General features: G+C 69.5%; 15 protein-coding genes (2 of these 15 running past the window's edge). 4 read left to right on the forward strand and 11 right to left on the reverse strand.

The features are described from left to right. The 3 genes from LK540_RS04745 to mqo all read left to right on the forward strand — a co-directional run. On the forward strand, positions 1–100 hold the end of the coding sequence (locus tag LK540_RS04745; protein ID WP_229435875.1) for a DUF4148 domain-containing protein. The gene continues 164 nt to the left of window position 1, outside the view; only the last 100 of its 264 coding nucleotides appear in the window; its start codon lies off the left edge, out of view; the stop codon is at positions 98–100. A gap of 96 nt (positions 101–196) precedes the next feature. After that, positions 197–643, forward strand: coding sequence for a MarR family winged helix-turn-helix transcriptional regulator (locus tag LK540_RS04750; RefSeq protein ID WP_229435876.1), 447 nt, complete (start codon positions 197–199; stop codon positions 641–643). Positions 644–730: 87 nt separating this feature from the next. Then, positions 731–2,359 (forward strand): malate dehydrogenase (quinone), encoded by a 1,629-nt coding sequence (gene mqo / locus LK540_RS04755; RefSeq protein WP_229435877.1) that lies wholly within the window; start codon positions 731–733, stop codon positions 2,357–2,359. 233 nt (positions 2,360–2,592) lie between these two features. Here mqo and LK540_RS04760 read toward each other — a convergent pair whose 3' ends face one another. From LK540_RS04760 to LK540_RS04800, 9 genes are all read right to left on the reverse strand, one after another. Next, the gene (locus tag LK540_RS04760; protein ID WP_229435878.1) at positions 2,593–3,042 is read right to left on the reverse strand and encodes a hypothetical protein; all 450 of its coding nucleotides are present in this window, start codon (positions 3,040–3,042) and stop codon (positions 2,593–2,595) included. A 15-nt stretch (positions 3,043–3,057) separates the two neighbouring features. Continuing rightward, complete coding sequence (locus LK540_RS04765; protein WP_229435879.1) at positions 3,058–4,902, reverse strand: hypothetical protein; 1,845 nt, start codon at positions 4,900–4,902, stop codon at positions 3,058–3,060. Continuing rightward, a complete protein-coding gene (locus LK540_RS04770; RefSeq protein ID WP_229435880.1) occupies positions 4,892–7,060 on the reverse strand; it encodes an HlyD family efflux transporter periplasmic adaptor subunit in 2,169 nt (722 codons plus the stop codon). Before LK540_RS04770 ends, LK540_RS04765 begins: the two co-directional genes overlap by 11 nt. Before the next feature lie 13 nt (positions 7,061–7,073). After that, on the reverse strand, positions 7,074–9,029 hold the full coding sequence (locus tag LK540_RS04775) for an efflux RND transporter periplasmic adaptor subunit (RefSeq protein WP_229435881.1): 1,956 nt from the start codon (positions 9,027–9,029) through the stop codon (positions 7,074–7,076). 16 nt (positions 9,030–9,045) lie between these two features. Continuing rightward, positions 9,046–9,891 (reverse strand): efflux RND transporter periplasmic adaptor subunit, encoded by an 846-nt coding sequence (locus LK540_RS04780; RefSeq protein WP_229435882.1) that lies wholly within the window; start codon positions 9,889–9,891, stop codon positions 9,046–9,048. A 1-nt stretch (position 9,892) separates the two neighbouring features. After that, complete coding sequence (locus LK540_RS04785; RefSeq protein WP_229435883.1) at positions 9,893–11,518, reverse strand: TolC family protein; 1,626 nt, start codon at positions 11,516–11,518, stop codon at positions 9,893–9,895. A 106-nt stretch (positions 11,519–11,624) separates the two neighbouring features. Next, positions 11,625–12,344, reverse strand: coding sequence for a SapC family protein (locus LK540_RS04790; protein WP_229435884.1), 720 nt, complete (start codon positions 12,342–12,344; stop codon positions 11,625–11,627). Between the two features lie 109 nt (positions 12,345–12,453). Continuing rightward, entirely contained in the window at positions 12,454–12,987 is a 534-nt protein-coding gene (locus tag LK540_RS04795; protein WP_229435885.1) for a DUF1566 domain-containing protein, read from the reverse strand. Between the two features lie 43 nt (positions 12,988–13,030). After that, a complete protein-coding gene (locus LK540_RS04800; protein WP_229435886.1) occupies positions 13,031–14,170 on the reverse strand; it encodes a DUF1566 domain-containing protein in 1,140 nt (379 codons plus the stop codon). Positions 14,171–14,428: 258 nt separating this feature from the next. On the opposite strand from LK540_RS04800, the gene LK540_RS04805 reads away from it, so the two are divergent. Further along, positions 14,429–15,403 (forward strand): IS1595 family transposase, encoded by a 975-nt coding sequence (locus LK540_RS04805; protein WP_229435887.1) that lies wholly within the window; start codon positions 14,429–14,431, stop codon positions 15,401–15,403. A 68-nt stretch (positions 15,404–15,471) separates the two neighbouring features. Here the strand turns inward: LK540_RS04805 and LK540_RS04810 are convergent, their stop codons facing one another. Both LK540_RS04810 and LK540_RS04815 read right to left on the reverse strand, forming a co-directional pair. Continuing rightward, a complete protein-coding gene (locus LK540_RS04810) occupies positions 15,472–49,956 on the reverse strand; it encodes an LEPR-XLL domain-containing protein (protein WP_229435888.1) in 34,485 nt (11,494 codons plus the stop codon). Positions 49,957–50,294: 338 nt separating this feature from the next. Continuing rightward, on the reverse strand, positions 50,295–57,671 hold the 3' portion of the coding sequence (locus tag LK540_RS04815; protein ID WP_229435889.1) for an LEPR-XLL domain-containing protein. Its footprint extends 1,317 nt past the window's final position; 7,377 of the gene's 8,694 nt are visible here — the last part of the coding sequence; its start codon lies beyond the right edge, outside the window — the gene reads right to left on this strand; its stop codon occupies positions 50,295–50,297.

Consider the following 57,671-nt stretch of genomic DNA (forward strand, 5'->3'; position numbering starts at 1 on the left):
CAACCTGCCGCTGCCTCAAGAAAAGCATCGCCGCCAGGTGGCCCAGCAGAACGCGGCCGCTGCCGCAGGCGCAGCCACCGACGCAACGGCGGCCCCCTGATACCGGCGGGTACAATCTGCGCTTTCTTCTCTGCAGGGGATTTCGATGAGCGACTTTGGCCCGACCGACCAGCGACTGCGACGCGTAAAGGCGCGTATGCCTGACTTTGCCGTAGATGCCATGCGCCTGGTGCGCATGACGAATCACCTGCAGAAGACCTTCCGCGATCGGACCAACGGCCTGCTCAAGAAGTTCGACCTTGCCGACCCCAGCTACACGGTGCTCGCCATCCTGTATGGCAGCGTCGACGAGTCGGCCAGTGCCTCCGAACTGAGCGAAACCTGCCACGAAAAGCCGGCGAACCTCACCCGCGTCTGCGACGAACTGGTCGCGCGTGGCCTGATCGAACGCCGGCCGAAGCCGGGCGATCGCCGCTCGGTGATGATCTCGCTGAGCGACGCCGGCCGCGCCCTGATCGAACAGGCCATACCGGAAGTCTCGAACATGGTCGGCGAGGCAACCGCCGGCTTCACCGCGGAAGAACTGCGCCAGCTCTCCAGCCTGTATGCACGGCTGCTGGCGAGCCTGAATGGGCGCGCCTGACGACGCTCGCCGTCGGCCCGCGCCCTGTTTTACCCGGCCTCTCGCGGCAGGGTTCATTGTTGTACCGAGCTTTGGATTTAACAAAAAATGCGTAAATTACTTGCAGTTCCTTTGACCGTCGCTGTTTCTGGCGCCCTCCTCGCTTCCTGTGGAAAGGCCCCTGCACCGTCGAAAGACAAACCAGTCGACGTGGTCCTGATCGGCGCCGGCGTCATGAGCGCCACCCTCGGCACCATGCTGACCGAACTGCAGCCCGACCTGAAGGTCGAAATGTTCGAGCGCCTCGACAAGGTTGCCGCCGAAAGCTCGGATGCGATGAACAATGCCGGCACCGGCCACTCGGCCTTCATGGAGCTGAACTACACGCCCGAAGCGAAGGACGGCACGATCGAGACCAAGAAAGCGGTCGACATCAACGAGCAGTTCGAAGTGTCGAAGCAGTTCTGGGCCTTCCAGGTCAAGCACGGCTACCTGCCCGATCCGCGCGCCTTTATCAACAACGTGCCGCACATGGCCTTTGTCTGGGGCGACGACAACGTCAACTACCTGCGCAAGCGCTACGCCGCCCTGCAGAAGGAAAACCTGTTCAAGGGCATGCTGTACAGCGAAGACCGCGCGCAGATCCGCGAATGGGCCCCGCTGACGATGGACGGCCGCGACCCGAACCAGAAGGTCGCCGCGACCCGCATGGACATCGGCACCGACGTCAACTACGGCACCCTGACCCGCACCATGGTCAAGAACCTGACCGAGAAAAAGGGCATGGACCTGCACCTGCGCACGCAGGTCGAGGACATCAAGCGTGGCGCCGACGGCATCTGGAACGTCACGGTCAAGGACCTGGCCACCGACAAGCTGCAGACCGTGCGCGCCAAGTTCGTCTTCATCGGCGCCGGCGGCGGCGCCCTGCCGCTGCTGGAAAAGACCGGCATCCCTGAAGTGAAGGGCTACGGCGGCGTGCCGGTCGGCGGCCAGTTCCTGGTCACCACCAACCCGGCGCTGGTGAACACCCACCTGGCCAAGGTCTACGGCAAGGCCTCGGTCGGCTCGCCGCCGATGTCGGTGCCGCACCTGGACACCCGCATCATCGACGGCAAGAAGACCCTGCTGTTCGGACCGTTCGCGACCTTCTCGACCAAGTACCTGAAGAACGGTTCCTGGATCGACATGCCGGCCGCGATCACGACGAATAACGTGCGTCCGATGCTGCAGGCCGGTATCGACAACATCCCGCTCACCAAGTACCTGATCGAGCAGGTGATGCTGTCGCCGGAAGACCGCCTGGCCACCCTGCGCGATTACCTGCCGAACGCGAAGATGGAAGACTGGACCCTGGCCACGGCCGGCCAGCGCGTGCAGATCGTGAAGGACAGCAAGGATGGCGGCATCCTGCAGTTCGGTACCGAAGTCGTGGGTTCGGCCGACGGCAGCGTGGTGGCCCTGCTCGGCGCTTCGCCGGGCGCCTCGACCGCCGCACCGATCATGCTGAAGGTGCTGAAGCAGTCGGCCTTCAAGAATGCGCTGGAAACCCCGGCCTGGAAGGCGAAGATGCTGGAAATGGTGCCGTCCTACGGCCAGAAGCTGAACGACGATCCGGCCCTGGCGAATCGCATCCGCCACTACAGCAGCGACGTGCTGGGCCTGAAGGCGTTCACGCTGGACGAGCCGGCCGTGGCAAGCGCAGCGGCGGCCGGTCCGGTCGTCGCCAAGCAGTAAGCTGGAGCGTTTGCTACAAACCCGAGGCGCCGCAATTGCGGCGCCTTTTTTGTAGGGTGGACGGCTGCGCCGTCAGCGCGTCCAGGCGGAGGCAGTGCCGAGGAAGTGCAGAATTGCGGGCGGCGGAGACCGCAAGGCGGTTTCTTGTGGGGGCGCATCGGCGCAGACGTGGTTGAACGCGTGGGCGGCGCAAGGGCCGCGTCTGCGCACAGGGTTGGGTAGAGCCGACCACCCTACGGCTTGCACACGGCTGCGGTTCCATTGGACAGGTAGGCAGCGCGCAGCGCGGTTGCTTGCGCATCCTCTTCCAGCGACAGGGTCCGGTACAGCCGGCCATAGTCCCAGCCATAGCCCCAGCGGAAAGGCGACGGCAGCCAGGGCACGCCGCCGGCGCGCACCGCGCCATACATGGTGCCGGCCAGCGCCGGGCTGCGGCTGGCCGCGCGCACACATTGCCTGAAGACGCGGTCGGATTCCAGGCGCTCGGCCGCGCTGCCGCCGCGCCAGTAGGCCAGGTCGTGCGCGACGCAGCAGCCGCACCAGTCGGCCTGGCCGGCCGGGGCGCGGTCCGGGAACAGGCTGCAGCCGTCGGTCGTGAACGGCGCGGGCACCGGGGCGGACGCGCACCCGGACAGCACCAGGGAGGCGCCCACGATGGCGCCGGCAGCGACCCGTCTCAGCATCGACCTGGCACCGCCTCAGCCCATGCCCGCAAAGGCCAGCTGTTCGTCCATCTGGCGCTCGCGCAGGGCCAGCGAGGCGCGGTAGCGCGAGGCCTGGCGCGCCGCATTGCGCTGCGCCAGCCGGAACAGGGCAGCGGCCGTCCACGGTGCACGCGCCAGCCCGGCCACGGGCAGCGGCAGCCACTCGGGCAGCGCGCGCGCCAGCAGCTCGTCGCTGGCGGCGCCGAACACCTCGCCGCTGGCGCACCAGGCGAAGAAGGCGGCGTCGGTACGCGCGCTGTCCCAGTGCTCGAACAGCATGCCGTGCACCTGCGCTCCCGCGCCCGTATCCGCATCCCGCTCCGGCCCCCGCTCCGGCTCCGACTCCGGCTCTACCTGCACGCCGTTGCGCAGGGCGGCCGCGATCACCAGCGTCACCCGGCCCGGCTCGGCGGCCGCCGCCAGGGTCGCGGCGTCGGCCTCGGGTTCGCGCCCGTCGGCCAGCGCAAAGCCGATCTGACGCGCGGCCAGCAGGCGCCCGACCGCCGCCAGGTCGGCCGTACGCGGCGCCCCGACCAGCAGCGCCTCGCCGCGCGCCTGGCGCGCGCCCACCGCATCGGCAAAGGCGTCCAGCTTGGCGGCCGCGTCGCGGTAACCGTAGCGGCGCTGCGGACGCAGTTCCGCATGTGCCGACAAGGCCACCGTCTCCAGGCCGTAGCAGTCGCGCAGTTCGGCACGCATGCCGCGCAGCGAGGCGCCGATGCCGGTCAGGCGCCGGTAGCGCGGCAGGAAGCTCTGCACGGCGGTGCGCGCCACGGTGCGCGGCGGCGCCGACAGCGGCAAGCCCTCGCGCGCCTCGACCGCCTGCAGCATGCCGAACTGCCAGACGCGCCCGGCCAGGCGGCGCAGCACGCCGTCGTCGGCGATCAGCACGCGGCCTTCCTGCACCAGGTAGTGACGCTCGCGCCCCAGTTCGTCGCGCGCCAGCAGCGCGCACGAAACGATGTCGTCGCGCCGCTGCGGATGGCGCCAGTACACCGGCAGGCGCAGGGCCAGCAGTTCCAGGCGCGCCTGGCCGGCGGCGCTGAAGCGCACCTGCCAGCCCGGCTCGCGTTCGATGTGGTAATCGCGTCCGGCCTCGAGTTCCTCGACCAGGGCGCAGGCGGCCAGGGTCGCCGCATCCAGCACGCCGGCGCTGCCGGCGGCACTGATCACCACCGGGCTGGCGGCTTCCTCGGCCAGCACGGCGTCGAGGTCGTCGACCAGGGCCACCTCGGCCGCCGGGCGGCAGGCCGCGGCGGCCATGCCGTCGGCCGCCAGGCGCGCGCGCAGCAGGTCCGACAGCAGCTGGCGCCCGGTGGCGTAGACCAGGTCGGCCTCGTAGCGGCGCGCCAGTTCGGTTTCGCCAAGGTCGGCCTCAAGCGCCGCCGCGCTCACGCCGCACAGCGCGAACAGCGGCGCGAAGCGGGCCTGATCGCGCCCGGCCAGGTAGTCCGAGGCGCGCACCAGGTGGCAGCGCCGCCCGCTCCACACGTGCAGCAGCGCGGCCAGGGCCACGGCCAGCGGCGCGCCGCCGGCCTCGCGCATGGCGCCCGATTCGACGGCGCGGCCGGCATGCATCAGGAGCGCCGCTGCCAGCTGGCGCACCGAAGGCGTTCCCAGGCCGGCGGCGCGGCAGGCGGCGGCCAGCGCCGCCAGGGCGTCGGTCGCGGCGCTGCCGTCGGCATCCTGGCCCAGCGCCACGGCGCGGCGCAGGCGCGTGCGCGCGGCGGTCAGCAGTGCAGGATCGGCCTGGAATGCCCCGGCCGCGCATGCTGCCAAAGCGGCCTGGCGGCCAACGCGGCGGCGCAGCTCGGCAGGCGCGCGCGGGTCAAAGTCCATAGCGCTTCTGGAACAGCTGCGCCAGCGCCTTTTTCGCCTGGGCGTACAGCGGCTTGCCCGGCAAATCGACGCGCACCATGCCCGACAAACCGGGCAGCGGCGCCAGGCCGTCGGCGCGCGCCGGTGCCAGGTCGGCCGGCAGCGCCGCGCGCAGCTCGAAGAAGGGTTCGGCGCTGGTCTCGCCGCTCGGGTCGTTCGGCTTGACGGCGATCTCGCCGCCGCCGGCAAAGCCGAGCGCGCTCGAGGCCAGGCGCTCGCGTTTGTACGGGATCACGCTGACCGCGCCCAGCGCCAGCGTCACATCGGACTGGCCGTTCAGACGCAGGTCGGCATGGGCGCCGCCGTGGCCGAACAGTTCGTCGGCCTGCTCCTGCGGCACCACGGCCACGAAGCGCAGGCGCGCGTCGGCCACCACTTCGCCCAGCGGCTGGCCGCGCGAGAGCCAGTTGCCGACCCGCTCGTGCAGCGACGGCGCCTCGACCCAGCGCCCGGCGCGCGGCGCGCGCACCATCAGCAAACTGCGCTGGCGTTCGAGTTCCGCCATCTGGCTGCCCAGGGCCGCCAGGCGTTCGGCCAGCGGCGCGCTGTCGGCGCGGTTGCGCAGCAGCGACTGCCGGTACTGCACCTCGAGTTCGGCGCTTTGCTGGCGCGCCAGTTCATAGTCGGCCTCGAGTTCGGGATTGGCCAGCACGGCGATCAGCTCGCCCTGCTCCAGACGCTGGCCCGGCTGCGCCACCAGGCGCGCCAGGCGCGCTTCGCCCGGAATGTGCAGCAGCACCGAGTCGCTTGCCTGCAGCACGCCGTGCGCGCGCACCGAATACGGGAAAGGCAGCACCAGCACGAAGGCGGCCAGCGCCGCGCCCAGGCCGAGCGCGCGCAGGGTCGCGCTGCGCCGGTTGGCGGCCACCTTCGGCCCGTTCAGGTGCTGCCACAGCTTGCGCAGCGGCCAGATCAGCAGCGTCAGCGCGGTGACCACGGCCATGAACACGCCGACCAGGAACCACTGGTCCATCACCACCAGGATGATCCCGGTCGAGACCAGGATGCGGTAGAAGAAGGCGGCGATGCCATAGAAGCCAAACCACAGGCGCTCGCGCCGGTCGTGGGCCGGCGACTCGGCATTGGCGCTGCCGAGGAGGTAGCGGTCGCCCAGGTACATCCAGTACTGCTGGGCCTTCTGGTACAGGTTCGGGATGTCGACCAGGTCGGCCAGGATGTAATAGGCGTCGAAGCGCAGCAGCGGATTGCCGTTGAAGAGCAGGCTCGAGACCGAGCCGACCACCATCACGTTGTAGGCCACGCTGTTCACGATGCCGGGGCTGGTGACGCTCCAGACCATGGCCCCGAGCGCGGCCAGGAAGAGTTCGACCAGCATGCCGGCCGCACTGACCAGGGCGCGCTTGTAGCGGCTGGCGAAGCCCCAGGTCGAGGCGGTGTCGACGTAGGGCAGCGGCGTGAGGATCAGGAACATCACGCCAAAGGCATGCACCTCGCCGCCGTAGCGCTTGCAGATGAAGGCGTGGCCGATCTCGTGCAGCAGCTTCATCACGCTGAGCGTGACGAACAGCAGCGGCAGGTTCGACAACGACAGCAGGCCCTGCGAATGGTCGCTGAGCGCGCCCAGGTTGCCAAAGGCGGCCATGGCGCCCGCCGTCACCACGGCCAGCCACAGCAGCAGTGCCGGCAGGCCGGTGGTGGCGCGGATCAGTTTCGGGAAGCGGTTGAGCAGGCGGTCCGGGTCGAACAGGAACACGCGCGTGTACAGGAAGCCGAGCAGCTTGCTGTTCAGTTCACGGCGGCGCTGGACTGCGCTGCGGCGGTGGATCGCCCCGCTGTCGGGCAAATCGAGGGCGGTCAGCATGTTCGCCGTGTGCAGCTGCGCCAGCACCCGCACCACCTCTTCCTGGCCGGGCGCGTCGTCCGGGCGGCGCGCCACGAAGTCGAGCCAGTTTTCCTCGACCGTGCGTGCGGTGCTGAGCGAGGAGATGAAGGCCCAGGCCTGGGCCGTGACGCGGAAATAACGGTGCGAATAGGCGTCGCGCAGCACGTACCACGGCTCGCCGCCGAAGCGCTGGCGCTCGACCCGGGTGCTGGCGGCCAGCGCCACGCGCGCGCCGGCGATGCGGAACCAGGAATCGCTGAAGACTGCACTGCTCATGTCGGCGCCCTCCTCAGCCCAGCCACCACAGCTTCATGCGCAGCGAATCGACCAGGCGGTGGGTCCATATCCAGGCCACGTTGCGCCGTCCGCCGTCGAGCTGCACGATGCCGCTCATGCCGGGGCGCCACCAGGCTTGCGGCGCGCCGTCGAGCCGGCCCTTGACCAGGAAGTGGTTGCCCTCCTGGCCCTTGACCTGGGCCACCGGAATCACGGTGGCCAGGGTAAAGCCAATGGTTTCGTCGGGACGGCCGATCAGGCGCAGTTCGCCGTGCGCGCCCGGATGCACGAAGCGCACGTCGCGCTCGGGCACCATGATCTCGACGTACAGGCCGTCGATGCGCGAGATGCGGAACAGATTGTCGCCCTTCTTCACCGGCGCATTCAGCAGGTCCTTGCGCTCGCCGGCCACCACCACGCCGTCGAACGGGGCCACGGTCTGGGCCTGGGCCAGGTACTGCGCCACGCGCGCCAGGCGGGCGTCGGCCTGGGCCGCACGCGCCTGGGCGATGCCGAGGTCGGCCAGGTTGCCGGTGGCGCGCGCCTTGTCGGCTTCGGCGCCGAGGCGCTGGCGTTCGGCGCCGAGATCGAGCTGCTGCTGGCGCAGTTCGCGCGTGTCGAGCGCGGCCAGCGGCGCGCCGGCTTTCACCACGTCGCCGGCGGTCGCCTGCACCGCGTCGACGCGGCCGTCGAACTGGGCGCTGATCAGGCGCGTGCTGTCGGTGCTCAGCTGGGCGCTGGCCTCGATCCGGTAGTCCCAGGTGCCGAACACGGCGAACAGCAGCAGCAGCGACAGCGCCGCAACCGCGCTGCGAGTCCAGACCCGGCCCGGCCCCAGCCAGCGCGCCAGGCGCTGGGTGGTCCAGTCGCGCAGGCGCAGGCCCCACCAGCGCTCGCGCCCGCGCTGGGCTTCGAGCCAGGGCTGGAGGAAGCCCATGGTCTGCAGCAGCGCACGCGGCGCCGGCTCCGTGGCCGCGGCGCCGGCAAAGCCGAACAGCAGCACGGCGCGCGTGCCGCCGACGCCATCGGGCACCGGCAGCGCGTACATGCGCGCCAGCGTCAGCGAACGGGCGACGCGCGCCAGCACCGGCGCGCCGGCTTCGGCTTCAGGGTCGAGAGCGGCGCCGCCGATCCACACCGGACCGGGCTGGCCCAGGGCTTCGAGGAAGGCCTCGTCGAGCAGCTGCACCTGTTCGGTATTGCGTTCGAAACGGTCGACGTGGCTCAGGGCCACGGTGCGCACCGCGCCGCCGTGGCGCCAGCCGAGCGCCACCAGCGAGGCGCCGTAGTGGGCGGCCAGGCCGTTGACCAGCATCAGCGTGGCGGCGCCGAATCTCGGCTCGGCGACCACCTGGGCGGTCAGGTCGAACAGGGCGGCGGTGTCGGTGTCGGCGCCGGCAGGCGCGGCGTCCGGCTTGCCGGTAAAGGCGGCCAGCGCCGACGACGCTTGTTTATCCGCGGGCTTCTTGTCCAGCGAAGGAGCCGAGGAAGATGCGGAGGGCGCGCCGGCCCCGACGTCGGCCACAAGCATCGCCCGCATCAGCAGTTCGTTCAGCTGCGCGCGTTCGCTCTCGGGAATGTCGATCACCAGCAGCGCATCGGGCAGGCCGCTTACCTGCACCAGGGCCAGCATGCGCAGGCGCCCTGCCTCGTCCTGCAGCGGCGCCACCGCGAAGCCCTTGTCGAGGGGCTGGCCGGCGCGGCCGGCAACCACGGCCGGCCAGTGGCGCAGCGCCCAGTCGTCGCCGGCGGCGCCGCCGAGCAGGCGCCATTCACCCTCAGCGGAGCGCTGCACCAGCAGGGCCGTGCCGGCGCGGCACAGCTCGCGCAGCAGCGTGCAATAGTCGTTCCAGTACCCGAGGCGTTCGCGCGGCTGGCGGCGCAGCGCCGTCAGGTCGCGGATCACGGTGCTGGCGTCGCGCGGGGCCGGGGTGCCGGCGGGCGGCTGGAAGTCTGCTGGGCGGTTCATCGAAGCTCCGGATCGTTCAGTTGGCGCCGGCCTGGCGCAGCGGCAGGTCGATCATGCCCTTGATGCCGGGGCGGATGCGCAGGCCCGGGTTTGGCACGTCGACGCGCACCTCGACCAGGCCGCTGGCGGCGTCGGCCACGCTCGACACGTAGGTCACGCGGCCCTTGGCCGGCGCGCTGCCGGCGGCGTCCTCGAAGCGCACGCCGATCTCGCGGCCTGCCTTCAGGCCCGGCACCGCGCTCAGGGGCACGTTCGTGGTCAGGTACAGCTGCGAGGCGTCGACCAGCACCATCAGGGCCTCGCCCGGCTTGATCCATTCGCCGGCCTTTGGCTCGACGCGGGTCAGCACCCCGCCGCGCGGCGCGTTCAGGGCGCGCAGCGCGCGTTCCTGCAGGGCGCTGTCGTACTCCACCTTTTCGCGGCGCTTCTGCGCCTGCAGCTGTTCCAGGCGCGCGCGGGCGCCGGAATACTCGACCTCGAGCTTGCCCATCTCGTCGCGGCTGATCGAGCCGGTGCTGTCGAACACACGCTTGGTGCTGTCGTACATCCCCTGCAGCACGCGCACGCGGTCTCGAGCGGCATTCAGCTCGCTGTTGTCTTCATAGACCACCTGGCGCCGCGAGACTTCCAGCGCCTGCATGCGGTCGTCGAGCACCATCAGGGTCTGGCCGGCGCGCACTGCCTGGCCGGGCCGGGCGTCGAGGCGCGCCACCACGCCGGGCACGCCCATGCTCAGGGTCAGCTCGTTCTTCGGGTGGACCAGGCCGACGTATTCGGTGGCCAGGGCCGGCAGCGCGGCGAACAGGGCGCCGGCCAGCGCAGCGGAAAGGTTCAGGCGTGCACGCGGACGGAGAAGAGACATGTCAGTGTTCCAGGGTGATGGCATAGTGGTCGAGCAGGCTGCCGTCGGCGTACAGCAGGGCGTCGTTGGCCTGCCCCATGCGCGCCAGGCTGTCGACCAGGCGCTGGCGGCTTTCGGTGAGTTCGGATTCGCGCAGCAGCAACTGGGACAAGAGGCCCATGCCGGCGTCGTAGCGCACGCGCTCGATGCGCAGCATCTCGGTGCGCAGTTCGATGTCGGCGCGCATGCGCTCGACTTCATCAACGCCGGCGCGCGCCTGTTCCCAGCGTGTGCGCACGTCGTTCGCCAGCGCCGAGCGGATCGAGTCGACCTCGAGCTCGGCCTGGTGCACGCGCGCATCCTGGGCGCGCGCCTGCGAGCGTGCCTTCTGGTTGCCGCCGAGCGGCACTTCCAGGTTCACGCCGATCGACCACGAGGGATAGTGGCCTCCCTCGGTCAGTTCGCGCGCGGTGCCGTAGCTGCCCGACAAACCGGTGCGGGTATTACTGAGCACCAGGTCGAGCGCCGGCAGGCTCTGGTTGCGCGCGTAGTCGAGGCGGATGCCGGCCTGTTCGTGGCGCAGGCGCGCGATGCCCAGCGCCGGCCAGCGGCCCAGGGCATCGGCATAGCGCTGCGCCAGGCTGACCTGCTCGACGCGGCTGGCTTCGGCGGCGTTCGCCGGCACCGACAGCGTGATCTGCTCGGACAGGTTCGGCACATTCAGCAGGGTCTCCAGGCGCGACTGCACTTCGCGCACGCCCTGGGCGGCGCGGATCTGCTCGACCTCGCGCACCAGCACCGCGCTGCGCGCCTCGATCTTGTTGCTGGCGGCGAGCTTGCCGGCCTCGATGCGCGCCAGGGTGTCGGCTTCGACGCGGCGTGCGTAGTCGAGCGCCTGCTCGCGGATGCGGCTCACTTCCAGCGCGCGGTACAGCTGCCAGTACAGGGCCAGGGCGTCGTTCCCGCTTTTCAGGAGCTGCTGGCGGTACTGCAGGGACGCGATTTTTTCCTCGGCCCGCGCCACCTTCAGGTCGGTCTCGATGACGCTCTTGCCGAAGCCGCGCAGCAGCGGCTGGCGCAGTTGCAGCACCAGGGCGCCGTCGTACTGGGTGTCGGTCGGCGAGGCGCTCTTGATGATGTTGTTCCGCTGCTCGCGCGCGCGGTAGCTGAGGCTGATGTCGGCGCCGCTGGGCAGGCGCTCGCGCAGCCCGATCTCGGCCGTTTGCAGGCGCTCGTCGAGCACGTCGAGCTTGCTGGTGGCGATGCTCGAGATGCGTTCCTCGACGGTGCGCTGGCGCAGGGTATCGTCCTTGCGCAGGCTGGAAAACAGCACCATCTCGTACAGCGCCGCCTCGGCCTTGCTGAGTTCACCGGCGACCTCGATCTGGGCGCGGCTGTAGGCCACTTCGGCGCTATGGCCGGCGACCAGCTGCAGCAGCAGTTTCGGGGTCAGCACCACGTTGCCCTTCAGGGCCGCGGCCGGGGACGAGGCCGAGGCGGGGCGGGCGGCGGCCGGGTCGAACACCCCTGCCCCGGCCGGTGCGGCCGGGCCGGCGCAGGCCAGGCCGAGCGCCAGCAGCGCGCAGGCGCGGCGGGTCGCACGCAGCGGAAGACGCAGTGGAGGATGCAGCGGGTTCAACACGGTCATTGCCATAAATGCCAAAAAAACGGGGCGTAGAATCGCGTCGGGCCCGCAGCTGGTGCAGCTGCGGGCCCGACATGGTTCGGCAGGCGCTGGCCTGCCCGGCCTGGAATCAGGCGGCCGGCTTGGCCTGCTCGTCCTTCAGCATGACCAGGCGCTCGATCTGCGACAGCGAGGTCAGTTGGGCGTAGATGGCCGGCAGGTAGTGCTTGGTGCGCATTTCCAGGAACAGCTCGTCCGACAGGTTGTTCAGGCGCTCTTCGTTGATGACGTAGCAGCCCGAGATGTTCTTGATCTTGTCGTTCTGGCGCACGCGCATGTTCAGCGGCACGAACAGGTTGTTCTTGGCCAGGAACTTGCAGAACTCGGCGGTGATGGCGTCCATCTGCTGCAGTTCCGACAGGTAGCGCTTGACGTTCTCGATCACTTCGGTCGGCTCGCCCTGCTCGTTGAACAGCGGGGTGCCTTCGGTGTCGCTCAGCAGCTCGCTGCCTTCGTCGACGCAGACCAGGAAGCGGCCGTCATCGCTCGCCTGCGACAGTGCGAACGGGTAGCGGCGGATGATCGCCGGCACGTAGGAAGCCGACCACTTGCCGTTCTCGCCGACGAACAGGTTCTCGCCCGCGTCCAGGCCCAGCAGGGCGACCGGACGGAACTCGTCCTTCTCTTTGTCTTCGATGAAGACCAGCGGGTAGATCGCGGCCGAGCGCACGAACTCGTGGGTGGTCACGTAGGCGATGTGGAACTGCGAGGCGAAGCCGAAGCCTTCGACCTGCTTGATCTTCTTGCCAGCGTGGCGCTGCTGGTTGACGGGAACGACTTGCTTGAACATGTGAATCTCCAGTGTTGACTGTTGGCCGGGCCCTGTCCTCAGTGCCCGTGCATGGTGTTGTGTTGTTATGGGGTGCGGTGTATTACTGTGGGTTGCCGGGTACGGCGCGTCAGTTTCCGCCGCGGACCAGGCGGATGTTGCGGGCGCCGGTCTTTGGCGCGGCGGCGACGTCGCCGGCGTTGAAGTCCACGTACCACGCCAGGCCCGCGTTCAGGCTGTAGGGCGAAGCGGTCCAGAAGCTCTGGGCCGGGGTGCGCGGGAACACCGTGGCGTTGATGGCCGGCGCGGTGCACTTGCGCTCGACCAGCGAAGCGAGTTCGTTACGGTTCGGCAGGCGCCAGTCGCTCTGGCCCTCGCCCAGGGTCGCGCCGGCCGCGTTGACGGCGGCGACGCGCGCCAGGGCTTCGCCCCAGTTGCCGGTGACCGGCGTGCCGCTGTCGCAGGCGGCGCCGCTCAGGCCTTCCGGGCAGCGTTTCCAGACCAGGCCGGTGGCGCTGTCGGCCACGCCGCCGGCGCCGTCCTTGAAGCGCGCATCCGGGGTGTCGGCCGCGATGTCGATGCCGTTGCAGGCGGCCTGGGCGAGTGGCGCCGCGCCCAGCAGGACGGCCAGCGCCAGTGCGCAGTGACGCAGTGGGAATTTCATGTGGACTCCGTGTTCGGTTGCCGAGAGTTGGGTCGTGTGACGGTCAGTTGCCGCGCACCAGGCGCACGCGTTGCGGGCTGGTCTTGGCGACCGCGCCGACCACGCCGCTGTTGAAGTCGACCATCCAGGCGCCGGCAGCATCACCCGCCTTGGGCGATGCGCTCCAGTATGGCGCCGCGGCCTGGCCGGCGAACTGGGCGCGGATGGTCGGCGCAGCGGTGGCGCCGGCGTCGACGATGCCGGACAATTCATCGGCCGTCGGCAGGCGCCAGTCGGAGAAGCCGCACCAGCGCTCGGCGTTCACGGCGGCCACGAAACTCTCGGTGTCGCAATTGCTGCCGCTGCAGACGCCGCCGTTAGCGGTGCCGGTTGCGCCGCCATTGGCGCCGTTGCGCAGCAGCCAGGTGTAGGTGTTGTCCGGCGCATGCAGGCCGGTGCCGCTCTTGCCTTCCCAGACCAGGCCGGTAACGCTGTCCTGCACGCAGGCCGAACCCGGCAGCACGGTCATGACGAAGCCGGTCGTCTTGTAGCTGCCCTGGCCGACCACGCGCTCGTTGGCGTCGCGCCCGGTCTCGGCATCCTGGCCGGCGAAGCCGGTTTGCGGACAAGCCAGTCCGTTTGCGCCGGCGCTGGCGCAGGCCGCGATGCCGGTGTCGTTCAGGCGCTTGCTGTTCTCGATGCCGGCGCCGGCCGCAATGCTGTTGGCACGGATGGTGCCGCTGGCGGTGCCGCTGTTGGCGCCGTCGTTCCAGCGCACCGTCAGGACCTTGTCGGCGCTGGCGCTGCCTGGGCAGACCTGCAGGTTGAACTGGCGTTCGCTGCTGCCGCTGGCCAGGCTCATGCTGGTGCTGGCCGGGGTCAGGTAATCGACGCCAGCTGCGCAGCTGGCGCCGCCGGTGCCGCCTTCGACCGTGAAGCTGACCTGGGCCGGGAAGTTGGCGTCGGCGCGCAGCGCGAGGCGGAAACCGAGCAGCGCCTGGCCGTCCAGGCCCTTGGCGGCGCGCGCGTCGCCAAGGGCCAGCACGGTCGGCTTGATGGCGACCGGCGGTGGCGGCGCCGGCGCAGGGGCTGGCTTGCTGCCGCCTCCGCCGCCGCAAGCGGCCAGCAACAGGGAGACGGGAACGGCGCAGCCGAGCCAGGTGGCGGAGGTGCGGGTCCAGTGTGCGACGGCGTGGTTACTCATATGATTTGGTTGTTGCTCTTTAGCACTGCAAACAAGGCGGCCAGTGTCGATTCTTTCCATTTTGCTGTCAAGAACATTTGGCCGCCCTGCCTGAAGGGGCCTGAAGCAGGGCCGCAAGCGTCTACGGCGCGCAACAAAGCTTGTCCTGGACCGGGAAAAATCGTAAAAAAAGGCGCTGTCATCGTTAGCTATAGGTGAGTATTGAACTGCTGAGCACCCTCGCGGTCCAAGCCATATCGCCATCGATATGGGTCGACCATGAAAGCGCCTCGCTTCACCAAGTGGTTTGCAGCCTTGCCCGCACTGAACCAGCCCCAGCGGCTACGGGTGCTCGACGCGCTGCGGCCGGCGGCCGGGCTGCATCAGGTGCTCGCGCTGATCCAACAAGGCAGGTCGGCCGGGCGCCGCTGTCCGCATTGCCAGTGCGAACGCTGGCACCGGCATGGCCACGCGAACGACCTGCAACGCTACCGCTGCTTATCGTGCAGGCGCACCTTCAACGATTTGACTGGTACGCCACTGGCGCGCCTTCGGCTCAAAGAGAAATGGCTCGATTATCTCGATGCGATGCGTGCGTCGCGCCCGGTGCGCGCGGCGGCGGACAGCATCAAGGTGCACCGTAACACCGCTTTCCGCTGGCGCCATCGCTTCCTGGACCGGGTAAAGGAAGACCGGCCAGCGCGCCTGAATGGTATCGCTGAGGCCGACGAGATGTTCATCCTGGAATCACAAAAGGGGGCGCGTAAGCTCGACCGGACTGCACGCAAGCGGGGCGGCGTAGCCGGCAGGCGCGGCATCTCGCGCGAGCTCGATTGCATCCTCGTGGCGCGCGATCGCAACCGACAGACCATCGATGCCGTCACCGGCCGCGGCGCCGTCAGCAAGGCCCAGCTGGAGCTCCACCTGCTGCCCTTCCTGGACCCGGATGTCCTGCTCGTGACCGACGCGAACGCAGCCTATCGCGCATTCGCCCGTGCACACGGTATTGCGCACCAGGCCGTCAATGTCAGTGCCGGCGAGCGTTTGCGCATGGGCGCCCACGGCGCGGTCCACGTACAGAACGTGAACGCCTATCACCAGCGCTTGCGCGAGTGGCTACTGCCCTTTCATGGCGTCGCGTCGCGTTATCTGCCGAACTACCTGGACTGGCGCCGGATGCTCGATGGCGGCAAGATTACTTCTGCCGATCAATTGTTTCGCCTTGCAATCGGACCCATCCACAGCAAACGGTGACAGCGCCTAAAAAAAACCGGACTGCCCTTTCGGACAGCCCGGCTTTTGTCGAACCGCTGCGATCGCGATTACAGCGTCAGGTCTTCCAGCCAGAACTCGATCGGCAGCGCCGTGGCGTCGGCCGAATCGGCGCCGATGCCTTGCGCGTTCGCGACCAGTGCACCGCTCTTCGCCGGCGCATCGGCCTGGGCGTGTGCCGCCAGGTAGAGCGCGGTGCCGCTGACCGAGGCCGTACGCAGCGACGCGTCGAATCCGAAGCCGGCTGCCGGCGCGGGTGCCAGCGAAGGCAGCACCGGCAGGGCCGGGGTCGGGTCTTCGGTGTGACGCACCGTTTCGCCGACCGCCACCGCCGCCTCGTACATGGTGGCGCCGTCGAGCACGTAGAAGTGGGTACGGCCATCCGGGCCCGTATCCTGCACCACGATGCCGCGCGGCGCTTCCACGAACAGCGCCGGCGACTGCACCTCGACCGCGTTGCCCATGCCCAGCTGCGGACCCATGCCGTACAGGGCCACGGTGTCGGCCACGATGTTCACCGCATCGTCGCCTGCCGCATCGAGGATCACGCCGCCGCTCTTCACGACCACGTGCTTGCCCTCGACCCCGGCCAGCGCCAGGTTGCCGGCTGCCTGGGCCGTCACCGAACCGGTGCCGCTCAGGACCGTCCCGGCATCCATCTGCACGGCGCCGTTCGCGCTGTACACCAGCAGGTCGCCACGGGTGGCCGACACGCTGTCGTGCAGGACCACGCCGTCGCGGCCGTCGAGCACCAGGCCGTTGGCGGCGACCAGGCTTCCCTGCGCCGCTTCGACGGTGACCAGCGAACCGAACACCTGCAACGGTACGCTGCTCAATGCCGCGAAGTCGGTCGCCACGATGCTGACCTTGCCGGCGCCGGCTGCCGCATGGCCGTCGGCACCCTGCACGCCGATCACCAGCTGGCCCGCACCGGCCAGGTGGCCGAGCATGCTGTCGGTGACGCTGAAGGCGCCGGCCGCGCCGGTACCGCCGACCACGATGTCGCGGCCCGCATCGCCCGGACGCAGCTGGACGATGCCCGCGCCATGCACGTCGCCGGTCATGACCAGGGTATCGGCCTCGATAACGAAGTCACCCGTCACGCCGCTGAACACGATGTCGCCGATAACGACCTGGCTGGCACCACGGATGGTCAGCGAACCGCCGGCCACGTTCAGCGCGCCGTCGAAGCGCACCACGCCGGTCGCGTCGATCGACACGTCACCGCCGATGGTCACGTCCTGGGCAAAGCTGACGTCGTGCGCATCGCGCACCGCCAGGCCGGCCAGCGCGCCGTTCGCACCGACCGCGCCGTTGACGACGATGTTGTCGCCGCCGGCCGCCAGCACCAGGCTCGCACCGGTGCCGGCGCCGTCGATGCCCTGGGCGAAGACCATGTCGCCGCCGCTTGCCGCACCGTTGCCGGTCGAGATGATGACCGGGCCGGTGATGGCCAGCGCGCCGCGCACGTCGAGCGCCTCGGCCACCAGCTGGCCGGACACGGCTACCAGGCTGCCGGCGCCGGAACCGTCCAGCACCAGGCTGTCGCGGAACACGACCGGCGTGGCGCGGCCATCGATGACGATGTCCTGGCCAGGCGCCGCGGCGCCGCCGCCGATGACGACCTGGTCGAAGCCGCCGGCCAGGTTGTCCAGCGTTGCCGGCGCCAGGTACAAGCCGCCGTTGTCGCTGTTGTTGCGCGACCCACCGATCTGGATGTCCAGCGCGTTGTCGTTCGGACGGATCGCCAGCGTACCGCCCTCGCCTGCCAGCGGCTGGCCGATCGTCAGTTCGTCGCCGACCAGGTTCAGGTCCTGGCCGCTGCCGACGTTCTGCGGCTGGCCGAACACCACTTCGCCGGTTTGCGAGACGATGGTGGTGCTGCCGCCGGCCGCGGTGACGCCAACCAGCGCGGCGTCGTTCACCACGCTGACGCTGCCATCGGCACCGACGCGCTTCACGGCGACGGCGACACCGGCGGCCGGCACGTTCACGCCGTCGGCTTCCAGCAGGTCGATGCTGCCGGCGGCGCTGGACGCCGCCAGCGAAGCGACCGCGGTCTCCAGCGCATTGCCCATGCCGATGCCGCTGCCGGCCGTCATGCGCAGCGCGCCCGCTTTCACGTTCAGGCCCTGCACGTCGCCGGCGCGCTGGGCGTCGACGATCGCGCCGCCAGCCACCAGGCTGACGCTGCCAGTACCGGCGTCGAGCAGGCCGACGGCGATGTCGCCGCCTGCCGCGTAACGCAGGCTGGCGCCGCGCGCCACGCTGCCGTCCTTCATCAGGATGGCCCCAAACGCGCTGACGTCGATGCTGTCGCCCGCCGTCAGGTTGCCGTTCTGGACGACGCTTTGCGCGTTCAGGCTGATGCTGCCGCCTGCCTGCGCGCCGCCGTCCAGTACGATGTTGCCGGCGCCGGCTTGCAGCAGCAGGTTGCCGCTGTTGGCACGGACCGTGGCATTGCCGCCGACGGCAAGGTCGCCGCCGTTGGCCGCCAGGACCGCATTGCCGCCCGCGTCCACCACGCCGTCGATCGAGACCGAAGCGCTCGCGCTCAGCGCCGCATTGCCTTGCACAGCCACCTGGCCTTGCGCCGCAACCGCGATGGCGCCGCCTGCCAGCACGGCATTGCCGCCGGCACCGACCTGGCCCGCCACCGTGATGGCACCGGCTGCGCGCAGCGCGGCATTGCCGTGCGCCGCAACTTGTCCGCCCACCGAGATGGCGCCGCCCGCCAGCACGGCATTGCCCTCCAGCGCCTGCACGTTGCCGCCCACGGTGATGGCGCCGGCCGACCGCAGTTCCACGTCGCCCTTGGCGCCTGCCACCGCGCCGGCCGCCACCACCAGGTCGCTGCCGCCGTTCAGCATCAGTTTGCCGCCGTTGGCCAGCACGCTGCCAAGAACCACGTTCACACGCGCCGCGTCGAATTCGACGTTGCCGGCGGCCGTGGCCTGGCCTGCCACATCGACCGCGATGTTGCTCGCAGCCAGCGCCAGGTTGCCGGCCGCCGCGTCGACGCTGCCGCCGACCACGATGCCGCCGAGTGCCGCCGTCAGCGCCACGTTCGCGCCGCGCAGAGCCTGTCCGGCACCCACCATGATGTCGCCGGCCTGCGCCGACAGCACCACGTTGCCGGTCACGTCGACGCCGTTCAGTGCCGCCACGGCGCCCACTGCCGCCGTGCCATCGACGCCGATACGCTCGACACCCAGGCCAACCGACGCCATTGCGACGCCGCCCGCTGCCTGAACATGCAGGCCGCCGCTGCCCGCTTGCGCGGCCAGGCCGGTCACCTCGATCTCCAGCGCATTGCCCGCGCTGCCCACGGCGTTACCCGCCTGCAGGCGCAGCGCGGCGGCCGTGACGTTGACCAGGCTGTCGCCGGCCACGTCCGCGTCCAGCACGCTGGCGCTGGCCTGGAGGCCGACCGTGCCCTGGCCTGCATTGACACGGGCCACCGTGAGGTTGCCGCCCGCCGCCAGGTTGATGGCGCCGTCGAGCGTGGCGACCGACGCGCTTGCGCCCATCGCCAGGTTGCCGCTGGCGCGCAGCTCGATGCTGCGGCCCGCTTCCAGGGTGCGCACGGCGCCCGTTTGCTGCAGGTCGCGGCCGGCGTTCAGCGAGATGCTGCCGTGCTGGCTGCTGACCTGTGCCGCCAGCGACAGATCGCCGCCCGTGGCCAGCAGCAGGTTGCCGGCTGCGTCCAGGTTGCGCGTCACCGTCATCGATGCCGCACCCAGGACCAGGTTGCCGTTCGAGGCCACGCCATTGATCGCCGCATCGGCCACGGCGGCGCTGCTGCCGTCGGCCGCCACACGGTTCACCGAACCGGCGACGCTGCCCAGGTTCAGGGCGCCGCTGTTGTCCAGGTACAGTCCGCCGCTGCCGGCAGTCGCCGCCAGGGTGCCCACGTCCAGCTGCAGGTGCGCCGCGCTGCTGCCGACGTTTCCGGCCGCGATACGCAGCGCAGCCGCGCGCACGTCGATGTCGTTGCCGATGTCGACGATGGACGCCGCCACCAGGCTGACGTTGGCGCCGCTGGCGATGCTGCCCAGCTCCAGCGTATTGCCGGCTTCGACACGCACGTTGCCGCCGGTGGCGACCGTCATGGCGTTGGCCATGAAGACGTTGCGCGCCGCAGCGAGGTCGATGCTGCCGGCGGTGGCGTTCACCGCCGCGTTCTGCATCAGGTCGCGTCCGGCGGACAGGCTGATGTTGCCGCCGGCCGTGACCGGGGCCAGGTTGGTCGACAGGTCGCGGCCAGCCTGCAACAGCAGGTTGCCCGCAGCGCTGACCGTGGCGCCGCTGGCGATGTCGCCGCCAGCCTGCAGCACGAGCGCCGCGCCGCTGACCAGGCCAGCCTGCGCCGCGTCAACGCGCTGCGAACCGGCCGTGGCGCCGTTTGCCAGCACGCGGTCGACGCGGATCTCGCCGACCTCGCCGAGCACCACGTCGGATGCCTCGTTCACGAACATGCCGTTGCCGATAGCGCTCAGCAGCATGGTTTCGGTGTCGAGCGCATCGGCGCCGCTGCCGATTGCCGCGCCGGCGTTCAGGCGCAGGGCTTTCGCGTACACGTCGACGGCGTTACCCGCCTCGGCCGCGTCTGCAATCGCACCGCCGCTGACGATGCTGACCGCACCCCAGCCGGCCTGGCCGGCCAGGCTGGATGCCGCGCGGTCGGTGTTCGAACGCGCGTCCAGCAGCGCCACCGTGACGCCGGTGGCGCCCTGGTAGCGGATGTTGCCCGCGTTGGTGACGGCGCGCGCACCGTCGACCATGAGAATGGCGCCGGCGCTCGACGCAACGTCGATCGTGCCGACCGCAGTCGACAGCGTTGCCGCCGCCGACTGCGTGATGTTCCCCACGGCCAGCAGGCTGATGCTGCCATCCTGCGCGCTCAGCGCCGCGTTCACCGCCAGGGTGCCGCTCGCCTCGATGCGCAGGTTGCCGCCGGTGGCCACCAGGGCCGCGTCGATGACCAGGTTGGCGCCGCCGAGCACCAGGTTGCCGCTGCCGTTCTGGACACCGGCCAGGGCTGCGCCGCCGGCGTTTGCCACGGCAGTGCCGTCGGCGCCGACGCGGTTGACCGCCACGCCAGCCACCTGGCCGAGCGTGGTGTTGCCGCTCGCAAGAACGTAACTTCCACCCTGCGCCGCAAAGGCCAGCGTCGCCGCCTGCACTTCGAGCGTTGCGGCCTCCTGGCCGACCGTGCCGCCGGCCTGCATGCGCAGTGCGCCCGCGATCACGTTGACTGTACGGACGGCCGCCGCGTCGTCGCCCTGGGCGTCGAGGATGCTGCCGCTCGCCGCCAGCGAGACGCTGCCGGTGCCGGCATTCACCACGCCGAGCACCAGGTCGCCGCTCTCGGCCTGCACGCGCACGTTGCCGTTGCGGGTCAGGAGCTGGGCCTGGGCTTCGAGGGTGACGAAGCTTGCCGCCGCCAGGTCCAGGGTCTTGCCGGCGCCGCGGGTTTCGATGCGCGGCGCATAGCTGGCCAGGTTGTCGTCGATGACGATGGCGTCGCTCGAGACCAGGCTGATGCTGCCCGAGCCCGAGCCGATGTCGGCGCGCACCGTGATGTCGGCTGCCGTGCCCTCGCCCGCTTCCCCGCTTTGCAGCAGGATGTTGCCGGACGCGCCGGTGCTGTCGACCAGGCCGTCGACGACGATGGCGCCGTCGACGGTCACGATGGCCAGGTTGCCGGCGCTGCCGCCGAGCAGCGCGCCATTGATGCGCAGCGCCGTGGCTTCGCGCAGCAGCACGCTGCCGGCCGTGGTGTTGGCCAGGGTGACCGAGGCCAGGCGCGTCTGCAGCGCACCGCTGCTGCCGATGCCGGTCGCTGCCGACAGGGCCGCGGCGGCCGTGTCGCCGTCGAGGTTGATGCCGTCGCCCGCCAGGTTGTCGACGATGGCGCCGCCGGCCGTCAGGCCAATGGCGCCGTCGGCGATGACCTGCGAGACCAGGATCGAGCCGCCCGCGGTCATGGTGACCGCGCCGTTGCCGCCGCCCACCGAGGTGACGACGGTGCCGCTGTCCATGACGATGGCGGCGCCTGCATTCAGGCGCACCAGCCCGCCGTTCGAGACGATCGACTCCGACAGCGTGACTGCGCCCGAGGTCGAGCTCACGCTGATGCTGCCGCCGCTGCCGTTGGCGATGCCGCCGTCGCGCAGGTGGACGTTGCCGTCCGCGCCGAGTGTGACCGCGCCGCCGTTGGCAGCGATGGCGCTGTCGACCGTGATGGCCGCGCCGCTGCCGCCGGCGTTCAGGCTGACGCTGCCGCCACCGACGGTGACGATGCCGCTGCCCTGTACCAGCAGCTTGCCGGCGCCGGTGGAGATGGCGATGTTGTCGCCCTGCGCACTGGCCTGGCTGATGCCGTCCACGCGCAGGTCGCCGCCCACGCCGCTGGCCGCGTCGCGCGCCAGGTTGTTGATCACGATGTCGCCGTCGCCGGTGTTCACGGCGGTAAGGCTGTTCACCTGGGCGAACGGCAGGATGATGCCGCTGCCGGCGTGCAGGCTCAGGTTCAGCGCGCGCAGCGGTTCGCTCGACGCGCCATCGAGGTCGCCGGTCGGATTCGACTGGACGATCGCGCCGGTGGCTGCATACAGCGACATGTTGCTGTTGTGCGCCTCAACCTGGTTATGGATCGAGATGCCGTTGTACGCGTCCAGCGTCACGCTGCCGTTCACCATGAACTGGAAGGCCGGGTTCGCGAAGTCCTCGACCACGATGTTCTGGCCATACACTTCCAGCGCGCTGTGGAAGGTGTACTGCTGCGGCGCCTGGATCGCGCCCAGGCGCACCTGGCCGGACTGGTCGTCCGCGTGCGCGCCGGCCAGGTAGCCGACGGTCGCGCCTTCCTGGCGCCCGATCACGATCTTGCTGAAGGTCGAGGCAAAGGTCGCTATCTCCGCGTTGTCGATGTTCAGGTAAGCCGTGTTTTCCAGGGCCGGGCCGCCGACTTCGATGTTCATGCCGACGGTCGTCGGGCGCAGGGTCAGGATGCCGGTGCCGACGATCGAGCTTTCGCCGCTCTGGAAGTTGATCTCGTTCCCTTCCAGGAAGATGTCGCCGCCGCCGTCGACCGTCACGCCGCCCTTGAACACCACCAGCGTGGCGCCGGTGATGCGGAACGAACCCGTGGTCAGGTGCACCGACTGCTCGAAGGTGACCACGCCGCTGGCGTTGATGCTGAAGTCGCCGTTGACCGTGACTTCGCCCTTGAAGGTGACGTTGTTGGCCTGGGTGATGGTGATGCCTTCCAGCGCATCGGTATTGCCGACCATGCCGGTGACGACGATGTTGCCGGCCGCCGAGAGTTCCAGCAGGTCTTCCGGATCGAGGCCGTCGCCGTTCAGCGAATGCGCCGCCGAGCCGCCCAGCTGGATGTCGCCGGCGGTCGCCGTCAGCACCACCTTGTGGTTGGTGGCGGTGGCGCCGTCGATCTTCACCGAGTCGTCGATGTAGGCCCAGGAAGCGCTGACGCTGCTGGCCGAGATCGTCGTGGTGTGGCCGGAACCGTAGATGGTCAGGCCGGATTCGCCCTGCAGCACCAGGTTCTGGTTGATCGCCACTTCGCCGCCCAGCAGCGAATTCTGCACCACCAGCGAGTCCTTCAGGACCACGTCGGTGGTACCCGCGGTGTCGCCGATCACGATGTGGGCCGCGCTCTGGGCGCCGCCGATCAGGATCTGGCGGAAGCCGTCGTTCAGGTTGTTCAGCGCATTGTTGCTGATGTAGAGCGCGTTATTGCTCGACAGGCCGCCGCTGACGTCGTCACCCAGGAAGATGGTGCGGGTCGGGTCCAGCGCGGCAATGCTCAGCTGGGCGCCGGCACTGCGCACGCCGGCGCCGATCTGCACATCGTTGGCCAGGATCGTGATGTCTTCGCCGGAGGCGTCGACCGCCTGGTTGATGACCTGGCTGCCGCTCAGGTTCGACACGCCGGTGCTGCCGCCGCGGGTGCCGCTGTCGGCGCTGCCGCTGCCGGCTTCCACCTGCACGGTGCCGGTGGCGATCAGCGAAACGTTGGCGCGTTCGATGCTGCTCACGCTCAGGGAGACCGCGTCGATCACGATCGAGTCCGGGCTGAACAGGAAGCCCGGCGTTGCGGCGCCGATCGCGCCCTGCGCCGTGATGGTCAGCTTGCCGCCCGTGGTCTGGACATAGGCGCCGCCCGCCGCGCGCAGCACCACGCCGTTGGCCAGGTGATTCGCGACGTTGTAGTCCTCGATGTTGGCGGTGCGGATTTCGCCGGTGGCCTGGTCGGCCGTGAATTTACCGTAGCGCATGGCCCAGTCGACCTGCGGGTCGATCGCGCCGTTCACGCTCTTCCAGTTGCTCACGCTCGTGTCGTTCAGCAGCGCGCCTTTCGACACCGTGATGTCGATGTTGCCGCTGCCGTGGACGCGGATGCCCGCGCCCAGCAACACGTTGCCGTTCTCGGCGCGCAGGCTGACCGAACCGCCGCCGGTGGCGATGTCCGCACCGAGGGTGATGTGGCCGTTGGCGCCGCCTGCATACAAATTGACGTTACCGGTGGTCGAGACCACGCCGGCGCCGCCGCGCAGGGTGTCGAGCGCGCCGTTCAGGGTCGACAGCTTGATTTCGCCGGCGCCGTTCTGCACCACGCGTTCCAGCACCAGCGAATCGACGTCCTGGATGGCGATGTCGCCGCCACCGTTGTTGGTCAGATCCAGCGCACGCACCTGGGTCTCGATGGCGTTGCTTGCTGCGCCGATGCCGCCGTTGGCGACGATCACCAAGCGCGCGTTGGCGGCCACGATGTCGGTGCTGCCTTCGGCGCCGTCGACCACGCCGCCGCTGTGGATGACCAGGTCGGCGTTCGAGGTGGTGACCAGCTTGCCGAGACGGATCGCGCCTGCGGCATCGAGCTTGAGCGCGCCCGAGCCGGCATCGACGACGGTGTCGCCGGCCATCTGCAGCACGCCGCTGCCGGCGTTCAGGGTGATGGCGCCGGTGCGCGAGGTCAGGTCGGCTTCGGCCGCCAGCGTGAGGCCGGTGGCACCGTTCAGGGTGATGGCGCCGAGTTCGGTGGCGACCGCACTGTTGACGACCAGCGTTCCGGCCGCGTTCAGGCTGACCGCGTTGCTGCCGCCGGCCGCGATGGCGGCGTTCACCACCAGCGAGGACGCGACGTTCAGGATCACGGCGCCATGGCCGCTGCTTTCCAGCGTATTGACCGTCAGGCCGTCTACGCCGCCGCTTGCCTTCACCGTAATGCTGCCGCCGGCGCTGATGTCGAGGGTGTCGGCCACCAGCACGCCATCGGCGCCGGTGCCGGCCGTGACCGAGCCGTTCAGGGCGCTCAGCGTCACATGGCCGCCGCCTGCCAGCAGGTTGCCGATGCTGATGTTGCCGTGCAGGGAAACGATGTTGATGTTGCCCTTGAAGCCGGCGGCCTCGACCAGCGAGCCGATGGTGATGTCGCCGTGCACGATCACGGTGACGTCGCCGCCGCTCATGACCAGGGTGCCGATGGCCAGCGCCATGCCGGCGGTGCTTTGCTGCACCACCAGGCTCGACTGGCCCGATGCCGCCGACATGTCGATGTCCATGCTCGACACCGCCGTGTTCAGCGTCAGTTCGCCGCCCGCGGTGACGTCCAGGCTGCCCGCGGTGATGGTGCCGCCCAGGGTCAGGCCCTTGCCCGCCGTGAGGGTCACGCTGCCGGAAGTGCCGACGTCCAGATCCGAGACCACGACCAGCGAGCCGGTTGCGGCGCCGAGGCGGATGGTTTCGCCGGCGTGGGTCGGCAGGTTCACGACCGTCAGCGAGCCGCTGGCGTCGAGCGAGAAGCTGCCCGCCGCGCGGTCCGGCACGATCAGGACGAAGTCGCCGTCCACGTGCAGCTGGCGGTCCGGATCGTTGTCCTGGGCCGAGGCGCTGGCGCGGAAGGCGTCGTTCGCCGCCTTTGCCACCAGCACCAGTTTCTGGCCAGCGACCGACGCATCCACGCCGGCGTCGCTGGCGTCGATCTTCGCCGCCAGCGCGCCGAGGATCGAGGTCCAGTTGCCGGTGACGACCTGGCCGGCGACGGTGTCGCCGACCTTCACGCTGAAGCTGCCGCCGTCGATGACGACGGTGTAGGCGAAGTTCGGCGACGGGTTGTCGCGGAACTCGAGCTCGCTGCGCTGGGTGCCGTCGATGCCCGCGGCGACGGATGGCGTGGTGCCGGCCGCCACGACGCCGCCGGCCACCGCACGCACGCCCGATTCGCTGACGGCGACGTCGGCCACCGTGAAGGCGGTGTTGTCGGCGGTGGCGGTCAGGGTCAGCGTGAAATTGGCGGCGTCGATGCTGAAGGTGACCGCTTCGGCCGCCTTGATCTTGTTGCCGAGGTCGGTGAGGATCGCGGTCCAGTTGGCCGCGACTTCGCCGGTTCCGGCGCCCACGGTCGTGGTGTACGGGTTGCCGTTCACCTTCATGGTGTAGCTGAAGCCGTTCTTCAGCGTGTAGGCGGCGTCGGCGACGTCGTTGGCGTCGTCGGCCGGGTCGTCGAAGACCACCGTGGTGACCTGCTTGGCGTCGTGGCCGGCGGCGACCGTCGGCTGCACGGCGTCGACCAGCACGGTCAGCGTTGGCGTCGCCAGCACGGCGTTGATCGCGAATGCCTTGTTGGTGGCGGTCGCGGTCAGGGTCAGGCTCTTGCCGCTGCTGTCGGCGGTGACGCGGTTGTCGGCCGTGACCAGGGTGTCGAGTGCGCCGAGCACGCCGCTCCAGGTGGCGGCAACGTCGAGCTGCTGCACGCTCGCCGTGACGCGGCTGCTGCCTTCGCTCGCCGGATGGGCCTTGGCGACGGCAGCCGACAGGCCGGCTGCGATGTCGGCCGTGGTGTCGCCGGCCTTGGCGGTGTACTTGAAGTTCTCGCTGCCGATCTTCAGGGTGTAGGTGTCGCCCGCGATCGCGCTCAGGCCGGTCAGGGTGACGGTGCGCGCCAGGTCGTGGCCGGCGGCGCTGACCTTCACCTGGCCCAGGCCCAGGCCTTCGGCGGTTTCCGCCACGCCTTCCTTGTGCACCGAGATCGCAATCACGGCGTCGTCGGCGTTGTTCACGGTCAGGTAGTCGTTCAGGCCGGTGCGGACCAGGTAGGCCTTGCCGTCCAGGACCACGCCGTAGACGGTGCCGGCGGCAACGTCGCCGCCGAACACGATTTCGCTCTGCTGGGCCACGCCGGTAGCGGCCGCGCGCAGCGGCTCGGCGCCGTGGTCTACCACGCTGCCGACCGCGCTCACGCCTACCGCGTCGACCGTAAAGGCGACGTTGGTTTCCTTGGCTTTCAACACCAGCGTATGGTTCGAGATGTCCTCGGCACTGGCGGTCACGTCGATCTTCTCGCCCTTCTCGATCAGGTTGCCGAGGTGTTCGAACACGCTGTTCCAGGACGCGTCGACGGTGAAGGTCGAGGCGCTGGCGTTCAGTGCGGCGTCCGGGTTGATCCTGGTTGCCAGGGCGGCCACGATGTCCTTCAGCGCCGCGCTGCTGCCGGCGGTGATGCGGAACACCTTGTCGCCCACGGTCACGGTGTAGGCCGCGTTGTTCACCACTTTCAGCGCGCTCAGGTCGAGCGAACGCCCGGCCTGGCCGGTCTGGTTCGCGCTCCAGGCGTCGTTGCCGGCGATGTCGGACAGGCTTTCCAGGCTGGCCGCGATGGTGGCCTTGCCGGCGCCGGCGCTGATCGTGACGACCTTGCCATTGGCGCTGGCGGTGTAGTCCGCGTCCGCGTTGATGGCGGCGGCCAGCGCGGTGGCGATGCCCGCCAGGCTGGCGCCGGTGCGCGGCGCCTCCACCTGGAAGGTGTCGCTGCCGATGATGATGCTGTAGCGGCCGTCGGCCAGCAGGCGCATGTCGGACAGGTCGACCGTGCGGTCGAAGCCGTCGTCGCTGTTCGACTTGGTGTTGATCTCGGCCGTGCCCGGATTGGTGGCGGCGCCCCACTGCTGGACGTCGACCGAGATCGCCGCGTTGCCGGCCCCGGTGATGTACAGCAGGTTGTTTTCACCGGTGCGCACGCCGTAGCCGGCGCCGTTGACGACCACTTCGTACAGCTTGCCGCTTTCGATGTTCAGGGTGTTGTTGAAGATGAGCTTCGATTCCTGGGCTACCTTGGAACCGGCTTCGACGACCGGGCTCAGGCCGAAGTCGTCCACCGCGCCGAGGATGTCGGTGCGGTAGGTTTCGGTCACGCTCGCGCCGCCCACGCTGAAGGCGCGGTTGGCGGCCTGGGCCGTCAGGGTCAGCTGCTTGTTGGCCGGGTCGGCAGCGACGTCGATCCGCTCGCCGGTCGAGATCAGCGTGCCGAGCTTGGCCAGAACGGCATCCCAGCTGGCCGCGACGCCGTCGGCGCCGGCGGTCACCGCGTAGTCGTGGCCGTTGACGCTGACCGTGACGGTGGTGCCGTTGGCGACCGCCCCGCCAAAGGCGATGCGATTCACCTGGGCGATGGCGACGCCGGCCTGCACCGGCGTGCTGACGACGATGTCGACGATGGCGCCGCCCAGGCTCAGGGCGGTATTTTGGGTCACTTCGGTGGCGCCGGTGCTGAAGCCGCCGGCGTCCGGGCCGGTGTAGCGCACTTCGAGTTCGTTGCCGGTGCCGGCCATGTCCTGGTTCAGGAGCAGCTTCGGCGCATGCGCCGTCACGCCCTTCACCGACACGCTGTAGCCGTACAGGTCGGCGTCGCGCTGGTCGAGGGCGTAGCCGGTGATGGCGCCCTTGTCGTTGCGGACCGCCGCCAGCATCTCGTAGATGGTGCCGCGCGCGTCGACTTCGACGGTCGAACCCGCGGTTTTCTGCGCGCCCTTGGCGGAACCCGCCTCGACGTAGTCGACGTACATGTCGCCGCCCGAACGGATGCGGATGCCGTAGCCGTCGTCGATGGTGCGCACTTCTTCGACGCGCAGATCGTAGCGGTTGTCGTCCGCGTGGCCGCTGGCCGCGCCGCTCTCGCCGCCGCCGGCCGTGATGTCGATGCGGCCCTGCTGGGCCACCACCGACTTCACGTACAGGGCGTCGGATTCGTTGATGCTGACGTTGCCCGCGCCGGTGGTGCGCAGGGTGATGGTGTTGACCAGGGTGTTCAGCTGCACGCCGTTCACCGACTGCACGTTCAGGTCGCCGGCAATGAAGACCGAGGCGCCGTCGGCCGCGATTTCCGCCGCCTTGACGTCGAGCTGGCCGCTGGCGCGGTCGGCCGCGACGATCCCGCCCAGCACCGTCAGCTTGCCGCCGATGTCGAGGGTGACGTTGCGCGCCGAACCGTAGCCGCTCAGGCCGCCGATGAAGCCGCTCATGGTGAGGCCGCCGGCCAGTTTGACGTAGATGTCCTTCGCTGCGCGCAGCTCGAAGCGGTCGGCCGGCAAGGCCGCCGCCTGGATGTTGATGAAGCCGCTGTCGGTGAGGACCGGGGCGCCCTGGCGGCTGTCCTTCAGGTCGCCGTCGCCGTTGAAGTCGATGCCGAGGATGGCTTCGTATTCGGTGGTCGCCTGCAGGATCTGGCTGCTGCCCTTTGCCGAAATCAGGACCTCGGCGATGCTGCCTGCCGCCGTGCCGTCGAAGCGCGTGCCCTTGACGCCGACGACGCCGTCGATGGTGACGTTCTGGCCCGCCACCAGTTCCAGGTGGCGGTTGGCGTACAGGTTGCCCTTGATCGCCAGGCTGGCGCCGGTTTCCAGGATCAGCGTATCCGAGCTGATCGAGGACGGCAGCAGCAGCGTGTCGGCGCCGGCGCCGAACACCAGGTTCGTGCCCGCGCGGTATTCGGTCAGCTCGGCGCCGGCCTTGAACTCGTACAGGTCGATGATCTTCGCCGCATTCAGGGCGATGCCGCGCGTGTAGTGCAGGCCGTAGTTCGAACCCGGCGCCGCATCCGGCGCCTGAACCGTGACGTTGCCGCCGGTGCTGGCCAGGCGCAGGGTATCGGCGCTTGCCTTGCCCTTGGCGCCGACCAGCAGGTCGCCCTGGGCCGTGATGTCGGCCACGCTGCGCCCGCTCGTGGTGTCGGTGACGCTGGCGTCGACCAGCACAAGGCCGGCGTTCTTTTCCAGCGCACCGTCGAAGTCGGCCAGCACGATGTCGTTGCGGATGGTGGTCGCATCCAGGCTGTTGACCGCGATTTCCAGGCCGCTGATGCCGTTACCGGCGCGCAGGGTCAGGCGGTTCGCGACCAGGTCGACGGCGTTGTCCGCCGCGCTTTCGCCGATGCGCCCGCCCGCGTCCAGGGTGATGTTGCCGTTCGAGGTGAACTGGCTCACCGCAACGGCGTTGCCATGGGCGTCGACGATCTTCGGCGCGTCCGAGGCGCTGGCCAGGTAAATGCCGGCCGAGGCGTGGCGTACCAGGATGTCGCCGGCCGCGGTCACGCTGATGTCGTCGCCGGTGGCGTTGGCGGCGATGTTCAGCTCGACGATCTCGACGTTGCCGCCCGCACGCAGCGCGAAGCTGCCGTGCGCCAGGGCGACGTCGCCCACCACCAGGCGGCGTGCCGACTGGGTCAGGTCGACGCTGGCGCGCTGCGCCGGATTTGCAGCCGAATTCGCGGCCGCGCTGTCGATATACAGGCTGTCGACGTCGGTGGCCAGCTTCAGGTCGGCCACTGCCACGATGCGCAGTTCGCTGCCGCCCACCACGGTGCCGCTGTCGCCGGTGATCGCGCCCTGCGCATTCAGGTCCAGGGTGCCGCGCGGACCGGCGCTGACGTTCCCCAGCGCCATGTCGGCGCCCGCGCCGTCGAGCTGGCGCGTACTCAGGGTGATGTCGTTGCGTTCGCCCGTGCCCAGGGTATGGGCCTCGACCACGTGCAGGTCGCCGCGGTTGGCGACCGTGATCGCACCGTCGACCGCCTGCGCGTTCGTGACCGTCAGGTCGCCGACGTTGGCCAGGCTGATGTCGCCGGCGCCGCTCAGCGCCAGCTCCGCGCTGCCGACCGCGGTCGAGAGCACGATGCCGTTCTCGGCGCCGGCGTCGAGCTTGTCGGCGCTCAGCATGCCGCCGGCCTGGCCGATGTGGCCTGCCGCCGCGCTCAGCTTGATGCTGGCGCCGCTGGCGTCCGCGTCCAGGGTGGCGTTGTTCAGCGCGATGCTGCCGCCATAGCTGCCGGCCGACAGATCGATGTCGCCCAGCTTGGCGTTCAGCACGGCGTCGCCGTCGGCGACGATGCCGCCGTCCTTGCTGGCGCCGGAACCGGCCGCGATGCCGATGCTGCCGGCGTCGATGCTGCCCGACAGGGTGATGTTGTGGTTGCCCCTGGCCGTGACGCTGTCGAGCGTGGCGCCGCTGGCGGCGGCGATGCTGCCGCCGATCGTCATGTCGCCGTTCGCGCTCAGCTTCACGCTGGCCGCGTCGCCGGTGCCGCGCACGGTCGCCGTGTCGTCGACCAGCAGCGTGGTGCCGGCGTGGATGTCGAGCGCCGCCGCGTTCAGCGAGGCGCTGACGGTCTTGCCGTCCACGGTATTACCCTTGATTTGCACCAGGCTCGAGGCCGACAGGTCCATGGCGCCGTCGGCCGTGAGCTTGCCGCTGACTTTCAGCGCGCCGCCGGCGTCGATGTCGATGGCGTTGCCCTTGATGGTTTCGCCGGCGAATTCGCCATAGGTGCGGGCCGGCGCGTCGACCATCGCCACCGTCGTGCGCAGCACGGTCTCGGTGCTCAGAATCGGCACCGTCTTCCAGACCGTGACTTCCTGCTCCTGGGTCACCATGGTGGTGACCGTGTGGGTCTCGTACACCGGTTTCATGCCGAAGATGTCGGTCGACATCGTGCTCAGCGTGTAGTCGAGCTGCTTGCGCGTGTCGTAGATGTTCTTGGTCTGCGAGGTCCAGGCGTAGGAGTAGTCGTTGTAGTTCTCGTAGCGGTAGCCGTACACCTTCAGCGAGGACACCTCGTCGTTCCAGTCGCCGCCGATGTTGCCGGTGCTGCCGTACAGGGTGGTCGTGCCGCCGCCGTAGTTGATGTCCCAGTACAGGGTCACGTGGTGGGTGTTCGAGCCGAGCAGGAACGAGGTGTACTCGTCGTTCGCGTCGCGGCCGATCCAGCTGCTGCTGTTGCTGAAGTAGTTCGAGCCGCCGCGGTAGCCCGAGTCCCAGTAAGCCGTGACCGAACCGCCGCCTTCGGCCCAGCCGACCTGCTGGTTGGCGCGGACCGTGTGGCTGCCGTCGATCCGGGTCAGGCTGGCCGTGTTGCTGACCAGCTGCGTAAGGTATTCGGCCGAACCGTGCACGTAGTCGGTCGCACGGCCGTCCTGCCATTTCGCCACGTGCGCGTCGCCGGTGGCGCCGGCGCTCCATTGCCATTCCGGCAGGTAGCCGACGTTGGTCGTGGTGGTGTTCGAACCGCCCTCGGCCGTGGTCTGCTTCTGCAGCTGGTAGGTACGGATGCCGCTGCCGTCGAGATAGCTCGCGGCCCAGCGCCCGATACTGTCGTCGAAGTCGTCGCCCTCGCCATTCGGCTGGACCCAGGCGGATTTGTCCTGGGTATAGCGCACGTTGGCGTGGTCGGTGTAGGTGCCGACCAGTTCGCCGGCATTCGCGCCGGCGGGCTGGTCCCAGGCGCCGTTGCTGGCGCCGTCCATGGTGGTGTCGCCGGTCAGGTAGCGGATGTTGTTCTTGAACGCCAGGTTCAGGATCTGTTCCTGGGCGCCGCTTTGCATCAGCACGTACTTGTCGCGCCAGCCGTCGACATCGATGTGGTAGATGACCTTCGGGTTGTTGGCCCACTTCGGCTGGGCTTCGGCGCCCTTGATTTCCTCGATGTTGCCGTTCTCGGTACGGTGGATGGTGACCGAGTCCGCCTTGTAGCTGAAGTCGTACAGCTCCATGTAGCGCAGGGTCTTCAGGACCAGCGCGCGCTGCGCGTCCGACAGGTCGCTCCAGCCCTTGTAGCCGGTGTCCCACGGATTGTTGGCCGGCGCGCTCAGGCCGTTGGCGGCCCAGGCGATGTCCTTGTTCAGGTAATCCACGCCTTCGATGAAGGTTTCCTTGAACTGCTGGCCCGGCGCCGCGTTCGGGTTGTAGTAACCGGTCTGGGTCAGCGTCGTTTCCATCGTCGTGAACTCGCTGCCGGTCTTGACGCTGGTGTTGCCCACCTGCTCGGTGATGGTGGTGGTGACCGGCACCTGCACCTGCACCTTGGTGGTGCCGTCGGCAACCTGGGTGTAGCCGGTCACGACCTGCACGGTGTCCTCCACCGTGGTGTAGACCGGGACCTTGATCGTTTCGCGCGCGTTGACGGTGCTGTCGGCGCTGATGGTGACGTCGCCGCCCGCATGCACGCTGATCTTGCCGGCGGCGTTGATGGTCGCCTGGCCGGAAATGGTGACTGCGCCGCCCGAGAGAACCGCGGAGTTCACCACGCCTTCCATCTGGGTGCGGGTCCAGTTCATGTTGACGCCGGCATTGATGTCGATGCTGCCCGACGAGGTGACCAGGCCGCCGATCCTGACTTCGCTGCCGCCCGAGACCAGCACGCGTGAGTCGAGCGAACCGTTGCCCGGGCCGGCCTGGATGCGGCCGTTGATCTCGACCTTCGGACCGGCCAGGTGGATCAGGCGGCCCGCTTCGATCAGGGCTTCCGGCACGTGCGGATCGGCCAGTACGTATTCGCCCGAGACCAGCAGCTTGCCGCGCGCCAGCAGGTAGACGTCGGATTGCTGGCCGACCGCGTGCACGTAGGCGCCCGACAGGACCGAGATGTTGTTCGCGACCAGGCTGACCTTGTCGGCGACGCTGATGTTGCGCAGGACGGTGACGTCGCTGCCGGTCGAGGTGATCGACAGCGAGCCGACCGTGTCGCGGCCCAGGTCGGCGTTACCGACCGTGCCTTCGACCAGGATGGCGTCGATGGCGCTGACGACGATGCTGCCGCCGGCCGCCGTGTCGAGCGTGCCGCCGCTGTTTTCCACGCCGTCGCTGCCGACGAAATAGGTGTCGACCAGCACGGCCACGCCGGTGGAGTCGGTGCCGCCGGTGATGCGCAGGCTGTCGTAGGCGTAGACCAGGCCGTTGACCCACACCTGCGAGCGCGAGGTGATGGCGACGTCGGCGTCGCTGTCGGCGGCGCGGATCAGGCCGCGGGTCTGGACGTCGCCGTCGGCCACGATCTCGATTTGGCCATCCTGGCCGCTGCGGCTGTCCGCCCAGGCGCCGAAGCCGGTGGCGTCGGCCACGATCGAGCTGGTGGCGCTCATCGAGAAGCCCAGGCCGACCGCATTCGCGCCGGTTTGCAGGCGCACCAGGCCGGTCGACAGCAAATCGCCGCCGCTGTTTACACTACCTGTGGCACTGCCGAGCATGATGTCCTGCGCCGCGCGCAGCGACAGGGTCGCGTTGCGGCCGCTCCAGGACGTGGTGCCGCTCACGCTGTCGTACAGCGCGCCGGCCTGCATGGTGCCGTTCATGACGATGCTGCCGGCCGTGACGGCCAGGCGGCTCGCATCGGCGGCGGTGGCCAGCTGGCCGTCCGCGTTCACGGCGAACCGGCCGCCGGCGTTGATCTCGATGGCGTTCGACGCTGCCAGCACGAAGCCGGTGTTGGCGGCGCCGCCGCCCACGGTGACTGCGTCGCCCGCCGTGATGTCGACGCGCGCGCCGGCGCCTTGCGCCAGCAGCTGGCCGCCGGCCAGCACGATGTCGCCGCCGGCCGTCAGTTGCACCGAGCCGGCGACTTTCACGTCGGCGTGCAGCAGGATGTCGGTCGTGGCCTGCAGGATGACTTCGCGGTCGTAGGTGGCCGCGGTGGCGCCGGTGGTGCGCAGGGTGCCGCCGATGTCGAGCTTGTCGCCGCTCAGCACCAGCTGGGTGCCGCTGGTGAGCACGGTGTCGAGCGCGGTCTTGACGGTGCCCCAGGTCGAGCCGATCTGCAGCAGCGACAGCGCATTGCTGTCGCCGCCGATGTTGTTGTTGATGACGACGTCGTTCAGGCCGTTCAGGACGATGCGGCCGTTCGGGTCGATCGTGTTGAACTGGGCGCTGTTGAAGGTCTCCAGGCTCACCTGCCCCGCCTCCACGCGGGTGCCGGCGTTGATGATGATGTCGCGCTGGGCGGTCAGGTCGCCGATCAGCTGCAGGGTGCCGGTGGCGTTGATGACGATGTCCGAATTGCGGCCGCCCGCGATCAGGTTGCCCTCGATCTTCGCGTTGCCGGTCGGGTTCAGCACCATGCCGCCGCTCAGGGTCTCGAGCGTGCCGGTGACCGTCAGGCGCACATCCTGGTTGCCGCCGGCCAGGCTGCCGGCGTACATGTTGATGCCGCTGTGGCCGCGCACATAGCCTTCGATCGATATCTGGCCGCTCGGTGCATCGGCGCGGCCCAGGTTGACGACCGAACCGCGCGCGCTGGCGTCGAGCGCCACGCCCCGTGCGGACGCAGTGACGCCGTGGGTCGCGTCGCTTGCCGCGACCTGGCTGAAGCCGAGGCGTTCGGCGTGGCCGCCGGCGACGGCGCTGATGCCGAAGTGGTAGTTACTGGTCAGGAGCAGGTGGCCATCGGCCAGGCGCGCGGTGACCACGCCGGCGCCGAGCGCCGCGTCGAGCGCGCGCTGGACGTCGGCCAGCAGGTCGGCCAGGCCGCCGTTGCCGCTCGTGGCTTCACGGGTCACGGTGACGACCGCATTGACGCTGCCGTTCTCGCGTTCGACCGCGATGCCGAAGGACGTGTCCGCGGACAAATCGCCGCGTGCGAATTCGACGAAGCCGTCGGCGCGCAGTTCTTCGTTCCAGGCTGCCGCCAGGATCGCCAGGTTGCCCGAGGAAGACAGGCCGAGCGTGCTGTTTTCGCCGGTGGTGGTGAGGTGGACGTTGCCGCCCACGACGATGCCCTGGTCGGCCCAGGGGCTGGCGTCGTGCGCCAGGTGGCTGCCCGAACCGCCGCGCACGTCGATGGCTGCACCTGCGCTCAGGTCGTGGCTCAGGCGGACCTGGCCGCCGGCCGTGACCGACAGGGTCGAGGCGCCGCCGAAGCTCTTCACGTCGCTGCCGAGGAACTGGCCGCGCGCGTCGTAGCGGTCGACGATCTCGCCGCCGGCCACGGCCACGCCGTCGATCTGGGCGTCCATGGCCGCGCTGATGCTGATGCGGCCGTCCGCGTTGTTGGTGGCCAGGCGTGCGCCGCCCGGCATGCGTACGCCGAGGCCGTCCAGGCTGCTGCCGCCGCGCACGGTGATCGCTTCGCTGGCGCGGATGGTGGCGCCGATCTCGACCGCTTCGCCGAACTCGGACACGGTCTGCATGCCCAGATACATCTGGCCGCCCGCAGCCAGGTTGATGCTGGAATTCTTGCCGTCCCAGACGATCGTTTCCGAGACCAGCTTGCCGTCGACGCGCTCGCTGACCACGTGGCCGCCGGCCAGGATCATGCCGCCGATGGTGACGTTGCCGCTTGCCTGCACGGCCACGCTGCCGCCGGCGTTGTCGCTCGTCTGGCCGAGGGCGGTCAAGCCGCCGGCGCTGCCGATGATGATCGAATAGCCGTTGTCGTCGGCGCCCGCCACGCCGGTGGTGGTGAGGCTGACCGATTTCGATGCCGCGATCGCGGTGTCGACCAGGATCTGCTGGCCGGCCGTGATCGCCACGGTGGCGTCAAGCCCGCCCGCAACCAGGCCGTGTTCGCCGAAGCCGGCGCCGGCCACGATCGCACCGTGCAGCTCGACGTCCTGGCCGCCCGAGATGACGATGGCGCTGCCCGCGGCCTGGGTGTTGATGACCGAGCTGGCGTGCACGTAGACGCTGGTGCCGTCGGCATTCGCGCCGCCGAGGTTGGTGCCGTCGAGGGCCACGCCGCCGAGCAGCGACATGCCGCCGTTGACCTTCGCCACGCCTTCCCAGTAGACCCACTTGTCCGACTGGACCGTGAGGTCGGCGCCGGCGCCGTTCAGGTTGATGTTGCCGCGCACGATGGCGGCGTCGCTGCCGCTGACCGTGAAGTCGGCATTGTCCTGCAGGGTCGTGATGGTGCCCGAGATCAGGGTGCCGAAGCCGCGCTGGCCCAGCAGTTCATGCGGATCGAGGATCTGCAGTTCGATCTTGCCGTCGCCCTTGGCGTCGTAGGCATAGACCATGTATTCGCTGCTGCCGTCGGTGACCACCCAGCGCGTGCTGTTCTGCGGCGCCACGGCGCCCCAGTTCATGGCGGCATTGCGGTAGTCGATGCCTTCGGTGAAGCCGGTAACGAGGCTCTTGTCGCCGCTGCCCGCCTTCAGGTAGACGGTCTGCTCGTAGTGCGCGTAGCCGGTCTGGCTCAGCACGCGGAACTGCTGGTCCGGGCTCAGCTTGTCGAAGGCGGTGCCGGCGTCGGGAATCGCGACGTCGCTCCAGCGGATGGCGCTGTTCTGGTAGTCGCCGTTCGCGCCCTGCGCGAAGCTGAGTTTATACGCCTGGCCCGGCGCCGCATCGGCGTCGTGGTACACGGTGCCGTTGAAGCGCGCATAGCCCAGCACCTGCAGCACGCGGTCCTGCTGCTCGATGGCGAGGTCGGCGAAAGCGGTGGTGCCGCTGGCCTTGTCGACGCTGCCCCAGTCGAGGGTGTCGTTCTTGTAGTCGACGCCCTGCTCCAGGGTCGCGAGCACCTGCTTGCCGGCCGCCGCAGCGGCGTTGACCAGCACTTGGCGCTCGACCACGGCGTAGCCGAGCTTGTCGGCGACGATGGCGCGCTGGGCCTGGGTCAGCTGCTCGAAGGAGGCATCGGCCGCCGGCGGACGCACGCCGCCCCAGTCGATCGCGTTCACGTCGAAATCGGCACCGGCGGCGGCAAAGCCGCTCACCACCTGCTGGCCCTTGGCGGCCGCCAGGTTGACGTAGCTGGTGCCCTCGTAGCTGTCGTAGCCGAGGGCGCCCGCCACGACCTTCTTCTGGGCCGTGCTCAGGTTCTCGAAGGCGGTGCCGGCGGCCGGGGTGCCGGCGGCGCCCCAGTGGATGTCGGCGTTGCTGTAGTCGGTGACCGCGCCTTCCGAGAAGCCGTAGACCAGCTTCTTGCCCGGTGCGGCGTTGTAGTTGTAGTAGGCGGCCGTGCCGGTGCTGGTATCGGTCTCGTAGCCGAGCGAGGCCGCGACCACGGCCTTCTGGGCCGCGCTCAGGTTGGCGAACGCGGTGCCCGCTGCCGGCGCGCCGGCGGCGCCCCAGTTCATGGTGGCATTGCTGTAGTCGGCCGAGACGCCCTGCACGAAGGACTGCACGACCTGGTGGCCGGCGGCGGCGCCGGCGTTGACGAACACCAGGCCGCTGTAGGCGGTGTAGCCGGCGTTCGACAGCGGGCCGCTGGCACCCGCCAGGGTGGCGCGGTAGGTACCGGTCAGGGCATTCCAGTAGCCGCCGTCCGCATGGACGGTGTAGCCCAGAGCGATCGCGACCTGGTCTTTCTGCGCCTGCGTCAGGCTGTCGAACGGGGTGTAGTTGGCGATGGCGCTGACGGCCGCGCCGTCCTGCAGCGCCAGGCCGTGGCCCGCGAACAGGCTGGCCAGGTCGGCGCTCAGCTGGCCGTGGTTCAGGGCGTCGATGATGGCCGCGATGCGGTTGGCGTCGCCGGTGCTGGCCAGGACCTTGCCCGGCAGCGTGTCGAAGTAATCGGCGTAAGTATGGGTCGAGACGCCCGAGTGCAGGGTCACGGCGGATGCCGAGCTGAGGCTGCCCGAGAGCACCAGTTCGCCCGCGGTGCTCATGCGCACGGTGGCGTCGCGGCCGGTCAGGACCGTTACGTAGTCGTCGCCCTGCTGGACGACGTCGGCGCCGGCCAGCACCGCGCTGCCCGACAGCAGGTGCAGGTAGCCTTGCGCTTCCAGGTTGACGGCGCCATTGTCGCCGCGGGCGCCGACGATGGCGCCCTCTTTCAGGGTCGTGCCGGTGCCGGCATGCAGGGTCAGCGCGGCGCCGGCCGCGTCGGCGGCCACGTTGCCGGCGACGACGATGCCGTGCGAGCCGGTCACGTTGAGGCGGCCGTTCGCGCCCAGTACGGCGATGCGGCCGCTCTGGTCGATTGTCACCGAATTGATCTCGGCGCTCGTCGCCTGCAGGGCGTTGATGCCGGTGCTGTTCGAGACCGTGACCGAGACGCTGTTCTGGCCCAAAATCCAGCCGCTGACCAGGATCTGCTCGCCCACGTTCAGGGCGACGTTGTTGGCCTTGATGCCCGAATCCGGGCCGCCGAACGGAGTGCGGGTGTTCTGGCGCTGCACCTCCAGGGTGCGCGCGTTCATGGTGACGGTGTCGTTCGACTGCATGTCGCCGACGATGGCGATGTGCTGGGCCGTGAACACGGCCGCGTCGCGCAGCATGCTCGAGAACGAGAACGGACCGACGACGGCGTCTTCGACGTCGCCGATGGTCATGCGCACGCCGGCGGCATTGTGGCCCACGTTGATGACGGCAAAGCCGTCGCGCAGTGCCGACAGGTCGCGCTCGCCAAGGTCGAAGTTGCCGGTGGCGCCGGCACGCGAGAGATCGTTGCCGTAGGTGGTGTCGGCGGCGCCGCCGATGCGGTAGTTCTGCGCCGCGTGCATGGACTTCAGGGTCAGCTGGCCCTGGCCGCTGACGCGGTTGTCGCCCGAGCGGAAATCGACGTCGTCGGCGACGATGGTCAATGCACCGTTGCCGGCGCCGATCGCGATCGCGCCTTCGTCGAGCGAGAACAGTGCTTCGCGCGCAGCGAGCTGCACGTCGATGGCGCCGTTCGCCACCAGCAGGCCGGATTCGATCACGGTGAGGCTGTCGCGCTCGCGGATCACGATGTCGTTGAAGCCGGCGGTGCCGCGGTTGACGATCGAGATTTCCTCGACCGCCGTATTCAGGGTGCCCTGGATGCCGGCGCCGTGGATCGACAGGCGCGCGTTCGGCGCCACGAAGACGGCGTTGCGCACGTCGACCAGGCCGGCCGCTTCGAGCGCGAAGTCGGTCGAACCCCAAGACGCGTTGGCGCCGCTGCTGATGCGGGTGACCGACGCCAGGTCGGTGATCTCGATGCGGTCGAGCGCATCGTTGAAGTCGATCGTGCGGGCATTCGCGCGCAGCTGGCGTTCGTTGAACTGGAGCGGCGCGGTGCTGCTGATCGGCGCCAGCACCAGGCGGTCGTTGCCGGCCCCGCCGCGCACGTTCAGGTAGCCGTCGCCCGACACGTAGATCGTGTTGTTGCCGTTGCCGGTATCCAGGGTGTCGGTGGCGCCGGAGATGATGAAGGTGTCGTTGCCGCCGCCGCCGAAGATGGTGTTGTTGCCGCTGCCCATATCGACGTACTCGGCGCCGTCGCCGCCGACGAAGCGGTCGTTGCCGGCGTCGCCGTAGTAGCTGACGCTGGCGCTGCCGCCGACGAAGGAATCGTTGCCTGCCCCGCCGCGCACGATGCTGCCGGCGCCGGCGTTGATGATGGTGAAGTTGTCGTTGCCGTCGCCGCCGTCGAAGTCGAGCACGGCGACCACGCCGCCGCCCACAAAGATAGCGTCGTTGCCGCTGCCGCCGCGCGCGACGATCTTCTTCACGCCCGAGTGGCGCTCGGTCACGCCGAGCGAGGACAGCACGATGTTGCCGGCGGCGTCGCCGTCGATGCGGTAGGTTTCGTTAACGGTGCGGTCGTACAGGGTGCCCGAGCCGTAGCGGCCCGAGGTGTCGCCCATGCTCAGGTAGAGCGTGTCGCCGACCTGGGTGGCCAGCTTCGGCGGGGCGCCCCAGCTCCAGAAGGCATCGGCGTCGACGCTGATGCCGATGATGGTCACGCGCGCGGCCAGGTGGGCGCTGGCGGCGGTCAGTTCGACCTCGCCGCGGAAGCCCGCCAGGGTGCCGCCGATGGAGAACAGCCCCATGTCGATTTCGAGACGGAGTTCGCCATACACGCTGGCCGAGATGCCGCGGTTGCTGAAGCCGATCGCGATGCCGGCGTTCAGTTCGAGCGGGCCCATGCCCACGTGGAGGTTGGCGGCGCCGGTGATCTCGAAGTCGCCATCGGACTCGACGTAGCCGCCGATATTGATGTTGATGAAGTTGAAGAAGTTCAGGTTCGCGTTCAGCTCGAGGCGGAACACGTCGTTCTGCAGGCTCATGCCACCGTGGAAGCCGACGTCGAAGGCGAGGATGTGCAGCGCGCCGTCCAAGTCCAGGTTGAAGGTGGTGCCGGCGGCGACGCCCGCATAGGCGTTGGTGTCGCTGGTATTGATCTCGAGGATGGCCTTGGCCTGGATCCCGAGTTCGCCGGTGCCGAGGGTCACGTTGGTGCCCAGGCGCAGCGCAAACACCAGGCCTTCGTCGGCCTCGATGAAGGCGATCGCGCCGGTCACCTGCACGCTGCCGAGCACGCCCAGTTCGAGCGAGAGGTCGGCCTGGGCGGTGACGCCGGAGCGGTCGATGGTGAGATCGAGCGCGCCTTCCATGTGGACGGCGCTGCCGACGTTGATGCCGGCGCTGCCGGCGATGTGCAGCGACTGCGCCGCCAGGCCGACTTCGACGAAGCCAGGGCCGGCGGTGTTGATGGCGCGGACCTTCTGCACGGTGTCGGTGGTGTTCACCTGGAGCAGGAAGTGGCCGTTGACTTCAAAGGCGCCGCCGTCGATCAGGACGGAATCCGGGCCGGTGCCGCCGACTTCGAAGCTGCCGTACAGGCCGTTGGCGACGATGCCCAGGCTGCCGGTGACCGACAGCGGCTGGAACATCGGCAGGCTGAGGGTGGCTTCGGCCGCCAGTTCGGCGCCGTGCTGCGAGACGATCACGCCGAAGCTGCCCTGCAGGTCGATGGCGCCGTCGATCAGCGACAGCTGGCCGTCGCCGACCAGGGCCACGTACATGCCCTGCCAGTCCGGCTTGCCCGGCGGCGTGGCGGACACCACGTATTCGTTGTTTTCGAAGTGGACGGTGTCGCGGAACTGTTCCGGCACCGTGTAGACCACGTCCTTGCCGGTGGTGTTCAGGGTCAGCGCCAGCGCGGCGTCGAGCTTGATCGCGGCGCCCAGGTCGAGGTTGCGCGTCAGGTTCAGGCGCATCGCCACGCCGTCGGCGGTGACCGACAGCAGGCCGGTGGCGTGCGAGGACATCGACAGCCCGCCCGCGCCGATCGACGATTCGACGTCGGCGAAGATCACCAGGCCGGAAGCGCTGGCTTGGATGTCGAACACGCCGTCCATGCGCACCAGGCCGAACATGTCGAGCTTGGCCTGGCCCTGCACGCGCAGGTATTGTTCGCTGTAGTTCAGGACCACCGGCTCGAAGCCGTTGCCGGTCTCGATCGCGTAGCCCTTGTGCACGCCGCCGTCCGGGTCGGTCCAGCTGCTCTTCGAGAAGTCGATCGTGGTCAGGCCGAACGAGACGCCGGCGCCGCTGTACGACACGGCGCCGGTGGCGGCGTCGCGCGTGTAGCCGGTGTTGATGGTGGCGCGCAGGCCGGTGTTGATCTGCAGGACCAGGTCTTCCGCCTGCATGGTGGCGCCGTCGACGCCGACCAGGCCGACCATGTCGACGTCGGCATCGGTGGCGATGTACACGCCGACCTTCAGGCCGTCGAGGCCGATGACCAGTTCTTTCGCGACCACCAGGCCGAGGTCGAGGTCTTCGATCATCAGGCCGACGGCGCTCGTGTCCGGGGTGTCGGCTTCGTCGATGCGGCCGTCGCCGTTCGAATCCTGCCAGTAGCCGCCCACGCCGATGAAGCCGTAGGCGTCGTTGATGCCGATCGCCAGCGAGGTGACGGTCGTGGTTTCGCCGTTCGACAGCGTGACGGTTTCCGAGCCGCGCTTGGTAAAGGCCATCGAGGCCGACAGCTGGACGAAGCCGGCCAGGTCGATCTGGGCATAGCCCACTTTGGCCTGGATGATCTCGGTGTCGAAGTCGAGGATGACGGCGGTGTTGCCGCCGGTCGGCAGCGCGAAGCCGTTCGCGGCCAGCTTGCCGTCGCGGTCGAGGTCTTCGCCGGCGTCGAGCACGCCGTTGCCGTTCAGGTCTTCCGGCGAATCGCCGAAGGTCGACTGGAAGTTCACCGACGGCGGGCCGAACAGCTGCAGGGCCAGGTTGCCCGGGCCGCTCAGGCCCGGCACGTAGGCGGTATTGATGTTCACCGAAACGTCGTTCGCCTGGACCGACAGCAGCGACGGATCGACGCCCACCAGGCGCGCGGTGTCGACGTGGGCCTTGGCGGCCACGAACTTCGGCGTGAACTGTTCCGCGCCCGGGATCAGGCCGGCCAGGGTCGGGGTCATGATGGCCAGGCCGAAGTCGACGTTGTCGATCACCAGGCCGACCGCGCCTTCGTTGATGCTGTCGAGCAGGCCGTCGTTGTTGGCATCCTCGCCGTAGCGGTAAGGACCGCCGACGCCGGCGAACCCGGTCAGGTTGCTGCCGCCGATGGTCAGGAATTCCATCTCCAGCGGCATCGGCTGGCCCGGCACGTAGCCGCTGCTGGCCAGGCTGCCCAGGCCATCGCCCAGGTGTTCCAGGCCGCCGAGGTCGACGTCCACAATGTGGCGCTCGCCCTTGCGGAAGGCCAGCGAGCCGCGCAGGCTGAGGAATTCCGAAACCTGGATCTCGGCCAGGCCGATGTCCAGGCCGAGCAGGTCGTTGCCGCGGTTGGCGATGTAGACCGGGGTGCCGCCGGTCTTGACTTCGAAGCCGGCCGGGCGGCCGGTGAGCGGGTCGGCCTTGAAGCTGTCGGCGAAGTCGGCGGTCGAGCGCATCTTGCCGCCGAAGAGTTCACCGCCGCTGTTGACTTCGATGGTGATGTCCTGGGCCTTCAGCTTGATCACGTCGCCGAAGCCGTAGGTAGTCAGCTGGTCGGCGTGCGCGTAGAGCGAGAAGAAGTTCTTGGCCTTGAAGAAGTCCGGCAGGTCGGCCTTGAAGACGGACAGGCCGACGTCGATGCCTTCCATGCTGAAGCCGGTCAGGTCGTCGGCGTTCTGCAGGATCAGCTTGCCCGCGTTGTTCGGGTCTTCCACGTATTTCGGCGTGCCCAGGCCCACGTAGGCGTAAACGTTCGAGGCGCCGAACGACAGGCCCTTGAAGCCGACGTTGTCGATGCGCGAGTAATCGTCGGACACGTCGCCGATGAACTTCAGCATGTCGATCACCGAGCCGAAGCTCGATGGCAGCACGGCTTTCAGCGCGTCCTCGACCAGGCCGACTTCGGCCGGCAGGCCGGTGTACATGGTGCCGGTGAAGGTTTCGCCGACGTTCAGCTGGAAGTCGCCGGTCAGGTAGACGAAGTCGCCCAGGTTCAGGGTGATGTCCGGGAAGTCGATCGAACCGAACAGGTTCAGGCCGAAGTTCGGGTCGAAGCCGATCGACAGATCGAAGTTCTTGATGAAGTCGAGCGCGCCGCTCAGGAAGTCGAGGTTCGGCGAGAATTCCGGCAGCAGGTCGCCGATGCCCTTCAGGCTGATGGTCGGCAGGAAGCCCGGGATGGTCGGCAGGTTGAAGCTGAAGTCGAACGAGGCGTCGAAGTCGAACAGGTCGAACAGGCCGAGGTGGGCATCGAGGCCGATGCCGATGGTATTGCTGTCGAAGTCGAGCAGCATGCCTTCGCCGGCGCTGCCGGTCGGGACGAACAGGCCCTGCCCCGCCATCTCGGTGTAGTCGAGGTAGACGCTCGGGGCCGGCTTGCCGCCGACCGTGGCGGCGTTGATGTGGAACGAGACGTCGGTGGCCGCCAATGTCAGGAAGGGGTCGGTGCCGACCAGGCCGGCGCTGGCCGCATGCGCGGCCACGCTGTAGAACTTCACGCCCGGCATGTCCAGGCCTGGTGCGATCTGCGGGCTGACCAGGGCCAGCACGAAGTCGAGGTCTTCGATGGCCAGGCCGATGGCGTCGCCGTTCGTCGGGTCCTTCTCGTCGACCACGCCGTCGCGGTTGCTGTCGGTGCGGTACGGGCCGTTGATGCCGGCAAAGGCGTGCACGTTGGTGCCGGCCACGACCAGGGCGCTGCCCTGGCCGATGATCTCGGCGCCGAGAGCGTTGAAGCCGATGTTTTCCAGGGTCTTCTTCTGGAAGGCGAAGCCGCCTTCCAGGCTGAGGATGCCCGCCACGTTGGCGAAGGCATGGCCGACGTTGGCCTCGATGACCGCGTTGGCGAAGTCGATCACCATTGGGCTGGTGCCCGTGCCCGTTGCCACGCTGTAGCCGGCGGAGGTGCCGTTACGGGTGAAGTCGCCGATCAGGCCCTGGCGGTTCGACATGTTGATGCCGACGTTCAGGTCGTTCAGGTCGAACTCGATGAAGTCGCCGAAGCCGACGAAGTGGATGCCTTCGCCGTGCGCCTTGATCGCGGTGAACTTGGTGTCCTTCTGGACCAGCGGGTTGCTCAGGTCGAACTTGGTGTTCAGGATCGCGGCGCCGAAGTCGAAGTCGTCGATCACCAGGCCGGTGGCGCCTTCGTTGACGGCGTCCTTGTTGTCGATGCGGCCGTCGCCGTTGCTGTCGGTGCGGTATGGGCCGCCGACGCCGACAAAGGCTTGCAGGTTGCTGCCGCCGAGCTCCATGCTCGAGGCGCGCACGTTATCGAAGCGCACGCCGCCCACGGTGGCGGCCGAGACCAGGGTATCGTCGGCGCGGCGCAGCGCGAAGTTGCCGCTCACGTAAAGGAACTCCGAGACCTGCAGGGTCGCGTTGTTCAGGCTGGCGGACATGAAGGCGCCCGGACCGAAGTCCAGCACCACCGGCGCGTTGCCGGTTTTGATCTCGAGACCATCCTCGAAACTGGACGCGAAGTCGACCGTCGGGCGCTTGCCCGCCAGGCCGGACCAGCCGCTGCTCCAGTTCAGGGCGACTTCGATCTCCTTGCCCGACAGCTGGAAGTCGCTGCCGCCGCCGACGATGGCGAATTCGCCCGCGGTGGCCTTCATTGCCATCATCTGCGGCAGCTTCAGGCTGGTCGAGACGGCGTTCATGATGCTCAGGCCCACGTCGACGTCGCGCACGGCCACGCCATAGGTGTCGGCCTGCTCGGACAGCGGCACGCCGGACGCGAAGTCCGGGATGCCGTAGCCCATGAACAGGTTGACGTCGCTCATGCCGATGTTCAGCGTGTTCACCGACACGCCTTCGATGGTCGAGCCGTCTTCCGAGACCTTGGCGCCTTGCGCCTTCAGGCGCGCCAGCGTCGGGATCGAGGTCGCGTCGCTGTAGCGCAGGCCGGTGTCGATGTTGACGGTCTGGCGCTCGCCCTTCTCGAAGGCGAAGCCGCCCTGCAACCACACGAACTGGTCGATGCCGAGCGTGGCCTTGGCCACTTCGACGCCGGTGCGGCCGTCGGTGTAGTCGATCATGACCGGCGCGTTGCCGGTGGCGACGCGCAAGCCGGCGTCGCCGTAGGTGCTCTTGAAGTCGACGTAGGCGTTGACCTTGCTGCCGCCCCAGGCGGTGCCGCCGTTGGCGCGCACGCTGATGCCTTCGGCCGACAAGCTCAGGAAGTCCAGTCCGGTAAAGGCGACCGTGTCGGCGCTGGCCGACAGGGCCCACAGGCGCGGCACGATGCCGCGGCCGTCCTTGTAGACCACCAGGCCGAGGTCGATGTTGTCGAACACCAGGCCGACCGCGCCTTCGGCCGGCTCGTCCTGGCCCGCGACGAAGTACGGGCCGCTGCCGACGAACAGCTTGACGTCGGACATGCCCATGGTGAAGGAGCTCATCGACAGGTCGTTGATGCGCGTGAAGTCGTCCGGCGCCACCTGGCCCGAGAGGATCAGGTCCTTCAGCTTCAGGCCGCCCTCGACCGAGTGCGCGCCGAAGCCGGTGACCACGTCGACCAGCACGGATTCCGCCTTTTCCAGCGCGAAGCCGCCTTCGATGTAGAAGAAGTCGTCGAGGCGGACCAGCGCATGGCGTACCTCGACGCCGATCATCGAGCGCGTGAAGTCGAGCATCACGTCGTCGCCGCCGGTGTGCACGCCCAGGCCGCTCTCACCGAAGCTGGACTGGAAGTCGACGTAAGGATTGACCTTCAGGCCGGCCCAGTTGCTGCCCTTGTTCAGGGCCATGGTCAGGTCGTCGATCTCCAGCTGCATGAAGCCCCAGTTCGCATGCAGCGGCTGGGCCCAGTTGGCCTTCATCGCGTACATGTTCGGGATCACGCGCGCGGTGTCGACCTGGCGCGAGGCGTGCATCATGACGAAGCCGACGTCGATGTCGTCGATCGTGAACAGCGGGTCGCCGGCATTCCCGACCACGATGTGCACGTTCGAGGCGCCGAAGCTGATCATGTCGACCGGCAGGTCGGTGAAGGTGCTGTTGTCGGCCGACAGGTAGCCGTCGACCTTGAACTTCGCCAGCTGGCTGTTCAGGCCGGCCGCGGTGCCGGTCAGCAGCGACGGCAGGCCGGTCATCACGTCGACCTCGATGCCCTTCGTTTTCTCGAAGGCGAAGTCGCCGCTGATCTGGAACATGTCGCCGACGTTCAGCAGCGCGTTTTCCAGGGTCACGCCGATCACGGCGGTGCTGTAGTTGATGACGATCGGGTTGCCGGCGGCGACCGGAATCTCCAGGCCGCCCTCGAAGCTGGTCGAGAAGTCGACGTAAGGATGGATCAGGTTCGGCGAACCCTTCCAGGCGCCGCCCTGGTTCACGTCCAGGTGCAGTTCGTCGATCGTGAACTTGAACAGGTCCATGTCGACGTTGATCGGCGCATGCCAGTCGAGGCGCATGGCGAAGAAGTTCGGCAGCAGGCCGGCCGGGTCGGCGCCGCGCGTGGTGTTCATCATCACCAGGCCGACGTCGATGTCGTCCAGGGTGAAGCCGAGGCGCTCGTCATTCAGACTTTCGTCGGCATCGAACAGGCCGTTGTTGTTGGCGTCGATGAAGTACGGGCCCAGGCCCACGAAGATGTCGACGTCGGTGGCGCTCAGCAGCAGGCTGGCGACCTGGATGCCTTCGATGCGCTTGCGGTCTTCGGTCAGGCCGTCCATCGCCGCCAGGGCCGACAGCACCGGGTCGGTGTCCAGGGCCAGGCCGTTCGGCAGGCCGGTGACCACGTCGACGGAGGCGGTGCCGTTCTTTTCCAGGTACAGGCTGCCGCTGATGTAGATGTAGTCCGAGATCGCCAGCGTCGCGCGGCCGATCGAGACCGCCGTCAGTGCGCCTTTCGCGCCGTCGAAATCGAGTTCGACTTCCTCGCCCGGGGCGGTCGCCACGTTCACGGCCTTGGCGCCGAAGTCGATCACCGGGCTGCCCACGACGTTGGCCTGGTTGTATTCGACCACGATGTCGGAAGCGGCCAGGGTGAATGCGTCGAGGCCGACGAAGCCGGCGCTGTCGGCAGTGGCCTTCAGCGCGGTCCAGCTGACCTGCGGCAGGCCCTTCTTGCTGATCAGGGCCAGGGCCAGGTCGACGTTCTCGATCTTCACACCGAGTTCATCGCTGCTGCCGCCTTCCACGCCCGCGAACAGGTTCGCCTGCGAGGCGCCGACGGTCAGCATGTCGACCGTGACTTCGGTGCCGGCTTCGTCGGCCAGCTTGACCTTCTCGCCGGCGGTGCGGCGCACCACGAAGCTGCCGCTGGCCTGCACGAAGCCGCCCACGTTCAGGCTGGCGCCGCCGACGGCCACTTCCTTCAGGCCGGCCATCAGGCCGGCGCCGAAGGCGTAATCGAGGCCGCCCACGTTGAGGGCGACGACGCCCGCGTTCTTGTTGGTGTCGTTCCAGCGCAGGGCGACGGTGTCGGCCACCAGCGAGACGTTGCTGCCGAGGTGGGCGTCGAGGGCGCCGCGCGCTTCCAGCACGGTGCCGCTCGTGCCGAGGCGCATGCCGAGTTCCGCGCCGGCCACGCCGACGATGTAGTTGCCCGCGCCGATGCTGGCGCTCGCGTTGCGCGCCACCACGTCCAGGGTGTTGCCGTCGGCGCTGTTGGCAAAGCCGAAGTCGCCGGCCAGCGATACCGCGCCCTCGCCCAGCGAGGCGTGGAAGCCGATCACGTTCGCCTGCAGGCCGAGGTTCGCCTTCAGGCTGCCGAAGGTGTAGCCGAAGCCGGCGAAGTCGATCGCGCGGCCGCTCATGTCGGCCGCCAGGGTATTCACGCGCACGCTGGCGCTGTCGGCGCCGATGTCGGCGAAGCTGCCGCCGGTGAGGCTCAGGCCACCCGAGGCTTCGAAGGCATAGCCGTGCGCGCCCAGCACCAGGCCGAAGGAGCCGCCGGTGACGCCCACGGCAAAGCCGCCGGCGCCGAAGCCGGCATTCACGGCGTCGCCGGCGATGACGATCTCGTCGGCCGTCACCGACAGGCCGATGCGGGCCGAGATGTCGAGGCCGCCCAGGTTCAGCTGGGCCTGGCCCGAGAGCACCGTGTATTCGCCGGCGCTGCCGTCGCTGCCGAAGGTAAAGCCGCCGGCCGTCAGCGGCGCGCCGGACAAGTCGAGCGTGGTGTGGTTCGCGAGACCGCCCGGCAGCGTGCCGATGCCGTAGCTCAGGTCGAAGGCGAGGTCGTTCGCGGCCAGCGTCAGGCCGGGCACGCCGACCATGCCGACGCTGCCGATCACGCCGTGGCCGAGCACCCAGCCGTAGTCGCCACCGTTCGCAGGCTCGACGAACGCGAAGCCGACGTCGGCGTCGTGCAGCGCCACGCCGAGCGCGCCCGGGGTGCCGGCCGGACCGCCGATGCCGAGGAAGCCTTCGGCGTCGTTCAAGCCGATCAGCCACATGTGGGTGGCCATGGCCTGGCCGGTGACCGGATTGAGCGTGCTGCCGTCGGCGTAGTCGATGGTCAGCGTGCCGTCGAGGTAAAGATTGCCGCCCAGGTTCAGGCTGGCGTGGAAGGACAGCGGCGGGATGCTCGGGAAGTAGTCGTTGTTCAGGAAGTAGCCGACGCCGTCGGCCGCGTCGCCGCCGACCGTGTCGATCATGGCCCCGGTGAGCGGGTCGAGCACGTGGGTGACCAGCTTGAGCGAGTGGGCGTCCTGCACCAGCTCGAAGAAGATGTCGTCGCCGGCCTGCACCAGGCCGGTGGCCAGCTCGAACTTGCCGCTGACGGTATCGAAGTGCATGAACTCGAAGACCTGGCCGTCGACCGGCTTGAAGTCGCCGGTCAGGCTCACTTCGAGCTTGCCCGCCAGCGTGGCGTGCGACATGTTGATCTGGTCGTAGCCGCTGCCCGGTTCCAGGCCGCCGATCTCGATCTGCAGCGTGCCGTTGCTGGTCTGGGTGTAGGAATCGACGGTCTGCATGCCCGGCGAATAACCGGGAGCGACGATGCCGTTGTTCAGCACCGAGACGTTCACGGTGCCGCTGCCCTTCAGGATGTCGTTGGCGGCCACGGTGAAGGTGTCGCCCGGCGTGCCGGGCTGGCGCGCCAGCTCGGCCAGGTCGACGATGTGGCGGTCGGGCGCCACCGCGGCGGTTCCGGCACCGGCGCCGGCGTAGGCCTGGTCGGCCATGACGTGGCTGAGCGCGAGCGCGCCGCTCGTCATGTAGTCGTTGTTCGGCGCCGCGTGGACCACGGCGTCGGGCACGATCAGCGCAGCCGAGCCGAGGATGGGATCGGCGGACAGCAGGACCCTGGGTTCCAGGGCTTCAACACGAAATGCGTCACGAAGTTTGCTAACGACCTGCTTTTTGGAGAACTGTTTCATGTTGAATTTTTTGTTTGCTGTCTGTCTCGATCGCCCTGTCACCTGACCGGTGCGACGCTTCTTGTCTTTATTGCCAGAACGCTAGACGCAATTCTGCAAAGTAAGCACAAGAGGCGTATCGTAGCTGATATGGGCGGGCAATAATTTCTAAAGTTCAATTATTGTTGGTGGAGCGATGCAAAGCGCGCTGTTTGACGAAAGAAAACAACATAGGTGAAACGGCCGCGCACGACGGGTTGACAGAACTGTTTCCCAGACGAAAAAACGGCCGGGTCTGCATTGCGCAGCCCGGCCGTTTTCTGTGCCGAATCGGGTTGTAAGTCGGCTTGTGAGCCGGCTTACAACACCAGGTCTTCCAGCCAGAATTCCAGCAGCGGCAAAGCGGCGCCCTCGCCCGCCGCCAGGCCCTCGGCGCCGGCCACCAGCAGGCCGCCGCCGGCGGTGGCCACCTGCCCCGCCGTCGCCAGGTACTGGGCCGTGCCGCTTGCCGCGGCAGTGCGCAGCGCGGCGTCGAAGTACGGCGTCGCGGCCAGGGCCGGCGCCAGCGAGGCCGGCAGCAGCGGCAGCGCCAGGGTCGGGTCTTCGGTATGGCGCACGGTTTCGCCGACGGCAATCGCCGCTTCGTACATGGTGGCGCCGTCGAGCACATAGAAGTGGGTACGGCCGTCCGGGCCCGTATCCTGCACCACGATGCCGCGCGGCGCCTCCACGAACAGCGATGGCGACTGCACCTCGATTGCGTTGCCCATGCCCAGCTGCGGACCCATTCGGTACAGGGCCACGGTGTCGGCCACGATGTTCACCGCATTGTCGCCTGCCGCGTCCAGGATCACGCCGCCGCTTCGCACCACGACATGCTTGCCCTCGACGCCTGCCAGCACCAGGTTGCCGGCCGCTTGCGCGGTGACGGCGCCGGTGCCGCTCAGGACCGTGCCGGCATCCATCTGCACGCCGCCGTTCGCGCTGTAGACCACGACCGCGCCGCGCACGGCGGACACGCTGTCGTGCAGGACCACGCCGTCGCGGCCGTCGAGCACCAGGCCGTTGGCGGCCACCAGGCTGCCCGCGCTGGCCTCGACCACGACCGTGCTGCCGAAGACCTGCAGCGGCGCATTTGAGAGAGCAGCGAAGTCGGTGGCCACGATGCTGACCTTGCCGGCATCCGCGGCCGCGTGGCCGTCCGTACCCTGCACGCCGATCACCAGCCCCGCTGCGCCGGACAGGTGCCCCAGCATGCTGTCGGTGATGCTGAAGGCGCCATCTGTGCCGCTGCCGCCGACCACGATGTCGCGGCTGGCGTCGCCCGGGCGCAGCTGGACGATGCCCGCACCCTGCACGTCGCCGTTGATGACCAGGGTGTCGGCCTCGATGACGAACTCGCCGGCCTCGCCGCTCAGGACGATGTCGCCGATGATCACCTGGCTGGCGCCGCGGATCACCAGCGAACCGCCTGTGATGTGCAGCGCGCCGTCGAAGCGCACCACGCCGGTGGCGTTGACGATGACGTCGCCGTTCACGCTCACGTCCTGGGCAAAGCGCACGTCGTGCGCATCGCGCACCGCCAGCCCGGCCAGCGCGCCGTTCGCACCGACCGCGCCCTGCACCAGCACGTTGTCGCCGCCCGCCGCCAGCACCAGGCTGGCGCTCGTTTCGAATGCATCGATGCCCTGGGCGAAGACCATGTCGCCGCCCGGCGCGCCGCCGTTGCCGCCGGCGATGGTGACCGCGTCGGCCAGCGCCAACGGGCCGCGCACGTCCAGGCCTTCGGCCGCCAGGCTGCCGGTCAGGAAGATGCTGCTCCCAGGGCCGGACGCGTCCAACACCAGGCTGTCGCGGAACACAACCGCACTGGCACTGCCGTCGATGTGGATGACCTGGCCCGGGGCCGCGGCGCCGCCGCCGACGACCACCCGGTCGAAGCCGCCGGCCAGGTTCGCCAGCAGCGCCGGCGACAGGTACAGGCCGCCGTTGCCGAAGCCGCTGCCGCCGAGGCGCACGTCGTGCGCCGGGTTGGCCGGGCGGATCGCCAGCGTGCCGCCCTGGCCGGCCAGGGGCTGGTCGATCTGCAGTTGGTCGCCGACCAGTTCCAGGTCCTGGCCCGCGCCGACCTGCTGCGCCTGGCCAAACACCACCGTGCCGGTGGCCGCGACCAGCGAGGTGCTGCCGCCCGCCGCCGTCACGCCGACCAGCGCCGCATCCGCCAGCGCGTTCACGGTGCCGTCGGCGCCGATGCGTCCCACCGTTACCGCCACGCCGGCCGCCGGCACGCTCAGGCCATCGCTGTCGACGATGGCGATCGCGCCGCTGCTGCTGGCAGCGGCCAGCGAGGCCACCGTGGTCTCGATGGCGTTGCCGCCGCCGATGCCCGTGCCGGCCGTCATGCGCAGCGCGCCCGCCTTGACGTTCACGGTCTGCACCGTGTTCGCCGACTCGGCATCGACGATCGCGCCGCCCGCCGCCAGGCTCACGCCGCCAGTGCCGGCATCGAGCAGGCCGACGGCGATGTCGCCGCCCGCCGCATAGCGCAGACTGGATGCGCTGCTGCTGCCGCTCTGCATGGCGATGTCGGCGCCGGCCGCCAGTTCGATGCTCTGGCCGGCCGCCAGCGCGCGCAGGTCGGCGTTCTGGACGATGCTGTTGCCGGCGCCGAGGCTGATGCTGCCGGCGACGGAACTCACGGCCGCATCCAGCACCAGGTCGGCGCTGCCGGCCGCCAGCAGCAGGTTGCCCGCCGCCGTGACGACGCGTTCCACGGCGATGGCGCCGGTCGATGTCAGCACCAGCGCGCCGCTCGAGCTCACGCCCGACAGCGCCGCATCGGCCACGGCCGACGTGCCGCCATCCGCGCCCACGCGGCGCACGCCGATCTCGGCCAGCGCGCCAAGGGTGATGGCGCCCGCCTGCTCGGCGAAGAAGCCGCCGCTGCCGCCGACGTTCGCCGCCAGGCTGCCCACCGCCGTCTGGATACGTGCGCCAGGCGCGCCGAATCCGGCGTTCGCGCCGCTCACCGACACGCGCAGCGCCGCCGCCGTGACGTCGGTCTCGCTGCCGCCCGCATCGAGGATGCCGGTGGCGGCCAGGCTGACGTCGCCGCCGGTCACGATCGAACCCAGCGTCATCGTCGTGCCGGCCATCACGCGCACGTTGGCGCCGGCGCGGATCGCCGTGCCGTTGTCCATGTTGATGGCGCGCGCCGCCTGCAAATCGACCGTGCCGGCGCCGCCGGTCACGATGTCGGCCTTTTGCGCGATGTTGCCGCCGCTGGTGAGCGTGAGCGCACCGCCGCCGGCATCGACCTTCGCATTCAGCACCATGCCGCCGCCGGCCGCCTGCAGCAGCAGGTTGCCGCCGTTCGAATTGACGCTGTCGTTGACGACCAGGCTGGCGCCGTTCGACACCAGCACCACGTTGCCGCCCTGGGCCGCTACGCCGTTCTGCGCGGCGTTGGTGGTGGCCGCCGCCGCGCCGCTGGCGCCGACGCGGTTCACCTGCACCGTCACGCCGGCCAGGGTCAGCGCATTCGTCTCCACCAGGTAGACGCCGCCGGCACCGGCCTGCGCCGTGGCGATGACGACGTTGCTCTCGATGGCATTCGTACCGCTGCCGATCGCGTTCCCGGCGCGCAGCTGCAGGCCGCCGGCGACGATGTCGACCGCGCTGTCGCCGGCCGCGTCGCCGTCGACGATGCTGCCGCCGGTTGCCGTGATGCCGACGTTCGCCGTGCCGGCGTTCAGGCTCGATACCGTGACGCCGGCGCCGGCGGCCAGCAGGATGTTGCCGTTGGCGGTGGCGCTGCTTGCCGACTGGCCCATCAGGATGTCGCGGCCGGCGCGCAGCTCGAGGCTCTTGCCGGCGGCGGTCGTGTTGATGCCGACGTTCTGCAGCAGGTCGCGTCCGGCCACCAGGCTGCTGTTGCCGCCGCTGTTGCTCACGGCCGCGTCGAGCGCGAGGTCGGCGCCTGCGCCGCCTGCGGCCAGCAGCAGGTTGCCGGCCGCGCTCACCTGCTGGCCGAGCGCGATTCCGCCATCGGCCGTGGCCAGCACCAGGTTGCCGCCCGAGACCAGGCCGCTCAGGGCCTGGTCGTTCACGGTGGAGAGCCTGCCGTCGACGCCGACCCGCGCCACCGAGCCGGCGCCGGCATCGATCACCAGGGCGTCGGCTTCGTCGAGGTACAGCCCGCCGCCCCCGGCGCTGGCTGCCAGGCGGCCGACCGCCAGCTGCAGGTGGGACGCGCCGCTGCCGGCGCCGTTCGTCGCCGCGATGCGCAGCGTGGCCGCGCGCACGTCGACGTCGGTGCTGCCCGAGTCGACGATGGTCCCGGCCACCAGGCTGACGCCGGCGCCGCTGCCGATCGCGCCGAGCGCCAGCGTGCCGCCGGTGGCGTAGCGCACGTTGCCGCTGGCGTTCGCCTGCACGCCGTCGTCCATGGCGATGCCACTGCTCGCCTCGACGTCGATGCTGGCGCCGGCGATGCCCGCCTTCTGGACGATGGCGCCGCCCGCCTGCAGGGACAGGGCGCCGCCGCCGCTGGTCACCGCGCCGTTCACGGCCAGGTCGCCCGCGGCCTTCAGCAGCACGTTGCCGCCGGCGCTGGCCACGTTCGCATTCACGGTCATGGCGCCGCCGGCGGCCAGCACCAGGTTGCCGGCACGCGTGACAGCCATGCCCGACTGGCTGGCCACCGTGGTGGCGGTGGCCGCACCGGCCGCATCGACGCGGTTGACCTGCACGCTGACGCTGCCGATCTCGACGGCGTCGGATTCCTGCAGGTAGATCCAGCCCAGGTTCGATTCGGCGCTGAGGGTGCCGACCCGGGTTTCGAGGGCGTTCGCGCTGGCGGCAATCGCCGCGCCGGCACGCATCTGCAGGGCGCCGGCGACGATGTCGACGTGGTTGTCGCCATAGGCGTCGGCGTCGAGGATGTAGCCGCCGGCATTGATGGCGACCGCGCCGCTGCCGGCGTCCAGCAGGCCGACCACGACCGTGCCGCCGCCCTGCAGCGAAATGCCGCCGCCGATGGTGGCCACGCTGGCGTCCTGCGTCATCACGATGAGGCCGAGGGCGATCATGTCGACGCTCTGGCCGGCCGCCGTGGCCGACACGGCGGCGTCCTGGTGGATCGCGCCGGCGGACTGCAGGCTGATGTTGCCGGTGGCGCCCAGCGTGGTCACGGCGGCGCCCAGCGTCAGGTCGCCGCCGGCGCCGAGCACCAGGTTGGCCCCGGCACTGACGGCGCTGCCGGCCATGCCGGTCAGTGCCCCGCCGGCCTGCAGCACCAGCGTGCCGCTGCTGGCCAGGCCGGCCTGGGCGGCGTCGACGCGCTGTTCGGCGTCCAGGCCGCCCCGGGCCAGCACGCGGTCCACGGCCACCGGGCCGGTGCCGTCGAGCGCCAGCACGCCGGCTTCGCGCAGGAACATGCCGGCGCCGCGTGCGCTCAGCACGGCCGCTTCGGTGTCGAAGGCGTTACCGGCCGCGCCGATCGCGCCCAGCGCCTCCAGGCGCAGCGCGCGTGCATACACGTCGATGGCGTCGCTGGCTTCTGGCGTGTCGGCAATCGCCGCGCCGCTGACGATGCTGACCGCGCCCCAGCCGGCCTGGCCGGCCAGGCTGTCGCCCAGGCGGTCGGCGTTCGAGCGGGCGTCGACCAGGCCCACCGTGACGCCGGCCGCAGCGGCGACGCGGATGTTCCGGGCGTCGGTTGCCAGGCGCGCGCCGTCGTTCATCAGTACCGCGCCGGCGCCCGAGGCCAGCTCGATGGTGCCGCCTTCGCTCACCACCTGGGCCTGGCTTGACGCGGTGATGTCGCCGCCGGCCAGTACGGTGATGCTGCCGCCCTGCGCCGCCACCATCGCGTTCAGCGCCAGCGTCCCAGAGGCGTCGATGCGCACGTGGCCGCCGTTGGCGTTGACCGAGCCGGCCACGACCAGGCTGGCGCCGCCGAGCAGCAGGTCGCCGCCGGCGGACAGGCCCGCCAGCGCGCCGCTATCGATTGCATCCTGCAGGCCGGCATTGGCGTCGACGCGGTTCACGCGCACGGCCGCCACCTGGCCGACCGTGGCGTTGCCGCCGGCTGCCACCTGGGCGGCGCCGCCGGCCGCAAAGGCCAGCGCGCCGGCCTGCACCTCGAGCGCATCGGCAGCGCTGCCGATGCCGGCGCCGGCCTGCATGCGCAGCGCGCCGGCCGTGACGTTTGTGCCGGGCGCGGCATCGTCGGCCTGGGCGTCGAGGATCGCGCCCGAGGCGCGCAGCGACACCGCCGCCGTGCCGGCGTCGAGCACGCCGAGGGCCAGGTCGCCACCGAGGGCGCCGATGCGCATGTTGCCGTTGCTGGTCACCAGGCGCGCCTGCCCTTCGAGCGCAACGGCGCCATCGGCCTGCAGGTCGAGCGTGCGCCCGGCGCCGCGCGCCTCGATGCGCGGCGCGCTGCCGGCCGCGCCATCGTCGATGACGATCGCGTCGGCCGAGAGAATGCTGATGTTCCCGTTCGTGCTGGCGACGCCGGCGCGGATGACGATGTCGGCCGCCGTGCCTTCGCCAGCTTCGCCGGTTTTCAGCAGCACGTTGCCGCCGGCGCCGATGGCGTCGATCGCGCCGTCCACGGCGATGCCGCCGTCGAGCGTGGTGACGACCAGGTTGCTGCCGCTGCCGCCGACGCTGGCGCCGAGGATGCGCAGCGCGGTCGCTTCGCGCAGCTGTACGTTGCCGGCCGTATTGTTGCTGAGGGTGACCGCGGCCACGCGCGTTTGCAGCGCATTGCCGCTGCCGATGCCGGTTGCGGCCGACAGCGCCGCCGCCGCGGTGTCGCCGTCCAGGTTCAGGCCATCGCCCAGCAGGCCGTCGACGATCGCGCCGGCGTTCGAGCGCACGGTCATCGCGCCGTCGGCGGCCAGCGTCGACAGCGTGATCGTGCCGCCCGCCACCAGGCTGACGGCGCCGCTATCGGCCAGCGGGTGGAGCGAGGCGACGCGGGTGCCGCTGTCCATGAAGATGGTGGTGGCAGCGTTCAGCGACACCAGGCCGCCGTTCGAGACGATGTCGCGCGACAGCGCGATGTTGGCGCTGTTCGAAGTCAAGGCCACGCCGCCGGCGCCGTTGTCGGTGATGCCGGCAGCCTGCAGCGCGATGCGCCCGTCGGACGCCAGCGCGATGGCGCCGCCGGAGGCCGAGATGGCGCGGTTCACCAGGATCTGGCTGCCGCTGCCGCCGGCGCTCAGGCTGATGCCGCCGGCGCCGACGGTGGAGACGCCGCTGCCGGCGCCGTCGATGCCGAGGTTGCCGGCACTCGTGGACAGCACGATGTTGTCGCCGGCAAGGCCGGTCTGGCTGACGCCGTCCACGCGCAGGGTGCCGCCGATGCCGCTCGCGGCGTCGCGCGCCAGGTTGTTGACCACGATGTCGCCGTCGCCGGTGTTTACCACCGTGATGCTGTTCACCTGGGCGAACGGCAGGCGCACGCCGGCGCCCGCATGCACCTGCAGGTCGAGCGCGCGCAGCGGCTCGCTCGACAGGTTATCGAGGTTGCTGGCCGCATTCGCCTGGACCACGGCGCCGTTCTGCGCCCACAGCGCGATGTTGCTGTTGTGGGCCTCGACCTGATTGTAGATCGAGATGCCGTTCCAGGCGTCGAGCTTGATGTCGCCGTTGACCAGGAACTGGTAGGCGGGATTGGCGAAGTCCTCGACCACGATGCTGCCGCCGTAGACTTCGAGCGCGCT

The organism is Massilia sp. IC2-278, from assembly GCF_020708045.1.
Taxonomy (GTDB): domain Bacteria; phylum Pseudomonadota; class Gammaproteobacteria; order Burkholderiales; family Burkholderiaceae_D; genus Telluria.

Coding starts and splice junctions, on each gene's coding strand:
- LK540_RS04750 (WP_229435876.1), top strand. CDS start 197: ATGCCTGACTTTGCCGTAGATGCCATGCGCCTGGTGCGCATGACGAAT.
- mqo (WP_229435877.1), top strand. CDS start 731: ATGCGTAAATTACTTGCAGTTCCTTTGACCGTCGCTGTTTCTGGCGCC.
- LK540_RS04760 (WP_229435878.1), bottom strand. CDS start 3,042: ATGCTGAGACGGGTCGCTGCCGGCGCCATCGTGGGCGCCTCCCTGGTG.
- LK540_RS04765 (WP_229435879.1), bottom strand. CDS start 4,902: ATGGACTTTGACCCGCGCGCGCCTGCCGAGCTGCGCCGCCGCGTTGGC.
- LK540_RS04770 (WP_229435880.1), bottom strand. CDS start 7,060: ATGAGCAGTGCAGTCTTCAGCGATTCCTGGTTCCGCATCGCCGGCGCG.
- LK540_RS04775 (WP_229435881.1), bottom strand. CDS start 9,029: ATGAACCGCCCAGCAGACTTCCAGCCGCCCGCCGGCACCCCGGCCCCG.
- LK540_RS04780 (WP_229435882.1), bottom strand. CDS start 9,891: ATGTCTCTTCTCCGTCCGCGTGCACGCCTGAACCTTTCCGCTGCGCTG.
- LK540_RS04785 (WP_229435883.1), bottom strand. CDS start 11,518: ATGACCGTGTTGAACCCGCTGCATCCTCCACTGCGTCTTCCGCTGCGT.
- LK540_RS04790 (WP_229435884.1), bottom strand. CDS start 12,344: ATGTTCAAGCAAGTCGTTCCCGTCAACCAGCAGCGCCACGCTGGCAAG.
- LK540_RS04795 (WP_229435885.1), bottom strand. CDS start 12,987: ATGAAATTCCCACTGCGTCACTGCGCACTGGCGCTGGCCGTCCTGCTG.
- LK540_RS04800 (WP_229435886.1), bottom strand. CDS start 14,170: ATGAGTAACCACGCCGTCGCACACTGGACCCGCACCTCCGCCACCTGG.
- LK540_RS04805 (WP_229435887.1), top strand. CDS start 14,429: ATGAAAGCGCCTCGCTTCACCAAGTGGTTTGCAGCCTTGCCCGCACTG.
- LK540_RS04810 (WP_229435888.1), bottom strand. CDS start 49,956: ATGAAACAGTTCTCCAAAAAGCAGGTCGTTAGCAAACTTCGTGACGCA.